Source organism: Pectobacterium sp. PL64 (genome assembly GCF_022477975.1).
GTDB classification, from domain to species: Bacteria; Pseudomonadota; Gammaproteobacteria; order Enterobacterales; family Enterobacteriaceae; genus Pectobacterium; species Pectobacterium jejuense.
Genome location: NZ_CP092070.1, coordinates 3512845 through 3570515, shown reverse-complemented (window position 1 = coordinate 3570515; position 57671 = coordinate 3512845). Strand labels below are relative to the sequence as shown.

Sequence of the window (57671 nt, the reverse complement as noted above, 5' to 3'; positions counted from 1 at the left end):
AGCGTTTGCAAAGTAAACGGGTTTAATACTGGATATCCATTCAGTTTTTTTTGTGCCATAATTGCTCGTTTCGTACCGGTTCTCTCCGTTCGAGAGGCGATGACAAACCGTTTTTATTCCGGGAAGTGTGTGAATGGATAAGATCGAAGTTCGTGGTGCTCGTACCCATAATCTCAAGAATATCAACCTGATAATCCCTCGTGACAAGCTGATTGTAATCACCGGTTTGTCTGGTTCGGGTAAGTCATCGCTGGCGTTTGACACGCTGTATGCCGAAGGGCAGCGGCGCTATGTGGAATCACTCTCCGCCTACGCCCGTCAGTTCCTGTCGCTGATGGAAAAACCGGACGTCGATCATATTGAAGGGCTGTCGCCTGCCATCTCTATCGAACAGAAATCCACCTCGCATAACCCGCGTTCCACGGTCGGGACGATTACTGAAATTCATGACTACCTGCGTTTGCTGTTTGCACGCGTGGGTGAGCCGCGCTGCCCGGAGCACGATGTGCCACTGGATGCGCAGACGGTCAGCCAGATGGTGGACAACGTGCTGGCGCAGCCGGAAGGTAAGCGCCTGATGCTGCTGGCACCCATTGTGAAAGATCGCAAAGGCGAACACAGCAAGACGCTGGAAAACCTGGCTTCACAGGGCTATATCCGCGCCCGTATCGACGGCGAAGTGTGCGATCTGTCCGATCCGCCGAAGCTGGAATTACAGAAAAAGCACACCATTGAAGTCGTCGTTGACCGGTTTAAAGTGCGCGAAGATTTGGCGCAGCGGCTGGCAGAGTCGTTTGAAACCGCGCTGGATCTGTCTGGCGGTAGCGTAGTTGTCGCTGATATGGACGACCCGACGCAGCCAGAACTGCTGTTCTCGGCGAACTTTGCCTGTCCGGTGTGTGGCTACAGCATGCACGAACTGGAACCGCGTATGTTCTCGTTCAACAATCCAGCGGGCGCGTGCCCAAGCTGTGATGGTCTGGGCGTGCAGCAGTTCTTCGACCCGTCCCGCGTGGTGCAAAATGCTGAGCTGTCGCTGGCAGGCGGCGCGATTCGCGGCTGGGATCGCCGCAACTTCTACTATTTCCAAATGCTGCGCTCACTGGCGGAGCACTACAAATTTGACGTCGATGCTCCGTTTGAAAGCCTGAGTGCTGCGGTTCAGAAAGTGATCCTGTACGGCTCTGGTAAAGAGAACGTCGAATTCAAATATATCAACGATCGCGGCGATACGTCGGTACGTCGTCATCCGTTCGAAGGCGTGCTGCACAACATGGAGCGCCGCTATAAAGAAACGGAATCCACGGCGGTGCGCGAAGAGCTGGCGAAATTCATCAGCAACCGTTCCTGTGCCAGTTGCGGTGGAACGCGCCTGCGTGAAGAAGCGCGTAACGTGTTTGTCGAGCAGACGACACTGCCGCAGATTTCCGATATGAGCATCGGCCATGCGATGACGTTCTTCCAGAATATGAAGCTCAGCGGGCAGCGCGCCCAAATTGCCGAGAAAGTGCTGAAAGAGATTGGCGATCGGCTGAAGTTTCTGGTGAACGTCGGGCTGAACTATTTGTCGCTCTCCCGTTCGGCGGAAACGCTGTCCGGCGGTGAGGCGCAGCGTATTCGTTTGGCGAGCCAGATCGGTGCCGGGCTGGTTGGCGTCATGTACGTACTGGATGAACCGTCCATCGGCCTGCATCAGCGCGATAACGAGCGACTGCTGGAAACCCTGATTCACCTGCGTAATCTGGGTAATACCGTCATTGTGGTAGAACATGATGAAGATGCGATTCGTGCCGCCGACCATGTGATTGATATCGGCCCCGGTGCGGGCGTGCACGGCGGCCAGATTGTCGCAGAAGGCACGATGGAAGAGATCATGGCGGTGCCAGATTCGCTGACGGGGCAGTTCCTCAGCGGTAAACGCAAGATCGAAATCCCGAAACAGCGCGTGCCTGCGGATCCGACCAAAGTGCTGAAGCTGATTGGCGCGAAGGGTAATAACCTGAAAGACGTCACGCTGACGCTGCCGGTTGGGCTATTTACCTGCATCACTGGCGTGTCGGGGTCGGGCAAATCCACCCTTATCAACGATACCTTGTTCCCGCTGGCGCAGCGTCAGTTGAACGGCGCGACGCTGGCGGAGCCCGCCGCTCACCGCGAGATTCAGGGGCTGGAGCATTTTGATAAGGTGATCGATATCGATCAAAGTCCGATTGGCCGCACGCCGCGCTCCAACCCGGCAACCTACACCGGTATTTTCACGCCGATTCGTGAACTGTTTGCCGGCGTACCGGAAGCGCGTACCCGTGGCTACAACCCCGGCCGTTTCAGCTTTAACGTGCGTGGCGGACGCTGCGAAGCCTGTCAGGGTGACGGCGTGATCAAAGTCGAAATGCACTTCCTGCCGGATGTCTATGTGCCGTGTGACCAGTGCAAAGGCAAACGCTATAACCGTGAAACGCTGGAAATTCAATACAAAGGCAAAGGCATCCATGAAGTGCTGGATATGACTATCGAAGAAGCGCGAGAGTTCTTTGATGCCATTCCGGCGCTGGCGCGGAAGCTGCAAACGCTGATCGACGTCGGTCTGTCCTACATTCGCCTTGGGCAGTCAGCTACTACGCTGTCCGGTGGGGAAGCGCAGCGTGTAAAACTGTCTCGCGAGCTGTCAAAACGCGGAACTGGCCAGACGCTGTATATTCTCGACGAACCTACGACCGGCCTGCACTTTGCCGATATTCAGCAGCTTCTTACCGTTCTGCATCAGTTGCGCGATCAGGGTAATACCATCGTGGTGATTGAGCACAATCTGGATGTGATTAAAACGGCGGACTGGATTGTCGACTTAGGGCCAGAAGGCGGCAGCGGTGGCGGAGAAATTTTGGTCTCCGGTACGCCGGAAACGGTAGCGGAGTGCGAACAGTCTCACACTGCGCGCTTCCTGCGCCCGATTCTGGCGCGCGAAGCCTGATAGCCGGAGGCGGCGATGTGGATACAATATGAAATCCGCCTGAAGCCGAAAACCAGAGGTTTCCATCTGGTGACTGACGAAATACTGGCGCAGGTTGTCGCACTGCGCCAGATAAACGTCGGGCTGATGCAGGTGTTCATCAAACATACCTCGGCTGCGCTAACGATTAATGAGAATGCCGACCCCACTGTGCGGCAGGATTTCGAGAGTTTCTTTAATCGTTTAGTGCCGGAGAATGAACCGTACTACCGTCATACTTATGAAGGTAGCGACGATATGCCCGCGCACCTGAAAGGCAGCCTGCTGGGCAACAGCCTGATGATTCCCATCACCAACGGACGCCTGAACATCGGCACCTGGCAGGGCATCTACCTGTGCGAACATCGCAACCACGGCGGCAGTCGCTCGCTGGTTGTCACGCTCAACGGGGAATAGCCCCACGATATGCGTCGCGCTAGCGACGCATTCTGATAAGTATCTAGCTGCCTGCACGGCAGTGAACCTCTGACCGTATACGCTCTGCGCGCGTCACTTTTTCTAAGCTACCTGTGCGGCAGTGAATCGATGCGTTGTGGTGCTGGGCACTACGCAATGTTTCTAAGCTGCCTATGCGGCAGTGAACAGAAGTCTCGTGCTCAGTGTTGTGATGACGAATTTCTAAGCTGCCTATGCGGCAGTGAACCATCGCCGCCGTTCTTCATGCCGGATGCAACTTTTCTAAGCTGCCTATGCGGCAGTGAACATTAACGAATGCCAACGACGTTAGCGGTGGCATTTCTAAGCTGCCTATGCGGCAGTGAACTTATCGCCATTGGCTTCGGAGAATTGCACGTCTTTCTAAGCTGCCTATGCGGCAGTGAACAAATTCGGAGCCGGAGCCTATCCCGGCGGCGATTTCTAAGCTGCCTATGCGGCAGTGAACCAACACGGTCGCGGCAGTGATGCGGCGGTAATTTTCTAAGCTGCCTATGCGGCAGTGAACTGATCGCCTGCTCATCATCAATTTGCATTAATTTTCTAAGCTGCCTATGCGGCAGTGAACCTATGAGGGTCAGTGCTGTGAATATTTCGGTTTTTCTAAGCTGCCTATGCGGCAGTGAACTTAGCGCACCGTTCTATGTCATTTTCCATACTTTTCTAAGCTGCCTATGCGGCAGTGAACGTCAAATGAGTGATATATCGTGCCGCCTTTTATTTCTAAGCTGCCTATGCGGCAGTGAACCGTTCATATTTTACGGTAGTTGCCTAATTTTAAAAGGAAATAAACTATTTTTCCCGAAAAACCCTTTTTTATTAGGGCAGGTAATCAAAATTAAAAATCAATGAGTTACGGTGATGCGTAAAAAAAGGGTCATGAGCGTATGGCAAAGATTTTATTTATCGTCGATAGGCCTATGCTAGGTATCTGCATATGCTATGAATATACAATCGAGTGATTAATACCTATACTTAGCTTATGTTTTAGCCAGCAATGATAAATGGTAAGTGGCTGGCTGAATTTTATATGAAGGAGGAGGTGCATCATGCGTATTGTTTCGGTATTTAAAAACGGTAACAACCGTGCCATTCGCTTGCCGCGTGATATGGACTTTGAAGGGGTCAACGAACTGGAGATCGTGCGTGAGGGGGATACCATCATGCTGCGTCCGGTTAAACCCAATTGGCATTCATTTTTGCAAGAAGAGCGCGCTGACGCTGACTTTATGACAGAACGTCAGGATATAGTCGAAGAGGGGAGATTCGAGCTGTGAGTCGCTTGTTCATGCTGGATACCAATATCTGTTCCTTCATTATGCGTGAACACCCGACAGCGGTGATTGACAAGTTACAGCAGTGCACATTGCGGCGTGATCGGATCGTGGTCTCTGCCATCACTTACGCTGAAATGCGTTTCGGGGCGGTTGGAAAAAAAGCCTCGCCACGCCATATGCAACTAGTTGATGCTTTCTGTCGTCGGCTCGATGCGGTGTTACCTTGGGATAGCGCAGCAGTAGACGCTACTACGAAAATCAAAATTGCGTTAGCCGCCGCAGGCACGCCTATTGGCCCAAATGATACGGCCATCGCTGGTCATGCCATCAGCGCTAAGGCCATATTGGTTACCAATAATCTGAGAGAGTTTGAAAGAGTGCAGGGGCTGACGTTGGAAGATTGGGTTAAATAATCGGTCAGTCTGACCGGATGATGTCTGGCGAAGTGCAAGTCCTGATATTTGTTAAGCTGCCTGTACGGCAGTGAACTTATGCCGAAAATTAAAATCCTGTCGATACCTTTTCTAAGCTACCTATACGGCAGTGAACCTCTCCATGCCGTTATCTGAATTCAGCTCGTATTTCTAAGCTGCCTATACGGCAGTGAACTTCTTTATTCCTCCCGCGTCCACGGTCCAGCTTTTCTAAGCTGCCTATACGGCAGTGAACGCCCCAACTCGCGCATAGTTTCTTCAAATATATTTCTAAGCTACCTACACGGCAGTGAACTTCTGTTCTATCAGCGCATCCGCAGCACGCAGTTTCTAAGCTACCAACACGGCAGTGAACGTTAGATTTTTAATCTAACCACCAGATTGTTAAAGAGAATAGGGCTTTTTTGTCGAAAACCCCTTTTTTATTAGAGCGACCAACCGCAATTAAAAATCAATAGCTTGCAGCTGGTCGCCAGAAAAGGGTCAGAACCAGGGAACGGTGGCTTCTGCGCTTAAACCGTAGGAGGAGAAGCGGCCAGCGACGGGGGCGTCCTGTAGCGGGCCATGTTCCACAAACACGAAAAACATTTGCCCGTTGGACAAGCTCTTAATTTGCACAAACGGCAGTGCGCTGCGTTTTTCCACCGCGTCGGGAATCCGTGCTGCGGCTTCCGCTTCCGTCAACCAGCCTTTGCTGACTGAGCGTCGGCGCAACCGTTCAGCGCTGCTCTTTAGCTGAACGCGGCGTACGGTGCGAAATTTCACGCTGTCAGGTACGGCTGTACACGCGGAAACCTGCGTGTAATCCCGCAATCCTTTCAGCCAGGCCGTTTGCTCCAACGTAGAGAGCGCCTCTTTTGTACCGTGCAGTCGCAGACATTCCCCCAGCGTTTTACCCACGTTGGGAAAGCTGATCCCAATCTTGCCATCCGCCACCTGTCCGAGCGCCCGGTGCAGTTTGGCAAACAATGCGTTCAAGAGCTGCGAGGCAGTGAACTCGGGATCGGGCTGGACGCGAATATCAATGTAGTGATCCATACCGCCACCTTATTCGCCTTTTTCACCGAACACGCCGCCGCGAATCAGCGTGGCAATCACGTAATGCTGCTGCTCTGGTGCAGGAACATCGCCTTTAATCACCCAGTTATCCAGCAGCGTGTAAAAATCCATTTTATCTTTAGGCTGGCGGTAGGCTTTACCCCGGCTGGTGACGGAGCCGTAGGGTTCGACCGCTATCGGGCCAGCTTCGTCCGCAGCGGGATACCAGTCATCAACGGTGCGCAGCGCGTTACCGATTTTCTGCGAGTGAATCGCGGCGACGTCATTGACCTGATAGAGAATCTTGCTCTTGCCGTTACGCGCTTTTTCATCGAGCACCAGTTCCTGAGAAGGAAAGACTTCCTGCCCGTTACCGAGCTGCACATAGGCTTCCACGGTAAAAAGCACCGATGAGTCGCCAGCCAGCCCTTGCTCAATAGCCTGTGCCAGTGCGGCAAGGTCACCCGTTGGCTGACTGAACTCACGCAGCGAATAGTCTTCGCCGTTAAATTCCCAGCGCTGCTCACCTGTGGTCACGACCACACGAATAGCTTCCGCCCCGACGCGGTTGCGCCATAGAAAACGACCGTTCGCGATATTTTCCGCATAGCGTGCCGCCAGTGTGCCAAAACCCTGATCCTGAGCGTATCCGGTGATGATGTTACCCAACGCGGTTTGATAATCCTGATCGTTACACACCGAGGGCTGCGCGAGGTTACCCAGCACCCGCAGAGTAAACGCGACCTTCAGGGTATCGGCACCGAAGGGAAGGGCGGCAACGTCCACGGTTTGTAGGTTGGCTTTCTGAATTTCTGCATCCAGCTTGGCTGGGTCGCTGGTGAGGGCATTTTTCAGGCGGTTGGAGATCGTCCCGCGCACCGATTTCTCCTGAATGGCAATCGGCGTCCAGTTGTCCTGCTGCGCCCAGTTGCCTGCGTACATTACCGCGTCCGAATTCGCCAGCTTGCGTTCAAAAGCCAGTACCGATGCAGTTTTTAAGCTTGTTGGTGCTTTTGCCATGATGTCGTCCTTTTTAGTCATCGAATTCGTAGGAAGTGTCTTCTGCTGCTGAATGGGTGTCCGCTAATTGGCGGCAGTGATAATCGCCGTTCTGATAGTCGTACTCCCAGAGTATCTGGCGGATATCACTGATGCGATGCGCGCCTTGCCATTCCCCGATGCCGTAGGCGGCTTCGGCGAAACAGAATGGCGTGTGCGGATCGCGGGTTTTATCGACTTCACCGGGAGAGTAGAGCGGTGAAATAGCGCGGTAGCCGATCATTAGCGGGATCAGGAAGCCACCACCACCGGGTTTGGGCTGATATTGCCACTGAACGTTGCTCCCGTTGGGATCGCGCTCTGCCCGCATTTTTAACGCGGCGAAATCCAGCCAGGCATCGATCAGTTCCGCTTGTGGATTGGTCTGCTGTAGTGTCTGGAAATGGTCATGCAGCAGCGATGTGCGGTCTTTTAGTACAAAGCCCGGTAACAAACGGCGCATCACTTTACGGGTTTCCGCTTCGTCGCTGGGTAATGACTGGAGGGTGACGCGCTCGATATCGACAATCGTGCCGCCTGCCAGCCGTTGGCACTGTGCCTGCTGGGTGAGGAAATCACGCAATGCCGTGGTATCTGCCGGAATCTGCCCGTGGCAGCGGATTAACAGCGAGACGGTCATATGCATACGGCCTTCTTCATTGAAGGCGGCGGTTTTCGCTTCTTTGGTCAATGGATTACGGGTCAGGGCGAAACTCCGTTCCCAGCTAGAACCGTAGGCGTGTAGCTGATGTTGATGGCTCACCACGCCACAGCCTTCCAGCGTCAACCCGTGGCTGGCCTGTAACTTGCGCGACAGCGCATGGGTAAACCCGAGAAAGTGCGTAATAGCGGGGAAACCATAGGTCAGCCCGGCAATAGCGTTGGCGTTTTCGACCTTGATACGACGCAAGATAATCAACGTGCTCATGCCAGATCCTCTTTCAGGCTACTTTCCATTTCGCGCATCCGGCGCTTGAACAGTGCTGCGGTGGACCATTCTCTGCGTTCGACTTCGCCGAAGATCAATTCTTCATGCTTGAGTCGGCGGTTCAGCCAGCGACCAAAATCGTAGGCCACGGCCTTTTGCCAGTCTCCTGCTTCACGCTCGCGGCGGAAAACCGTATCCGTTTCTGCACGATAGGGATCGAGCCACAGCTGCTGGGCGCGTTTCAGTTCAGACTCTGCGCTCCAGCCGGAGGGCAAGTTTTGGACGCTGGAGACATAAAATAAGAGCTGATCGATCAACTGGTCGAGATAACGCAGGCGCTGTTGGCGAATGTCGCGATTGTTTTCCACCTCTTTCACGCTAAGCAGAAAGCGCTGCATCTGCGCTAAGGTCGCTCGGGTGTGATAGTCCACCTCGCCGCGTGGACGGAAAATAGAGTCATGCTGCTGTGGTGGTTTTTCAATGCTGTTCCACTGCGGCGGTGCGCAACTGAGCAAATAGGAACGGCCGCTGCGGCTGCTATTGAGTGAGGAAATATTTTGCGGCTTGGTGCCCCCCATATTCTGTACTGCCAAATTGGGATAGCTGATATCAAGCTGGTCGTGCCACAGATTATCTTTGCGTGCTTTGCGGATATCCTTAGCTTCATCGCCAAAGCGCACGGCATTAATCCGCTGGTGGAGCGCCTGCGCCAACGACGAAGAGTAGAGCGGGCTGAGCAGATGGTATTCACTGTTTTCTGTTGGGAAATAGATCTGTTTGGCTAGCTTATGCGAGCTGGGCTGGCGATCGGTAAAGACCTGCTGAAACCCTGCCAGCCATTGCGTGAGCTGTTCCGGGTTTTCTGCCAGCGCTTCTAATGCACGGTGGTCACCACGCTGTAAGGCCGCGACCAGTGAATCCCCGTCTTGCTCGGTCTGTAGCAGCCTGGCGACATCGAGTGCGGCGGCATTTCCCACTGCATCGATAGCGGGCTGTGCCAGTGTTGCGGTGGAAAGCGTTTTAGCATCTGCTGCCGTTTCAGCGCTAAAGATGCTGCTGCCTTTGGCATCGCTGTGGGTAAATTTCAGCGCGTGGGTGACCAGACTGATTTGTCCAGCGCGGCTAGCGGCATCGGTTAACCAAGCGCGAACCTCGTGTTTTTGCTCGATCTCTCGCCGCTTCTCGGCCAGCTCCAATTCCTCTGCGGCTAACGCTTCACCGCTAAGCATCGCACGTTTCTTCTCCGCCTCTTTATCGAGCGCATCCAGTTTGGCCTGCTTTCGGGTGCTGATGTAGGACACAATGAACTGTGTCAGTCTGTTTTCTTCCATTCCTCCTCCTGTTGCTATTTTTGTCATTGTGCAAACACCCCTAACAGCGGGTGCCAGAGCCAGTCTTTTTCCTCGTCTTCCCGCAGGCGGATTTCGCCGAAGCGGGCACTAACCCGTTTGAGTTCCCACTGTTTCTCGTCCGCCAGCCGCTGGTATAAGGCGTGGTAGTCTGGATCGATCCACGCACAAACGCCTTCTGCCATGTGCAGTGACGTGGGGCGGATAACATCGCTTTGCTTCCATTCACTGGGGCCGTCGTCCGGTATCATGAAAACGGCCTCTTCATCGTCGTCGGCGATCCACAAGTAGTACGGTTCATCTCTGTCGGATTTTCGAAAGGGTGTGCGCCGTTGTAATTCACCGTTCCAGTGCGGATGTGCACGCCACCAGAATGCGGCGGGCGGGCGTTTCAGGTCATCGAGCTTTTGATTTTTTAGGAAAAGTAGCGTTTTTCCTAAAACAGCATGTTCTAACGCCACCAGTGAAAACGGTTTGGTGAGGGACGCCGGTTGCACAATGCGTGGGGCGGCGTTGAGATGACGGTAGTCCTCCTCCTGCAATAGCTGACGAAGATCGTGCGTATCCAGCCTGTCATCCTTCGACTCAAAGCCGGGTTTACAGTACGCGACGTTTTCCTCTTTCAGCGCGCGAATATTGTGGCTAAGTAGGGTGATATTGGGGGTTTTAGGTACATGCTGTTCATCCTGTCTATGGCGTAATATTCGTCCGGCGAGTTGGATGAATGAACGCATTGAACTGGGCTCGACAATTGCCCAGTCGTAATCATGATCTCTACCGACCTCGGCGACTGAGGTCGCTAACACCACAAAGATATGATGCTGCTGCGGCGCGTTTTCTATCGCCTGACGAATCTCCTCCACCTGCCACAGCGCATCGGCGTCGTTACGCATCAGCGCGGCATCAAGCCGTTGCTCAATATAGGAACGCATCGCCAGCGGATGTTGGCTGTGGTAAATGCAGTAATGAATGCAGGTGTCCGGCGGCGAGGGGATGGCAAGCAACTGGCGGGCGACGGCAACCAGCGGGTTGATGTTTGCCATTCTGACCAGCCCCAGCGAGACGGTTTTTCCGCTCTTATGCTGTTGGTGATGCTGTGAATGTAAATCGCGCAGCAGTGGGTGGATTGCCTGTGCGACGGCCAGATGAACATCATCTTTATTTTTGCTGGGGCTGCTGACGGGCACAATGGAAGCTAGCCGGAGCGGAAGTTCCTCTTTGGCAAGATTCTTCAGCCGCTGCTGAACGAACGCATCGTGCTGGGTCATGAAGCCTTTCACATCGCCGTACTGCTCATGCTGACAATCAAATTCATCAAACCAGCCGCAGCACACGTTCAAGAGCGTATTCGGTGTACCGTAAGCCTGTTGCCAGGCGGCACGGCCATCAAGATAGGCACCAAACAACGCGCGAATTAACGCTGGTGGCAACGTGGCCGAGGAAAGTAGAACACGCGATCCCAGCATTCCTGCCCAGTTCACCAGTCGGCAGAGCGCGGGAAGATCTTCCAGCCCAAAATCATCCGGTTCATCCAGCACCAGATCGGAGGTCAATAGCCGTAGCATCGGGGCAATCTGGTGGCCGCCGCGCAGACTTTCTGTGGCGGGCATCAGGTGATCGATGGTGGTGATCAGCACCGGTGCACTCAGTAATTGATGCAGGGTGGGGCTACGTTCCAACCACGTCTTTAACCTGCCATCATCCAGCGAACCGTCGTAACGGACATATTGATGCTCAGAGAACAGCGGATCGGCGGATTCACTGCCCGTCTGCGGCGTATTTTGTTGGTGCGTCTCATTTTCCAACCGCATTTCATGGAGATCTTGCACGGCCTGTGAACCAATCAGCACCGCTAAGTCGTCTTCATCCAGCTTTAAGCGCTGCCGTAGTGCATCACCGGTTTGTAGCGTTAGCGTGCGTAATCCCAGTGCGACCGAGAAGCGACAGCCGATAGACTCGTCCGACAAGCCATACATAATTCGTGCGTTGGCAAAGGTTTTTCCCCGGCCTGTCGAGGCCATGTTGACGCCGAAAAAGCCATGCTGCTTGCTGGATTCCCGAATGGAGCAGGCAAGATCGAATGCGCGATCCTGCCAGCGAAAGCACGGGTGCGTGCTGCGCTGACGGAATCCTTTGTGGCGAGTAATCGCGGGTAGCGTTTCGCGCAGGTGTGGCAGGCTGCGTCCCAGCAGCAGCGCATTTTGCCCGACGCCGACGCAGTGTTCGTCCAGCTTCTGTTTACATTCAGGCTTACCGCCACGACCTTTGGTATTTGCCCAAACCGGATAAGCGGGATCCTGCCAGCCCGCGGTTGGATCGCCTGCTGAATAATGATGGTCAGCCAGCATGAGTGCGAGACGAGCCAGATGCACGGTCAGCCGTTGATCTAACTGAGCGAAATGCATGAATGAGGGGAGCTTTAGCGCACGACCCGCAAACTTGTGTGCTTTCTCACGCCAGACGCTGCTGCGTAGCGGCGTGCCATGCGGAAACTGCCAGTTTCGCTCAAGATCGGACGGCGTAACATCGGTCTTGCAATGATTGAGTGCATTCCATTGTGCCGAGAGATGGCCGGTTAACCATGTCTCTGCATAGTTGAGCTGCGGTTCACTGCTGTTGGGGGCAAGCTCTGTCGATTTGTTAAACACCGGCAGCCGATGGTGCGAAACAATCAGCCAGGCGATAACCTGCGCCAGCGGCGGCAGGGTCAGAAACGGCGTGTCGTTCACTGCTGGCGTATCTTGCTTTAGGCTGGCGAGCAAAGCGAATTCGGCTTCCGAAGTGATGCTACTGAGCGCGGTTAACCAGCCTTTGTCGTCTTGCTCCCCCACGAAGGCCTGAAACAGCCGCAGCGACACCCACTCATGGCGATATGGCTGACCACGTTTTGCCTGGCTCTGTAGTCCCGCCTGAAATAGCGCATTGGCCTTGCCGACATCGTGAAATAACCCGGAAATAGCCGCCAGCAGGCTAAACACCTCGGCGCTGTGCCACGGATTTTCATCTTTCGAGCGCAGAATATCGCGGCTGGTGGTGTTGGTCGGTACGCTCCCCTGCGTATTAAAACGCCGTAAATTACCGACGATCCACAGCAGCTCGGTATGATTCGCACTGCGAACCCAATGACAGGCGACGGCCGTATTACGACGCGCCGTTTTGCGCAGCAGCTTGCGTAGCGTGTTCAGCCCTTCCAGCGTGATAGCGGTTTGCCACGTGCGCTCGCCCTTGCGTTCGGCAAACTGGTCCAGTATCCGGCGGGTTTCGACCAGCGCGCGCTTATTGCATTCTGAAATCAGCAGAATGTTCATCGACCCACCTGGCTCAGCTTGCTGGCGACATCCTGCAAGCTGCCGATCATCACATCCAGCGCCTCGGATTGTTGGAATGCAGTCAGGCAGCGCTGACGAAATTCTTGCTCATCCTCGCCTTCCATCGCGGCAATAAACGCCTGCGGCAGTACGAGTGCGTCCTTAATTAAATCGGCAACGTCGAATACTAGCCCGCCGCGGCGAGTTTTACCGTGTAACACGGCTAACCCGTGCGGCAGACCCAGAACCCATGTCGCGACGGCAGCCAGCCCGTAAGCCAGATAGTTGCCGTGATCGAGAAAGCGGTTGGCCAGATCGGTGCCGCCGCCGCGTTTAGCGCGAGTAAAGTCGCCATAGCTCACGGCATTAGCGGCCAGTTTGTATAGGGCTTTGGTCATCATCGCTTCCTGCACCAGCACGTCATTGCTGGTGCGGCAGTCGGTTAGCCCTTTTTCATAGCGATCAAGAAGCGCCTGAAGATGGTCGGCCTTAAAGGTAAAGCGGGATTCGCGGGACAGGCGAGAACCCAGCCAGTGCTGACGAATTTGCGTTATCCGCACCTGTTGGAAAGCGATGGCGGCGGCCAGCCTTTTCTCATCATCGAACCAAAAGCTGACCCAATCCTGCAAATACTCGGTTGGTCGATATTCGCTCTGTGGTGATAGCCAGGATACCGCCACTTCCGTCTCGTTTGCCGCAAACAGTGGAGTACCGCCGCCGCCACAAAAGCCAACCATTACACCGGCTCTGGCAAATTCCCGCATCGCTGCCTGCGTGACGGAGGTGCCGGTTCCCAGCATGACAACGCTGGTATTGGCGATGGGGATATTCCAGTACAGAGACTGGTTTCCTTCTTCCGTGACATATTCGACACGGCCACCGTTAACGAGAATGCGGCAATGCTGGAGGTAATAAACATTGGCGCGTTTGGAATGCAGAATAGTTTTTAAGTCCGAAGGGCTAAAGGCGTTATCCATAATGTATTTTCTGCCGCAATCGATAATAGCTGGGATGCCAGCGAATGAATCGCAGGCTAACTATTTGATAAGAAAAAATATAATCTTCAGAAAACTAACGAAAATCAGACTATCACAAATATTCTGGGAAAATGGTGGCTGCAAAAAATATTACCCAGACGCAGACCCTTTTTATTTGGCCTATTTCACAGGATTAAAAATCAATGAGTTACCGCTGAGTTGAAAAAAAGGGTTTTTGCGGCGAAAACGGCAATTGCTGCTAATAAAACAAATCGTTAGAGTGATCGGGCTACGGTTCACTGCCGCATAGGCAGCTTAGAAAACATATTCACGTCTGGTTTCCTGCCGTTCTCTAGTTCACTGCCGCATAGGCAGCTTAGAAAAGTACCACTCGGTCTCGCCAGTTTCATCATTAGTTCACTGCCGCATAGGCAGCTTAGAAATGATCGGCACCTGGCCTGATTAACCAGCCGTCGTTCACTGCCGCATAGGCAGCTTAGAAAACGGTTAGCCCACTCAGACGCGGCACACTCAGGTTCACTGCCGCATAGGCAGCTTAGAAAACGATGGCAGGCGCAGGCTGTCCAGTTGCTGAGTTCACTGCCGCATAGGCAGCTTAGAAAGTCGAACTTCGCGGAGCTTTCTCACGGTCACAGTTCACTGCCGCATAGGCAGCTTAGAAATTTTTTATGGAGTCAGCATGTCGAAACAAATAGTTCACTGCCGCATAGGCAGCTTAGAAACTGATGGAAAGGCCTATTTTGATGAGTTTTGCGGTTCACTGCCGCATAGGCAGCTTAGAAATGGGTAAAGGTATCGGTAGTTTGCTGCTGCGGGTTCACTGCCGCATAGGCAGCTTAGAAAGAAAAGCGGAATCGTCACCGCCTGCCGCGCCAGTTCACTGCCGCATAGGCAGCTTAGAAAATTGTCGTTAATCCATGCCTCAGCAATAGTTTGTTCACTGCCGCATAGGCAGCTTAGAAAAAGCTACAAAACCCAGCGATACAACGCAGGATGTTCACTGCCGCATAGGCAGCTTAGAAATCTATTTTCAGCGCCGCCGTGCGAAAGCCTACGTTCACTGCCGCATAGGCAGCTTAGAAAGGAAATGATCGCCGATACCATTGGAAGGTATCGGTTCACTGCCGCATAGGCAGCTTAGAAAAGGTGAATCACACCCCTGAGGATTACGCAAAGGTTCACTGCCGCATAGGCAGCTTAGAAATGGCAGATGCGCAGGCCGATGATATCCGGTTGGTTCACTGCCGCATAGGCAGCTTAGAAAATCAGCCGATCGACATGATTACGCTCAGTGATGTTCACTGCCGCATAGGCAGCTTAGAAAATCCAACGCCAGCACAATAATCTGATTCATCGGTTCACTGCCGTATAGGCAGCTTAGAAATCGCAGGCTCGACGCTCACTGCGTCCGCTGGAGTTCACTGCCGATAGGCAGCTTAGAAAGCTACGACAAGAAATATAACTCTGCTCACTCAGTTCACTGCCGGATAGGCAGCTTAGAAAAGAACGGCGCAGACATACAAGACAAATCACTGGTTCACTGCCGCATAGGCAGCTTAGAAATGCTAAATCAGGCATTAACGCCAAAACCAAAGGTTCACTGCCGCATAGGCAGCTTAGAAAGTCAGAGCTTGCAACCTGTTCACCAAAGACAAGTTCACTGCCGTATAGGCAGCTTAGAAAAGGCACGCGTCTACCGTCATGGTTAAGTCGCCGTTCACTGCCGTATAGGCAGCTTAGAAATCGACAAACTCAAAACGACAACAAACACGTTTGTTCACTGCCGCACAGGCAGTTTAGAAAGAATGACGATCTTGGTGGCAGTGTGACGTTCGGTTCACTGCCGGATAGGCAGCTTAGAAAGGCTCGCTCTAACATTTGTGTGAATAGTGTCGGTTCACTGCCGTACAGGCAGTTTATCCGCGACATTAAGCGCTATTGTCTGGCTATTATCGAGGTAGCGCTGCGCTAGCGCCCAACCCTTAAATAACGCATATTGATGGCCTTCTTTCGTAACGTTTTTAAGTAACGAGTTTCTTTTTTAGGGAATGAAAAATTGTGGGTTGGGCATTATTAATATTTAAAAATCATCATTTTTCCGTTAAAGTGCCCTTACAGGGAAAATAGTGCATTGACTTAAGTAAAATTCAAGGGAGTGAGTGACTGTGAGATACGATCCCGTTTTAAAAACGCTTGTGGATGATGACTATCGGTTAGAGGATCATCTTGATTTTAAAAAGCAGCATGCAGATATTAACTATCAGAAATTACATGCTCAACTAAATGAAATAAATAACGATAACATTCATGCCATATTGACTGCGCAGGAAGCGACGTATTTTTTAAAGACGTTATGCACACCAAACCCTAATGATTCGTGGAAAACGGCGATATTTGGCTGTGCCGATCCTACTTCATCGTTTGCTGGAAATATTGCAGAAGCTGTGTCTGTGAGCAGAATCGTGATGGAGATAAAAGGATTCGGCGTAACGGCAACGGAATATGTCGGGAAAAATGGTAGCAAGTACATAAAATTATCTGGGTATCCGGGGGTAAGAAAGTATTTAGATGCCACCCGATATTTAGTCAGTAACCAAAAAATACTCGATATGGGGATTGGTACAAAAGGCATTGAAAGCGGTATTGCGGCAGGTGCAAGATTCTGCATTATTTTTTCAGGTGCTTATCGGGCCATTGAGTTGATGGTGAAAGATGAATATGCGCTAACCGATTTCTTTGTTAATTTAACGATGGATGCGGCAAAATTAGCAGTATCTATTGGTGTTGCTTGGGGGGCAAAAGCTGCCGCTACTGGACTCATGGTTACTGGTGGTAGTGTTCTTGTTATTGCTATTGGTGTGTTCTTTTTAGGTGTTTTAGTGAGTGCGATATTATACTGGTTAGATAATGAATATAAAATTAGTGAGACAATAATAAAAAATTTAAAATCACATAAAAGACAATATACCCCATACCATCCCGATCAATTCTTTCATGCTTGGGGGAGAGTCAGTCGTGGTTAAGATAAACAGGCCATTAGTTGGCGCATTTGCAACCTTGGTTTTCCTCATGTCCTGCTGGGGATGTTGGTTTTCTTTAAGTGGGTATTTAGCTTTCTTTAAATCAAGTGATATAGTCACTTTCTCTTGGAAAGTTGGTGTTCTAGTATTTGCAGCGCCGCTATTATTCTACTTTTCATATTTGGCATTTTATTCTGCAATAAAAAATGAAATGGCGAGAATGAATAATAGATTAGCTAGTGTACTAGCTGTTATAGCTATATTAGGTGCGGTAGTTGGTTTGTTTTCATCGATATATATATCATATAACCTTAGTGATCAAGACTATAAAACATGCCCTAAGAACTCTTGGATGGATCCCAATAAGTATGTGAAAGACATTTCTCTTTGTAAAGACTAAAAATGGTACGAGAGTATGCTTTTTTCATGCATGGGGGAGAGCAAGTCGTGGTTAAGATAAATAGACCATTTTTTTTCATATATTCAGTTTTTATTTTTATTATTTCATGCTGGGGAGCATGGTTCTCTTTAAGCGGGTATATTGATTTCTTTAATCTAAATGATGTTATTTCATTTTCATGGAAGCTCGGGGTGATAGTTTTTCTAGTTCCAATAGTGTTTCAGTTTTCTTATTTTGGTTTTTTTTCTGCTATAAAAAATAGACCAATTAAAATGAATAATAAGATTTCAAATGCATTGGTTATATTTGCTATTTTTGGTATTGTAGTGAGTTTATTTTCATCTATGTATATCTCTTATAGTCTTAATGAGCAGGGTTATAAAATTTGTCCCAAGAACTCATGGATAGCTCCCAATAAATATGTAAGGAATATTGCTCTTTGTAAGGAATAAATATAGTTATAATTATTTTATGATTTAGGGGGTATTTGTGGTTAAGGTAAACAGGCCATTGGTTGGCGCGTTTGCAGTTTTTCTCTTTCTGTTGACATGTTTTACTGGTTGGTTTTCTTTTAATTCATACTTGAATCTCTTTCAGTTAAATGATGTGATTGTTTTTTCATGGAAAGTTGGATTAATGGTATTTGGCTCACCCTTGTTGTTTTATTTCTCATATTTGGCATTTTATTCAGTCATAAAAAATAAAGTGCCTAGAATGAATAATAAATTAGCTAACGTATTAGTTATTATATTTATATCGGGTGCGGTTGTTAGTTTTGTCTCATCAGTTTATATTACATATTCCTTTAATGTTCAAGGCTATAAAATCTGTCCTAGAAACTCCTGGATGGATCCCAGTAAGTATGTAAAAAATCTCGTTCTCTGTGATCAATGGTGAATAACAAGCACACCTGATAAGATGCGCTTGTTATCAAAGGTCATAGATCTTAGAGACTCATTTCCTCCCAAATGCTATAACCCGACGTGCCTGCGATCTTATGGTTCCATGCTATGGTTTTATATTTTAGCTGGACTTTTTCATACGGCATGATGTCGTTGTTATCGATGACGTGCGGATAGACACAGGTGACATCGACAATGCTTGCATCCGTTAAGGTGACTTCATAGTAAAGCTCTAACTGCCCAGCGGAATTGACGCGGTAAAAATAAAATGTCACATCTACCTTTTCATTATAAGAGATTGCCATCCCTAATAATGGGGACGACTTATCGATTGGTTTAATAAAATGAATCGGATGATGAGCGACATTCTGATCGCGGCTGATGCTATGGTTTAAACCTAATACCTGTATTTGATCTTCATGACCTGTTTGGTAGCGATTACCAATTGAATCGAGCGTTGAACAACCAGATGATATTAAACCCTGTTTTTGACCATTAATGCTGGCGTAAATCAAATTAGCCATATCAAATCCTTATGAGAATATTTATCAATAGACTGCGTGATAATATATCGATTATCCGCGCGGAAATAATACGGCTAAGGCAAAGCTAAAGTAAAGTGAGTCATAATAAAAGGTGACGTTAGACCTAACTCGCATTTATTTCCCGCCAGTTCAGCCAGATTCGCATATCAAATTCCAGCTGGTGATAATCAGGATCCATATGGCAGCAGAGTTGATAGAAAGCTTTGTTGTGGTCTTTTTCTTTGAGGTGGGCGAGTTCGTGTATCACGATCATCCGTAGGAAATCTTCCGGCCCGTCACGGAATAGCGTCGCTATTCTGATTTCGTTGTTGGACTTTAATTTTCCACCCTGCACGCGTGCCACAAAGGTATTAGTGCCCAGCGTCCCTTTTATTGGGTTCTGTTTATTGTCGTAAAGCACCTTTGATATTGCCGGGGCGTTTTTCAGATAGCGCTGTTTCAGCTCGGCGACAAACTGATAGAGCGACTTGTCACTCTGGATTGGATGGCGGTCCGGGTATCTTTTTTCCAGCCAGGGGCCGAGTTTGCCTTGATCGAGGAGCGTTTGTACTTGTGCAACAATCGTTGGGGGATAGCCGTTCAGGTAGCGTAGTTGGGTCATGGGATTTTTATCACAAAAGCCACTGAGTTAAGCGAGTTCACAACGGTGAGTCGATTAAGCCAGTGGCGTTGTCGTTTTACAATTTACTGAATCGCGGCGAAAGCCGCAGCGACGCGCTGGACGTTGCTGTGGTTTAGCCCCGCCATACACATACGGCCGCTGGCGATCAGGTAGACGCCGAATTCTTCACGCAGACGATCCACCTGTTCCGGGCTGAATCCTGTGTAGCTGAACATGCCGCGCTGGGTGAGTAGGTAATCGAAGTTGCGGTTAGGCAGCGCGTTTTTCAGTGCCGACACTAGTTCCTGACGCATGCTCAGAATGCGGGTGCGCATCTCTTCGACTTCCGCTTTCCAGTCGGCGTTCAACTGCGCGTCGTTCAGGACTTTAGAAACCACCTGTGCGCCGAAATTCGGTGGGGAAGAGTAGTTGCGGCGAACGGTCGCTTTTAACTGACCCAGCACGCGCTGGGCGCTGTCGGCATCGTCACACACCACGGAAAGACCACCAACGCGCTCGCTATACAGTGAGAAAATCTTGGAGAACGAGTTGGCGATGAGTGCTGGAACGCCCGCGCTGGCAACGGCGCGAATCGCATAGGCATCCTGCTCAATCCCGAGGCCAAAGCCCTGATAGGCGATGTCCATAAACGGAATCAGTTCTCGCTGGATGATGACCTCAATGACGCGATCCCACTGTTCTGTAGTGAGGTCAGAACCGGTCGGGTTGTGGCAGCACGGGTGCAGCAGCACGATACTGCGCGCTGGCAGCGTTTGCAGGGTGGCGAGCATGGCGTCAAATTTCACGCCCAGGCTTTCGCCATCGAAATACGGATAGGTGTGAACGTTAAAGCCCGCGCCCTCAAAGATCGCAATATGGTTTTCCCATGTTGGATCGCTGACCCACACTTCTGAGTTCGGGAAGTAGCGTTTCAGGAAATCTGCACCGACTTTCAGCGCACCGGAACCGCCCAGCGTCTGGATGGTGGCGATGCGACCCGCTTCCAGCGCCGCGTGGTTTTCACCAAACAGCAGGTGTTGGATCGCGGTACGGTAAGGCTGTAACCCTTCCATCGGCAGATAAGAGCTCGCGCTCTGCGCTGGCTGTTTCAGGCTGCTTTCAGCCGCGCTGACGGATCGCAGCTGCGGGATAATATTCTGCTCGTTGTAGTAGAGCCCGATACTCAAATTGATCTTATCCGCTCTTGGATCCTGTTTGAATTTTTCCATCAGAGACAGGATAGGATCTCCGGCATAGGTATCAACGTTTTGAAACACAGTGTAGCTCTCCTGAGTGTGTCATTTTTATGGGTACCGCAACCCCGACGATGGTGGGGGGACAATCAGGCCGCGTAACGGCCGGGGCGATGGTTCATCGCGATAATCAGGTTCAGAATGGTTGCCCCCAGAATCGAAGCAATCAACATTGGTATGCTTACCACGAACAGGGAAGTCAGCACAATCACAACGTCAACGCCCATCTGGAGTTTTCCCGCTCGCAGGCCGTATTTGTCCTGAAGATACAGCGCCAGAATATTCATACCGCCGAGGCTGGCTTTATGGCGGAACAGCACCACGAAGCCGATGCCGGTGATGATATTGCCAAATAGCGTGGCGTAGAACGGGTTGAGCTGATCGAAATGAACGAACATCGGGTGCAGGTCGGAAAACAGAGAAACCAGCCCGACGGCGCAGAACGTTTTCACCGTGAATTCCCACCCCATGCGGCGCACGGCCAGATAATAGAAGGGCAGGTTCAGCAGGAAAAAGGCAACGCCAAAGGAGACGTTGGTTAGATAGTGGGTAAGGAAAGCGATGCCAGCGGTTCCGCCGGTGAGAGCACCGGCCTGACGCAGCAGAATGACGCCAAACGACACCATCAGCGTGCCGATCAGTATCGCCAGAATATCTTCCAGCAGCGTGTGTGATATTTTTTGTGTGGGAATAACGTTATCCATGGTGAGCACTCAACAGACTGTCGTAAAAACATGTGCTTACCAAAGCAAGAATCGCACCAGATAGTGCTGCTTAGCGTCTGGTGTCTGCATAATCTCGCCTGCGATAAAAATAACGTGTTGAATTATATGAATGAAAATAATGCGTGATTCATGCGTTTTTTATTATTTATTTGTCTTTTCCGTGCATCTTCTTGGGGTTTATTGCGTGAAGTATTCATTTTTTGCACCAAATGGATGCAATCGCCCCAATTTAGGGCAACGCAGGCAGTTCTGGCATCATCAAACCGTTCTCTTTGAGGCGGTTCAATACCACGGAGGTTTTCAGGTGCGCGACGCTCTTGTTCTGCGACAGAATCTGGCTAATCAGTGTGCTGAGTCCGGGCAGATCGGCCACGGCGACTTTTAACAGATAATCGGCATCACCCGTGGTTTTATAGGCGTCGATGATGGCGTCCACTTCCCCCAGCATCTGGTGAAAGCGCTCAACGTATTCGCTGGTGTGGTTGATCAACCGCACTTCAATTAATCCCAGACATTCCAGCCCGACCGCGTTCGGCGACAGGCGGGCATGATAGCCAAGAATCAGCTGTGCCTGTTCTAGCGCGATGCGACGGCGGGAACACTGCGAGGCGGAAAGCCCAACCAGATCGCTCAGCTCCTGATTGGTCAGGCGGCCGTTCGTCTGTAGCAGCGTCAGGATTTTCAGATCGAAGTCATCAATGTGGTACATCGCGTTTCCTAAACAGTATCAGGCAATCGGCCAAACAGACTACCAGCTTTTTAGGCCGCGTTGCCTATGAGTTTTTTATTACTGATTTTTGCTGCGTTTATTTTTATTAACTGCCTGTTCGGCAGTGAACTGAGATCCGGCCGGGCTATGCGTTCAACATCATTTGCTAAGCTGCCTACACAGCAGTGAACCCGCAGAAGGCCGACCTGAATCAGGGCGCGTGTTTCTAAGCTGCCTATACGGCAGTGAACCAATCGAACATTAAGCGAACTCATTAAATTATTTTCTAAGCTGCCTATACGGCAGTGAACATCATCCCATTCGTTGTGCCGCTACAGCAGCATTTCTAAGCTGCCTATACGGCAGTGAACTCTTGATCCTGAAACTGCATAGAGGGGGTAACTTTCTAAGCTGCCTATACGGCAGTGAACGAAGGTCAACTCGTTACGCGTGGCAATCGATGATTTCTAAGCTGCCTATACGGCAGTGAACCCTGACCTGGCAGGCCGACGCCGATCGCTTCCTTTCTAAGCTGCCTATACGGCAGTGAACAATTATTCAATTTTAATTGCGGCGCTCATTGCTTTCTAAGCTGCCTATACGGCAGTGAACTTAGGCATCACACGCCGGATGGTGTCGAAGATTTTCTAAGCTGCCTATACGGCAGTGAACGCTTTGTTCAGGACGGTAACCGGCATCGTGTTTTTCTAAGCTGCCTATACGGCAGTGAACCCAGTGCATACCCTTCAGGCACTGAGCTATCCTTTCTAAGCTGCCTATACGGCAGTGAACGTCTTGAACGTAAGCTGGCGAAAAAGGCTGAATTTCTAAGCTGCCTATACGGCAGTGAACATTGACCCAACGCGTAACAACCTGACGCCATGTTTCTAAGCTGCCTATACGGCAGTGAACACTCTCCGGTATCGGATAGTTCAGTGCCAGAATTTCTAAGCTGCCTATACGGCAGTGAACGAAGTGGAACGGGTGATGGTCATGAATCATCAGTTTCTAAGCTGCCTATACGGCAGTGAACTAGATTGATGCAGGGGGCATGCCCCCTGTCCTTTTCTAAGCTGCCTATACGGCAGTGAACCGTAAAAATTTTATGCTAATCATCAGATTATTAAAGAGAATGCTCTGTTTTTTCAGAAAAACCCTTTTTTATAGTCTCGGTTGTGGGTGGTTAAAAATCAGTAAGTTACCACTAGCCGTTAAAAAAGGGTTGAGAAGAAGCATGCTACAGATTTTATTCTTTGTTGCGGTCTGTCCCAATCCGTATCACTCCACAATAATCCGTTCGTCATTGTCTCCCAGACAGACACTTAACTGCTGCCCGTCAGGGCTGAAGGCGCAGTAGGGGAGAGGTTCACGCAGGTAAAGATGTAGCGGAAGCGCCAGATAAAGCGCGATCAGAAGCAGTGCGGCGACGGCTTTAGCATAGGTTGGGCGTGGAGCGACTGGGTTGCGACGCGCGTGTCGATATTTCACGATGCCGATGGCGGCCATGCATGCGCCCACCAGCATGGAAACATACAGTTCGCCGGGCATGGGAGAAAGTATCAGCTCTTCGTTTTCATAATCCTGCCAATATTGAATGCGCCACAAGGCGCTGATGCCGATTTGCACCAGCCCCGCGAGTATCCAGGCAACACGCCATCCTGAAAGCCGAAAGAGCGCCAGAAAGCAGAAACCCGATGCCGCGCAAGACCAGTAGATGAGATCGAACATCGCGCTAAACATGCCGCCAAACAGCGTGCCGCCGACATCCGTCGGTTTCAGGGTATAGAAATTAATGAGGGCAAACAGCGTCAGGATAGCGGAGACGGCAAGCCAGCTTGCCGCATAGTAGATAACCTGTTTTAAAATCGGCAAGCCATGAGCCTGCCGATAAAAACCAGCCGGTCCGTTTTTACTCACCGTCGACGTATTCCAACGTGGTGCGCTGGGTTAAGCGCGTGATCAGTTCGTAGGCGCTGGCACCCACATGCGCGGCAATGCGTTCAACCGGTAGCGTTGGGCCCCAAAGAATGACCTCATCACCGACCTTGTCCTGCGCATCCGGCCCTAAATCCACCGTAATCATATCCATCGATACGCGGCCGGAAAGTGGCACTTCACGACCGTTGATGAGCACGGGGGTTCCGGCTGGCGCGCAGCGCGGGTAGCCATCGCCGTAGCCGACGGCCACGACGCCCAGACGAGTATTGCGCGGGCTGGTCCAGGTGCCGCCATAACCGACTGCTTCGCCCGCGTTGTGTTCGCGAACGGCAATCAGTTGAGACGTAAAGGTCATTGCAGGCTGGAAGCCGAAATGCGCGGCGTCTTCGTTATCCAGCGGCGACACACCATAGAGAATGATGCCGGGACGAACGCGATCGCGGTGCGACTGCGGCCACAGCAGAATGCCACCGGAAGCCGCGATGGACTGTGCGCCGGGTTTACCCTGCGTAAAGGCATCGAAGCAGGCTAGCTGGCGTTCGGTGGTTCCGGCTTCGGGTTCATCGGCGCGGCAAAAGTGGCTCATGATATTGACTGGCTGAACCACATTGCGGCATTCGGTCAGGCGCTGCCAAAACGCATCGGCGTGTTCCGGCAGAACGCCAAGGCGGTGCATGCCGCTATCGAGCTTCATCCACACGGGGATCGGCTGTGACAGCGTGGCCTGTTCCAGCGCGGCAAGTTGTTCTGGGCTGTGAACAGCGGTTTCTAGCTGGTGCTCCACCAGAAGCGGGAGCTCGTCGGCGGAGAAAAAGCCTTCCAGCAGGACGATAGGCTTGGTGATGCCCGCAGCGCGCAGTGCCAGCGCTTCGGAGAGCCGCGCGACGCCGTAACAGTCAGCGTCGGAAAAGGTATGGGCAGCGTCGATCATGCCGTGGCCGTAGGCGTTGGCTTTCACGATGGCAACAACCTGGCTGCCAGGCGCGAGCTGGCGGATACGTTGCAGGTTATGGCGCAAAGCACGCCGGTTAATGACGGCAGTTGCCGTTTTCATTCTTGTTCCTTAGTGCAGTGTTGTCATTGCTGAGCGCTGCGTTATTCATCGTCATATTGTGGGCCGGCATAGTTATCAAAGCGCGACCACTGCCCGTTAAAGGTTAAACGAACGGAACCAATCGGGCCGTTACGCTGTTTCCCCAGAATGATTTCAGCGATGCCTTTCAGGTCGCTGTTTTCGTGATAAACCTCATCACGATAGATAAACATAATCAGGTCGGCATCCTGCTCGATGGAGCCGGATTCACGCAGATCCGAGTTAACCGGGCGCTTATCGGCACGCTGTTCCAGACTACGGTTAAGCTGCGACAGGGCGACGACGGGAACCTGCAATTCTTTTGCCAGCGCTTTGAGCGAGCGGGAAATCTCCGCAATTTCCAAAGTACGGTTGTCGGACAGCGACGGCACGCGCATCAATTGCAGGTAGTCGATCATGATCAGGCTCAGGCCATCGTGTTCACGGAATACGCGGCGGGCGCGGGATCGCACTTCGGTCGGCGTCAGGCCGGAGGAATCATCGATGTACATATTGCGCTTTTCCAGCAGGATCCCCATGGTGCTGGAAATACGCGCCCAGTCTTCATCGTCCAACTGACCGGTACGAATGCGGGTCTGATCCACGCGGGACAGCGACGCCAGCATACGCATCATGATCTGTTCGCCGGGCATCTCCAGACTGAAGATCAATACTGGTTTATCCTGCATCATCGCCGCGTTTTCACACAGGTTCATCGCGAAGGTGGTTTTACCCATTGATGGACGCGCCGCGACGATGATCAGGTCCGATTTCTGCAAACCCGCGGTCTTTTTATCCAGATCCTGATAGCCGGTAGACACGCCGGTTACGCCGTCGTGCGGGCGCTGATACAACTGCTCGATACGGGAAACGGTGTCTTCCAGAATGCGGTCGATGCTTTTCGGGCCTTCATCTTTGCTGGCGCGGTTTTCGGCGATCTGAAAGACGCGGGATTCCGCCAGATCGAGCAGATCTTCACTGCTGCGGCCCTGCGGATCGTAGCCCGCATCGGCGATCTCATTGGCGACGGAGATCATTTCACGCACCACGGCGCGTTCGCGCACGATGTCAGCATAGGCACCGATGTTCGCGGCACTCGGGGTGTTTTTTGCCAGTTCGGCAAGATAGGCGAAGCCACCGGCGGATTCCAGTGAGCCTTGCAGCTCAAGTGATTCGGACAGCGTAATCAGGTCAATCGGTTTGCTCATTTCGAGCAGGCGCTGCATCTCAGTGAAGATCAGGCGGTGGGCGCGGTTATAGAAGTCGTTCGCGACAACACGCTCGGCGACATTATCCCAGCGCTCATTGTCGAGCATCAGGCCACCCAATACCGATTGCTCCGCTTCCAGCGAATGTGGCGGAAGTTTCAGACCTTCCATCTGGCGGTCACGGGGTTCATTCGATTTATTGGTGGGTCTTTTCTCTGCCATGAAACGGGTTCTTTACCGGTTGATTTGCCATTGGATTAGGGGGCATTGTATATGCCACTCGTCCGAAATAACACAATCCATATCCATAATAGCGACACGATGAACCTGTCAAGGTTGAGGAGATAACATGACAAAACGCGTTCAGTTCCGAGCTTATGGTGGCCCAGAGGTTCTGCAATATGTGGATTTCACGCCTGCCGACCCCGCTGCGGGAGAGGTTCAGGTTGAGAACCGCGCCATCGGCATTAATTTTATCGATACCTATATTCGCAGCGGCCTGTATCCGGTGCCTGACTTGCCTTCCGGGCTGGGAACCGAAGCGGCGGGCGTCGTGACGAAAGTCGGAGCAGGGGTTAGCGTGCTGAAAGTCGGCGATCGCGTGGTGTATGCGCAGTCCGGACTGGGCGCGTATAGCGACGTGCATAACGTGGTGGCGGAGAAGGTGGCGCTGCTGCCTGATGCCATCAGCTTTGAGCAGGCGGCGGCTTCTTTCCTGAAAGGGCTGACGGTTTACTATCTGCTGCGCCAGACGTATGAAATCAAGCCAAATGAAGTCTTTCTGTTCCATGCCGCGGCGGGGGGCGTTGGGCTGATCGCCTGCCAGTGGGCGAAGGCGCTGGGCGCGAAGCTGATCGGGACGGTGGGCTCTGATGAAAAAGCGGAGCGGGCAAAACAGGCGGGTGCCTGGGCAACCATTAATTACCGCACCGAGAATATTGCACAGCGCGTCGCAGAACTGACCGACGGGCAGAAAGTGAATGTTGTGTATGACTCGGTCGGGAAAGATACCTGGGAAGCCTCGCTCGATAGCCTGCGTCGTCGCGGATTGATGGTCAGTTTTGGCAATGCGTCCGGGCCGGTCACCGGCGTCAATCTGGGGATCTTGAACCAGAAAGGCTCGCTGTATGTCACGCGTCCGTCGCTGTTTGGCTACGTGACGAATCGCGCCGAGCTGGAACAGGCCAGCAATGAGCTCTTTTCACTGCTCGCCAGTGGGGCGATTACGGTCGATGTGCCGCAGAACCAGAAATTCGCGCTGGCGGATGCGCAAGCGGCTCATCGGGCGCTGGAGAGTCGCAGTACGCAGGGCTCCTGCCTGCTGATTCCGGGCTAATCGCTCAATGAGGTTATCGCGTTCTGGCGATAACCTCGCTTCTCCCTCCACCCTTTTTTCATCCAGGGTAAAGGGCTGCCTACGGTATTACTTCTTAACAAAAAAACCAAAACCTCCTGTTTGTTTTTTAAACACCCCTCTGTAGGATTTGACGAAAAAGAGATTAAGACGGTCATTCAGATCTTGTGCCTTGCTCGTTGTCTGCGCCGTACATCAATCCCAATAAGCAGAGTCGAATGCGTATGTTGCGTTTGGCTGTGAGCATAGGTTCCACGGCATTTTTTCAACATGGTTCTCTCTTTACCTCTTCGCTATCTCGATTGTTGTTTTCACAGGCGATTTCTCGCCTGATTTTGAACACACTAAAGGAGGATGTGAGTATGAGATCCATTAAACACCTGCCAATGCCCCCAGCCCGAAGCATTCTCGGGCATGTTGATTACCTAAAACGAAGTGATGTTCATCTACAGATGTTGCGGTGGAAAGAGCAGTATGGCCGCTTTTATCGCTTAAGGCTGGGGCTCACGTCCGCGATAGTGATTGCCGACGCGGAATGTATTCGTACCATCATGAAATCCCGCCCCGATGAATTTCGGCGAATCAACAGCATTGAATCTGTGTTTCAGGAAGCCGGGTTGAACGGTATTTTCTCATCGGAAGGGAAGCGCTGGGAGCATCAGCGCAGGCTGACGGAGCCGATGTTTCAGCCCGCCCATCTGAAATATTTCTATCCCAGCCTCAGGAAGGTGACCGCCCGGCTATCTGATCGTTTCGCGATGCTGGCTGAAACGGGGGAAACCGTTGTCCTCGTGGAAGAATTCAAGCGCTATACGGTTGATATCACGTCATTACTGGCTTTTGGTGAAGACGTGAATACGCTCGAACAGGGGGAGAACCCGCTGTCGCAAAGTTTACGCCATCTATTCCCCATGATTAATGCCCGCAGCGGGTCCTTGTTTCCTTTATGGCGGTACATCAGGAGGGAGCAAGATAAGCAGTTCGATGCAAGCCTGAGCCTGATTCGTGAATACGTTGATGGATTTATTTATCGCCAGCGGAAACGCATCCGGTTAAATCCACAGTTAATGGAAGCGCCTGAAAATATGCTACAGGTGATGCTCGCCGAGCAGAAAAAAGATGGGACGCTGACAGACGACGACATTGTAGCGAATGCGATTACGCTCCTTATCGCAGGGGAGGACACGACGGCGAATACGCTTGCCTGGATGAGTTTTCTCCTGTGCTCGTCGCCTTCGGTAGAAGAGTGCGTTTTTCAGGAGTGCAAAGAGGCGGCTGATGGGGCCGGGGCTATCCTTCCGTGGCCGCTGCCGCGTATGTCGTGGCTCACCGCTGTGATGTATGAATCGATGCGACTCAAGCCCGTTGCACCGCTGCTGTATCTTGAGCCAACGAAGAACACCGTTATTGATGATTTCCAGATCAAAAAAGGCACGCCTCTGTTGCTGATGTTGAATGCGAGCGGGTTTGACGACGCGCTGTTTCAGCAGCCTTATGATTTCGTGCCTGAACGGTGGCTTGAACGCGGAAAGGCCTCTTTTTCCGATCTCCAGCCTTTCGGTGGAGGGGCGCGTATGTGCCCCGGACGGTCGCTGGCATTAATGGAAATTAAGCTGGGGTTTCACGCGCTGTGTAGCGGGTTCCGTGTCGAGGCGCAGCAGCCCGCATCGGACGTCACCGAGACCTTTGCTTTTACGATGTCGCCATCAGGCTTTCGTGTGAAGCTACACAAGCGTGAGTCGTTGCAATAACAAGGGTGGACGTGGTGTGTGAGTGAACGTGCTGAGGTCAGGGAAGGCGGTTGCTGAGCGGCAGAGCCTGACAATAATACCGACTCGTTAAGAGTCGGTATTATTGCCTGAAAGGCCTTGGCCGTTACGCTAATTTCATCAGACTGTATGTAGGGTACAGCGTGGTGAACGTCACGAAAGTGCCGCTGTGCGGCTATTATTTCCCTGACGACGATGAAATCGTGTGGCTTTTTGCCACCATGGTTTATTTACCATGTGTAGTTTGCTCACCCTTTAAACGACAATCGGGTGTCAAACTGTGGCGTCATCCTAGCAGCCACATCCGGGAAAAAATATCTGCTGGCGCACACTTTTGTACTAAAACCGGCCGTATTCAAACAAGTTGTTGTTAAACACGGCCTTGCCCGTTATTTACGCTCGCAACTCATTTTCGTGTAACCCAGATTTTTCCCTTTCAGGCATTACCACTCATTTCCGTTGCGCTGGCGATACGTGTATTTGCGATAAGTATAGCGGTGCGAGTTGTAGACGGGGCGACCGCTAAATTTGCGCCACAGCCACACCGCCGCGACGGCTAAAATCAGCCACGGCAGCACCTTTATCGCGATGCTAAACAGCCCACCAATCAACATAAAAAGGGACGCCACAAACAGTGCCGCAATCACGCCCAGTAGTGACACGCCCGTCAACATCAGCATGATAAAAAAGCCAATAACGAAGAAAATTTCCAACATGGTGTGCTCCTGTAGCGGTTAAACCGCAGAGAAAAGTTCTGCGTGCTACATAAGCTATAACAAGAATCGTGCCAAGATGTGCCGCTGGTAAGTGATTGATTTACCAGCGGCGTCAGGAAGAGAAATGAAAGAATGTTGATGAAAAACACTAACTGTTAGTATTTTTTAAACCAGATTAACCAGCGCTAGCGCACGCTCTACCACCGCAGCGTCAGCACCGGGTTTGTGGGCGTTTTCACTCAGATAGCGTCGCCACTGACGCGCGCCGGGGATGCCCTGAAACATGCCGAGCATGTGGCGCGTGATGTGGCCTAACGACGCGCCGCCAGAGAGTTCGCGCTCGATATAGGGATACATGTCTCGTACCACGCCAGCGAGATCCGGCGTGGCGGAATCGATGCCAAATAGCTCACGGTCGACCTGCGCCAGAATACCAGGATTCTGATAAGCCTCACGGCCCATCATCACGCCGTCCAGATGCTGTAAATGCGTTTTGGCTTCTTCCAACGTTTTGACGCCGCCGTTGATGGCGATGATGAGCGCCGGGAAATCGCGCTTGAGCTGGTAAACGCGCGGATAATCCAGCGGTGGAATTTCGCGATTCTCTTTCGGGCTAAGGCCCGATAGCCAGGCTTTGCGCGCGTGGACGATAAAAGTATCGCACTCACCCCGTTCGGCGACGGTTTGAATAAAGTCGCACAGGAATTCATAGCTATCTTGATCGTCAATGCCGATGCGGGTTTTCACCGTAATCGGGATTGAGGTACTGTCTTTCATCGCCTTGATGCAGTCTGCCACCAGCGCCGCTTCGCCCATCAGGCAGGCACCGAAACGGCCATTCTGTACACGGTCAGACGGGCAGCCGACGTTCAGGTTAACTTCATCGTAGCCGCGCTGTTCTGCCAGTTTGGCACACTGTGCCAGCGCTTGCGGATCGCTACCGCCGAGCTGTAGCGCCAGCGGGTGTTCTTCTTCGCTGTAGGCCAGATAGTCGCCTTTGCCGTGAAGAATCGCGCCCGTCGTCACCATTTCGGTATACAGCAGCGTCTGGCCAGTCAACTGGCGAAGGAAGTAACGGCAATGACGATCGGTCCAGTCGAGCATCGGCGCGATGGAGAAGCGGTTAAGGCGAGAAGCGCGAGAGTCGGTGGATACCGTGTTGTGTGTACCTGATTTTACGTCGGTCATGGTTTGTCAGTTATCGTTTCGTGTGTCTGGCGGTGTTGTCTGAGGTTATCTTTTCTGGCGCTGACTATAGCACAGGGAGCGGGCCGTGACTGATAGCTATCTTACTCAGGGTTAGGGGGCATGCACCTTTAGTGCGGGATAGCCTGAGATCAATAAATATGAATCACGACGCTAGCTAAGCATTAATAAATATTTGAACAAACTTGTCGATGTCCCATTCTTTGGTATCAGAGACTTGGCCATCACCAATTTCTATCAGGCGAAGTTCACCAGCACTGTTTTCAACCATATCAATGGAGAAAAAAGGTGAGCTGATATGCTGTGCTATTTCAATAACAAGATCTGGAACAATACCGTCAGAGGAGTACACGTTATTTCTAAAGGAAAAATAGCGTCTTTCACTGGTTTTTATAATGTCTTCAACTTTTCTTAGACTAATTCCACCTTCGATGTCGCCACGGAATTGCTTAATAGAGGATATTATTTCTCGGATCTCTTCAGCATTTTTAGCGATAGAACCTCGGGATGTGGTTAGTGATTTAACGTAGTCTTTAACGAAATAGGTGGGCCATTTTAACTGATTAATAATCTGGTCGAAGTCATCATCTTCTTTTACGAAAATCGTGTCAGGTGTGTATTTCTCACATGATTTATACCATCCCGTAATATGGTGGCTTGAGAGATAATCTTCTAAGGAAATGAGCATGTTCCCACTATTCTGGGTCACGGCATCGCTCAATTTTTTATATTCATCTGATTTGAGCATCCAGCCTCGCCAAATGACAAGCGCGTTCGGTTCAATGTCCTTTGAAAATTTGTACTTTCCATTGGATGCATGCTGTGTGGACAATAATAGACACGATAAGCCACTTTCTTTCGCAGAATGATATTCCGCCTCAAACATCTCATCCACTTTGGAACCATCAAAGTAATCACTAGGGTAAATTATGTTCATGTAAATTATCTCAAAATAAAAAGGATGACATTGAAATTTAAAATAACTTATCACACTTCTTATTCTGCCGGTGGTCAACAGTGCTTTTCATTTGAAGGCGCGGAATCCTCTGGGAAAATTAATGCAGCTCAACTTCCCAGTCTTCATAAGGCGGTTCGACGGTGAAACTGGGGTCGCAGTATTGTCGTAAATAGTCTGTGGCTCGTTTTTCGGCATATTTGGCGTTCAAGACGTTACCGTCTTCATCTAGCTCTAACACATTGGCGTAGATAGCGAAGACCTGTTCAAACGCGCTGGGCTCTTCACCGTACAGTGAAAGGTAATCAATGCCTTCAAGCGTATTTTGCGTGCCGCTGGCCATGAAATAGGCGAACGTTCTTAATGCGCTGCTAAAGCTGTGGCTTAATTTCATTGTCAATCACTCCCATTACTGACTGTGTTGAGCGTTTATCGCCATCAATAGGCATCAGCCCGCCGTACTCACCGGAATCAACGCACTTCCCGACGATAACATCAAGAACATGGCTCTCATGTTGCTTCCTTCTCAACGGATTGATGAATAAGCGCGGTAGCTCGCTGATTTATCAAGAAGGATCTACTTTAGCGGTTTAAAGGGATGAGATACAGACGGCATCGCGAACGAAAAAGGGAGCAGGCCGTTGGCGTGTTCCCTTATAAAGGTTGATGCAGATGCTTATGCGGTCGCGTGGTTGACCATCTGTGTCAGCACCTTGCGCCATGCGTCTACCTGACCCAGATAGTTTGAGGCTGGGATTTGCTGGAAATTCCCGTTGGCATCTTCCAGCGCAAAAGTAGGGAAGCCTTGTCCACGTACTTTCGCCAGTAATTCCCGGCTAGCGCTGATGTGTTTTGACAGCGTTTCTGCCTGGATAAAGGCGAACTCGGTGCTGAAAGCCTCGCCATCCAGACCGATTGCTTCCGCGCACTGACGCAGCACGGCGGCGTCGACGATTTTTAGCCCGGAAACGTAGTGCGCACGCTCAATCTCGTGCAGCATCACCATGCCTTTATCATCCATCGCTTCCGCAGCGAGTACGGCAGCCGTCGGTGGCGCGGAATCCAGCACGACGCTGGTGTCGCGCAGTAGCCCTTCGTAATACGCTTCCCCGAAGGTCTGCCCGGTCATTTGCGCAATGCGGCGATCGTGGGGGATCACGTAATCGTGCCACTCTGGGGTGATGGTGCGGCTATTGCTGCTGGTCATCATACCGCCGCCGTGGAGGATCAGATCCAGCCCGTCAATCTCCAGCGCTGCCAGTGCGAGTGGGGCGGCGCCGTAGCACCAGCCGCACAACGGATCGTAAATGTAATGCAGTCTTACTGTGGCCACTTCATTTCACCTTTCAGGACTTTGGCGCTCAGTTCAAGACCCGATTCTTCTTTCAGCGTCGGGTAGTGTTTTTTCATTGCTGCGATCAGTTCGGCAGAATCTTTGCTTTTTGCCAGCTCTTTTTCCACCGTATCCAGATATTGCAGCGTAAACGTCACGTTTTTCAAGGTGTAATCCGTTGGCGCGATAAAGTGACCCGGCACGACGGTGGTTGGCTTCAGCGCTTCAATGGATTTCAGTGTGTCACGCCAGTGAACGCGAGATTCTGGCGTTTGGGTATCGGCAAGCCAAACGTGGATGTTGGCAGATACCGGAATACCGCCGACTACGGCTTTCAGCGAAGGGATCCAGACGTAAGTGCGATCCGGCGTTGGCCCTTTCAGTCCTTTCACTTCCAGTTTTTTGCCGTCAACGGTAAAGCTATCGCCTTCAAGCGCTTGAGGAACCACGATCTCTTTTGGCGCGTTCTCTTTCAGAACTGGGCCCCAATGCGCCACTTTTCCGTCTTTGCTGGCGTTGATCGCATCGATGGTTGCCTGAGTCGCAATGATTTTAGCGTCTGGGAAGGCGGCTTTAATCACGTCCAGACCGAAATAGTAGTCAGGGTCAGAATGGCTGATATAGACGGTGGTCAGTTTTTTCCCGGTGGCTTTGATGCGATCAACCAGCATTTGGGCATCGTTACGCTGGAACTGTGCATCGATCAGCGCGACTTCTTTATCGCCGCTGATAATTTCAGAAGAAACCGGGAATATGCTGGCTTCACCAGGATTAAACACGTCGATTTTTAACTCGGCGGCATTAGCCGCAGAAGCCAGACCCAGCGATGCAGCGAGTAAAGACACGGTAAAAGCGATAGATTTAGACATGGTGATACTCCACAGGTATGACAGAAAGTGGGATCATGTTATGTTGCATTAATCGTACGAAAAACCGCAAAACGGGCAATTGTTTGTTGCATAAAACGGACTAATTTATGGATCGCATTACGGCTGCTGAAGTGTTTGTAACGATTATAGACCGAGGTAGCATGATTGCGGCGGCAGAGACGCTGGATATGTCTCGGGCGATGGTGACGCGCTATCTGGCAGAGATGGAAGCATGGGCAGGAGCGCGGCTATTGCACCGCACCACGCGCAAGCTGAGCCTGACGGATGCGGGTGAAAAAACGCTGGCACGCTGTCGGGAAATGCTGGCGCTGACGGCGGATATGCGCGTCGAGGCCGATACCGACGATGCTACGTTAAGCGGTTTGCTGCGCGTCAGCTGTTCGCAGTCGCTGGCGCAGGGCGCGCTCGGTATGGCGATAACGGCTTTCCTGCGGCGGCATCCTCGGGTCGCGATTGATCTGCAAATGAATAACCGAACGGTGAATCTGGTCGAGGAACGTATCGATCTGGCGCTGCGCATCACCAACGAGCTGGATCCCAATCTGATTGCCCGACCGCTTTCAAGCTGTGAGTCGGTGCTGTGTGCATCGCCTTCTTATCTGAATGAACATGGGATTCCGCGACAGCTGACCGATCTCTCGATTCATAACTGCCTCACCTACACCTATTTCGGCAAAAGCCTGTGGCATTTTTCCCGCAGTGATGAAAAGTTTACGATTCCCGTTAGCGGTAACCTGAGCGGCAACGAGTCGCTGGTGCTGCTGGCTGGCGCGCTGGAAGGAGCTGGCATCGCGCTGCAACCGCGCTATTCTGTGGCAACTTATCTCGCTAACGGACAACTGGTGGCGCTGTTGCCGGAATACCGCCCGCAGGCGATGGGGATTTACGGTATTTACACCTCGCGCCGCCAGATGCCTGCTGCGCTGCGTACCCTGTTGGATTTTCTGGTGGAATGGTTTGCTCACGATCCTCGCTGGCGGGCGCTAGCACAGCCATTGGCGGTGTGACGGCGCTAATCATAAGTGCATCACGTTATTAGCGCTGCAAGACCTGCTCCAGACGTGAAGGCACACCGGCGGCATACCGCTTGAGTTGATCAATCACGGTATCGACCAATGCCGAAGCAGGGCGGTGCAGCGGACGAATCAAGCTGACCGTAAAGGGCACGTCGATGCTGAAAGGCCGCACGACCACGCCGGAGGCGGCATAATCCAACGCGGTGAGCGGGTTAACGATCGACAGCCCGATACCCGCCCGCACCATCGTACATACCGACGCCGCGCTGTGGGTTTCGAGCACCATCCGGCGCGACACGCCCTGTTCCTGAAACAGCTTGTCCAGCAGTTGGCGATAGCTGTCGGCGCTCGACAGGCTGATAAAGGGTTCATCGGCAAAATCCTGCGGCGTGAGCACCGCTTTTTGCGCCAGCGGATGCCCTGCAGGCAGCACGCACACTTCATTGAGCAACATCAGCGTTTGCCGCTCGGTACCCGCTGGCGTGAGGCTGTTTTCCGTTAAGCCCAAATCGTGGCGCTGGGCAGACAGCCACTCTTCCAGCAGCGGCGATTCCTGTGGAATGATGTGCAGATTAAGCAACGGATAGCGCGCGAGCAGCGGCTTGCAGGCGTCGGGCAGCAGCGACTGTGAGAACACGGGAAGGCAGGCAATCGAAAGCTGCGCCTGCTGAAAACGGCGAATATCGCTGGCGGCGTTGATAATTCGATCCAGCCCATAATACGAGCGCTGCACTTCTTCAAACAGCTGTAGCCCCTGCGCGGTGGGGTAAAGCCTGCCGCGCAGTCGTTCGAACAGCGTCATCTGAATCAGCTTCTCAAAACGTGCCAGCTCGCGGCTGACGGTCGGCTGCGACGTGTTCAGCAGGTCCGCTGCTTCCGTCAGATTCCCGGTCGTCATAACTGCGTGGAAAATTTCGATGTGCCGTAAGGATATTGCTGCCATGTCGCCCCCCTTCATTCATTTTATAAACCATATCAGAAATGAATAGAGTCTGCTTAAAACGATATTTGTTTACCTGTTGGGGTATTTCTATAGTGCTTCTTAACTACGTTTAACCCTGCCAATCGGTAACTTTTATGCCTCACGATCTGAATGACGTAACACACGCCCTGAACGCGCAAAGCCTGCGTGAACTGCCTGCCCGCTTTGGTTGCCCGGTTTGGGCCTATGACGCGCAGACTATCGTTAACCGCATCGCCCAACTGCGCCAGTTCGACACAATCCGCTTCGCGCAGAAGGCGTGTTCCAACACGCACATTTTGCGCCTGATGCGTGAGCAGGGTGTGAAAGTGGATTCGGTATCGCTGGGGGAGATTGAGCGTGCGCTGATTGCAGGATTTGTGCCGGGCACTGACGCGCATGAGATCGTGTTTACTGCCGATCTGCTGGATCGCCCGACGTTGCAACGCGTTTCTGAACTGAACATTCCGGTGAACGCCGGCTCGGTCGATATGCTGGAACAGCTGGGGCAGCAGTCGCCGGGGCATCCGGTGTGGCTGCGCGTGAATCCGGGCTTTGGTCATGGTCACAGCCAGAAAACCAACACCGGCGGCGAGAACAGCAAGCACGGGATCTGGTACGGCGATCTGCCGCTGGCGCTGGCGCACATTCAGCGCTATCAGCTGAAGCTGGTGGGAATCCACATGCACATTGGTTCCGGCGTTGATTACGGCCATCTGGAGCAGGTGTGCGAGGCGATGGTGCGTCAGGTCGTTGAGCTGGGTCAGGATATCGAGGCGATTTCAGCGGGCGGCGGGCTGTCGATTCCCTATCGCCACGGCGAAGAAGCGATTGATACCGAACACTATTACGGGCTGTGGAACGCGGCGCGTGAGAAAATTGCCGCGCATCTCGGCCATCCGGTGACGCTGGAAATTGAGCCAGGACGTTTCCTGGTCGCCGAATCCGGCGTGCTGGTGGCGGAAGTGCGGGCGATAAAATCCATGGGAAGTCGCCACTTTGTGCTGGTCGATGCCGGGTTTAACGATCTGATGCGTCCGGCGATGTACGGCAGCTATCACCATGTTTCTCTGCTGCCGGGCGATGGCCGCGATATCAGCCAGTCCACGCTGCGCGATAGCGTGATTGCCGGGCCGCTGTGTGAATCCGGCGACGTGTTTACCCAGCAGGCGGGCGGCGGCGTGGAAACGTTCGCGCTGCCGGATGCGCAGGTTGGCGATTATCTGGTCTTCCATGACACCGGTGCTTACGGCGCATCCATGTCCTCGAACTACAACAGCCGTCCGCTGCTGCCGGAAGTGCTGTTTGAAAACGGCGAACCACGCCTGATTCGCCGTCGCCAGACGCTGGACGAACTGCTGGCGCTGGAAGCGCTTTAATCGGGATTATTCGGCTGGATTGGGGGAGAAGCCTTCTGCTTTTCCTCCGAACGTACAGTCTAACGCAGGCGATCCCTTTTCCTGTTGAGGGGTATACGCCAGCCAAACGTCATTCCGGCGGCGGACAGCAGAATAGCGACCGCCCCGGCAAGCTGCATCATGTCCAGCCGATGCCCAAAGGCTACCCAATCGACCAGTGCGGCGACAACGGGATAGATAAACGACAGTGCGCCAACCTGCGCGGTCGGGATCTTCTGGATCGCGCTGTATAACAGCGTCGACATCAGCCCGGTATGGATCACGCCAATTGCCACAAGCATTCCCCACTGTGAAGCCGTAGGAGAAGCAGGCATTGCCGCGAAGGGGACAAGCACCACGACGCCAACGAGCATCTGTATCAACACCAGCAGGTGCAGCGGGATCCCTGACAACTTTTTCGTTATCGCAGCTGCTACGGCGTAGAAGAATGCCGCACCTAATGCCATCAGCACGCCGGACAGATAGCCTTTGCCATCGCTGTCGGCCCCCGTTTGGGCGCTGACGATCAGGACGATGCCGCCAAAGGCGCACAGTAACCAGCTGGTTTTGTTGAGGGTCAGCGCTTCCCTGAAAAAGATCGCGCCTAGCCCCACTAGCATAAAGGGCTGGGTGTGATAAACCACGGTGGCGACGGCGATAGAGGCGTGTGCATAGGCGCCAAATAGCAGCGTCCAGTTGAGCACCAGCGCCAGGCCGCCGAGTATGGCAATGCCCGCCTGCTTTCTGCTAATGATGCCTCGCCGCAGCAAGCCCAATAGCCCGCAGACGATTAACATCGTCAATGCGCCGAACGCGCAGCGCCAGAAGACGGCTGTCATCGCAGGTTGCCCTGCCGTTAAAACGAACCAGCCAACCGTACCGGAAATGATCATCGCGATAGTCATTTCTATCGTGCCGCGAGTCTGGGGTGTCATCTTTTTTTCCTGCCTGTCAGTGTGAAAAGTGTGCTGCTATAGCGAACAAAATTTTTTATAATGAACAACAGAACAAAATAATGAACACAAACCATTTGTTCGTCAAGTCGAACAAATGGACATTATGGTGAACGCTATGACGATAGATAATCAGGAAAATGGCGCGCAGGAAATCACGCCTATTGCACGGCTGGCCGTTGCTATTCGGCGTGAACGTGAGCGGTTAAACCTGTCAGTCACCGAGCTGGCAAAGCGCGCAGGGCTGGCAAAATCAACGCTTTCGCAGCTGGAAACCGGGATCGGCAATCCAAGTCTGGAAACGCTCTGGGCGCTGGCGATGGCGCTTGACGTGCAGGTCAGCCAGTTGATTGGTCAGTCTCGCCAGCACGTACAGGTGATTCGGGCTAATGAAGGCGCAGCAACCTATTCGGAGCAGGCAAACTATGCCGCAACGCTGCTAGCGGCGTGTCCGGCAGGCGCGCACCGTGATATCTATCGGCTGAAGGTGCAGCCGGGAGAAGCCAGAGTCTCCCAACCGCATAAACCGGGGACGGTCGAACACGTGATTCTGAGCAGCGGTCGCGCCAGAATTGGGCCTGTCGCACAGCCCGTTGAATTGAGCGCGGGGGATTACATCAGCTATTCCGCCGATGTCCCGCACCTGTTTGACGCGCTGGAAGCGGACACGAGCGCGGTGATGCTGATTGAACATGGCTAAAGAGGCAAACCCCGTGCAGGCTGTTTGCGCGGGGCGTAATTTTACGGTGAGTTTTACTTAGCGTAGTACGGCCCTTTCTGTACCGACTCGCGCAGCTTAAGTTCGCCAGTGAAGGGCTGTAGCGGGTTGACGTCTTTGCCTGCGATCAGATCCAGCACTTGCGTAATCGCGGTGGCGGCCATTTCTTCAATCGGCATGTAGACGGTGGAAAGAGAAGGGTGCAGATAGGTCGCACAGGGTTCGTCGTCAAAGCCGAAAACGGAGACATCCTGAGGCAATTTTTTCCCTGCCTCGTACAGCGCTTTCATTGCGCCAATCGCCATGTGATCGTTGCTGACAAACAGCGCGCTAAAGCTGACGCCGCTGTCCAGAATCTGGCGTGCGGCTTGATACCCGCTGGCGACCATGCTGGTTCCTTGCGCCACCCGCCGAGGATCAACCTCGATCTGATGGGCGGTTAATGCCTGCTGATAGCCCGCGAGCCGCGCTTGTGCCGTCGGCGTTTTCATCGGAGCGGTGATAAAAGCGATCTCACGGTGGCCCTGCTCAATCAGGTAATTAACCACATCAAACGCGGCCTGCTGCTGGCGGAAGAAAATACAGCGTTCGCGCGCCTGCGGCAGATCGCGATTCATCACGATCATTGGAATGGTCAGCGTGTCGAGCAGCGTCATGAGGTCCGATTCGGACATATAGCGGGTGTAGAGGATAATGGCATCGCATTGTCTGTCAGACAGAAGCTGCACTGCGCGATGCTCATCTTCCGGCGTATCGTGCCCGTCGGTGACAATCAGGTGCTTACCGTTGCTTTCCGCGATATCCGCTGCACGGCGCAGCAGGCGGCCAAAGTAGGGGCCGTCAAAATTGGAAATAACGAGACCAATGCTGTTTGAAGTACGACGAGCCAGCGAACGCGCTAGAAAATTAGGACGGTAGCCTAGCTCCTCCATTGCCTGAAATACGGCATCGCGTGTTGCCTGTTTGACCTGACCTGTGCCGTTTAGCACTCTGGAGACGGTCGCTTTAGACACTCCTGCACGTCTTGCCACCTCAAGCATGGTTTTCATCGCTGCACCTTCATTGAGTATGATGACGGGCTAAAAACGCCTATCCATCCCTGTTACGAACATCATGCGCCATGTTACCACAGGCATATTGTTGGATTTAACGCCTGATGTTCGTTTCTCAACCAGATTTTTGTCAATTTTGTGATGCAGCCATTTCACGGCGTAACAAGACAATCTCTTCCGCTAAATCCCGGCATAGCATGGCGGTCATCAGATGATCCTGTGCATGTACCATGATCAGGTTGACGGGCACCTTGCCTTCCCCTTCGTCCAGACCGATCAGCCGTGTTTGAACGCGGTGAGCCGCACGGGCCGCTTCTTGTGACGCCGCGAGCAGATCGTCAGCCTGTTGCCACTCCCGTTGGCGCGCTGCCTGAATGGCCATCATGGCGTTTGAGCGCGCTTCACCCGCATTAATCAGTAGTTCCATCACGGTTTGTTCCATATCGAATGCAGGAACGTTTTCTGTGTCTTTCATCGTAGGTTTCCTTATCACAGTCAGGAAAGTAGCCTAAGTTGGTTGAGAACTTATGTGGCTGACAATCTATGTAGCTGAGAAATTATGGTATGCCAAAAATCACATTTTCATCATATTGGAATTCCAATATCGTCTTGTGAGAATCATGTCACAGAAAAATAATTCATTATGGTTGATTTTTGGTATGCCAAACGCGAAAGCGCGGTACCTGCATTTACCCTGCGCGTAACGGCCATCCCGCGTGTCACACGCGATATAACAATATGATGATGAAAGAGGTGGTGTTATGTCATTTAAGGACCAACTGATTGATTCATTGGGCTCCTTTGCCAATAAATTTAACAGTCTGCGTTACATTATGGCGATTAAGGCATCCTTTATTACGCTGATGCCTGTCATTATCGTCGGGGCGTTTTCCGTTCTGATTTCCAACATGGTGATGGACCCCAAAAATGGTCTGGCCAGTTTTTCTATGTTTTCGTTTCTGGCGGAACTGAAACCGATTATGAGCGGCATTAACTACGCCACGCTCAGTTTTCTGACTATCGGTGCCGTCTTCCTGATTGGTATCGAGCTTGGGAAGATTAACGGTTCACGCGGGCTGTTTCCCGGCCTGCTGGCGGTGATCTGCTTTATTGCCGTCACGCCAACCACGATCGAAATGGCCGTCAACGGGCAGATGATGGTGGTAAAAGACGTGCTGGCGAAACAGTTCTCGGATACCAAAAGCCTGTTTCTGGGGATGTTCATCGCCATCCTGTCTGTCGAGATGTATACCAAACTGCAAAATGTTGATCGGCTACAGATTAAAATGCCGGACAGCGTGCCGCCCAACGTCGCGGCCTCTTTTTCTGCGCTGTTTCCTTCCATTATCACGGTGGTTGCCATCGCCACCTTTGGGTTTGTGTTTCACCGCGTGACGGGCATGTACCTGTATGACGCCGTTTATAAAGTCGTGCAGCAGCCGCTGGAATCCGTGGTGCAAAGCCTGCCTGGTTTACTGGTGCTGATGTTTGTCGCTCAGCTGTTCTGGGTGATCGGAATTCACGGCAACCAGATGATTAAACCGATTCGTGAACCGCTGCTGCTGGGGGCGATTGCCGTCAACATGACCGCGTTCGAGCAGGGGCATGAGATACCGAACATTATCACCATGCCGTTCTGGGATGTGTACATGAGCATCGGCGGTTCCGGCCTGACGATTGGCCTGCTGCTGGCGGTGATGATTGCTTCCAAGCGCAAAGAGATGAAAGAGATCGCCAAAATTTCTTTCGGCCCCAGCGTGTTCAATATTAATGAGCCGGTGATTTTTGGTATGCCGATTATGCTCAACCCGATTCTTGCTATTCCCTTCATTATCACACCGTTAGTGACGGGCACGATTGGCTATTTCGCCACCAGCATGGGGTTTGCGGGCAAAGCCGTGGTGATGGTGCCGTGGACGACACCGCCGATCATTAACGCCTGGCTGTCGACGGCAGGATCGATGGGGGCCGTCGCGACACAGATCGTATGCATCATCGTCGCGATGCTGATCTATCTGCCGTTTGTCAAAGTGGCATCCCGTCGTGCCGAGCTGGCGCAGTTGGAAGCAGAAAAGCAGGCCGCAGCGGAAAAAGCCTAAAACGGACGAGAGGAGAGGTAACGCATGAGTAAGGTTGCACTGACTATTCCACCGGATTTTATTCTGGGCGCGGCGGCATCGGCATGGCAAACGGAAGGATGGAGCGGCAAGAAAGCCGGGCAGGATTCCTATCTGGATCTCTGGTACAAGCAGGATCGCCAGGTCTGGCACAACGGCTACGGCCCGGCGAAAGCGACAGATTTCTTTAATCGCTATCGGGAAGACGTGGCGCTGATGAAGCTGGCAGGGCTGACGCACTATCGTACGTCGATCAACTGGTCACGCTTTATGCTGGACTATGAGAAAGGCATCGTCGATGAGGAGTACGCGGCCTATATCGATAACCTGCTGGATGAAATGCACCGGCAGGGGATCGAACCGATGATCTGCCTTGAACATTACGAGCTGCCCGCTTGCCTGCTGGAGAAATATCAGGGCTGGTCATCCAAGCAGGTGGTGGAGTGGTTTGTGCTGTATGCCGACGCGGTTTTCGCCCGCTATGCCGGGAAAGTGAAGCGCTGGTTTACCTTCAATGAGCCGATTGTGGTGCAGACGCGCGTTTATCTGGACGCGCTACGCTACCCTTATGAGCAGAACACGCACACGTGGATGCAGTGGAATCACCATAAGAATCTGGCGACGGCAAAAGTGGTGCAGCGGTTTCGTCAGCAGGGCTATCACCGGGATGGCGGTTCGATCGGTGTGATCCTCAATCCCGAAGTGACGTATCCGCGATCTCGTGCGGCGCACGATGTGAAAGCAGCGCACCTTTACGATCTGTTCTATAACCGGGTTTTTCTTGATCCGGCGTTAAAAGGTGAATATCCGGCGGAGCTGGTGGCGCTGCTGGCGCAGCATCAGGTGAAGTGGGATTACACGGAAGAAGAGCTGGCGATCATTCGGGAGAATACGGTCGATGAGGTGGGGATCAACCTGTATTACCCGCATCGGGTCAAGGCGCCTAGCCGTGAGTGGAACAAAGAGACACCGTTCCATCCGGCCTATTATTACGAGCATTTTGAGCTGCCGGGGCGTCGCATGAACACCTCGCGTGGCTGGGAGATCAATCCCAAAATCATTTACGACATGGCGAAGCGCATAGAGCGCGACTATGGCAATGCGCCGTGGTTTGTGGCGGAAAACGGCATCGGTATCGAGAACGAAGCGCGCTTTAAAGACGAGGCGGGCGTGATTCAGGACGATTACCGCATCGCGTTTATTGCTGAGCATCTGTACTGGACGCTGAAGGCGAAGGAAGAGGGCGCAAACTGCCGCGGCTACATGCTGTGGGCCTTTACCGACAACGTCTCACCGATGAACGCGTTTAAAAACCGCTACGGATTGATCGAAATCGATCTGGAACAGGATCGGCAACGGCGGCCGAAAAAATCCGCCGCCTGGTTTCGCCAGCTACACGACACGCGTCGGCTTGAATTGACGCTGGATGATGAAGAGAAATAGGTGCAGATAACCAAAAATGAGGAATGGAATATGAAAAGAATCGTACTGGCCTGCTCAGCAGGAATGTCGACCTCACTGGTGGTCACCAAGATGGAGAAGGAAGCAGAAACGCGGGGAATGGAGCTGAAGATCTACGCGATCCCAGAGCAAAATTTGCGTGATGAGTTGCAGGAATTTGGCGGCGACATTATTGCGGTTCTGCTGGGGCCGCAGGTGCGCTTCAAGCTTAATGAAAATAAAAAGCTGACGGATGGCTACCAGATTCCTATCGCGGTTATCGACCCTGTCGCCTACGGCACATTAAATGGCGCAAAAGTACTGGATCAGGCGCTGAGTTTGGTAAACTAGCGCGCTACCGCTGTGTCAGTACGCGGCTGTAGACGTGCCTGTCATCATTCAAGTTGCAGCTTGAAGTATGACGGGCACAATCAGAGCGGGCCTGACGCCCGCACTCAGAGCGACAGTGCATGTAGGGTGAAAGCGTGGCGAAGGATGTGGTTCTGCAAGAGAAGAAGCAATATCAGGAAATCGGTTGTGATTTGCGTCAGAAGATTCAGTCAGGGGATTACCCCGTCGGATCGCGCCTTCCTCCTGAACGAAATATTGCGGAAACCTATGGTGTTAGCCGGACGATAGTGCGCGAAGCGCTGCTGATGCTCGAACTGGAAGGCACCGTCGATATTCGTCAGGGCTCCGGGGTTTATGTCTTGCGTATTCCTGATGAAGACGACACGGCAGACGGGGGCAAAAACCATATCGGCGCGTTTGAAATGCTACAGGCTCGCCAACTGCTGGAAAGCAATATTGCGGCGTTTGCGGCCCGCATGGCAACGCGTGCGGATATCGAAAACCTGCGTAAGACGCTGGAACAAGAGCAGGCCGCGATTGCCGGAAAAGATTACCGTGGCGATTTTGATCGCCTGTTCCATCTGCAAATTGCCGGTGCGACGCAAAACCAGATGCTGCTGGAAACGGTCAGCAATATCTGGGCGTGCCGTGACGATAACGCGCTCTGGCAGCAGCTCTATACGCACGTCGGGACGCAGGGCTATCGCCTGAAATGGCTGGCGGATCATCAGGCTATTCTGGCGGCACTGCGGCGTCGCGATGTGTCTGGATCTTATCAGGCCATGTGGCAGCACCTCGAAAACGTCAAAAATACGCTGATGGAAATCTCTGACGCCGATGCGCCAGAGTTTGACGGCTATTTGTTTGATTCTGTGCCGATCTTCCAGGGGAAACTGGTGTAGTCATCATGGCGGACATATCTAGCGTGAAAATTGTTTATCTGGCGGATCGTCCTCAGCATCAGGAACAGGTGATTGACTGGATTTGGCAGGCGTTCGGCAGCCAGAACAGCCGTGAATTCTTTGCCAGCGTGGTGCGCAATAGCATGAACCCAGAGGCGCTGCCGCTGACGTTTATCGCGCTGGAGGGCGAGCGCTTAGTCGGGACGGTGGGATTATGGCGCTGCGATTTAATCAGCCGACAGGATCTGACGCCCTGGCTGGCATCGCTGTACGTGGAAGAAAGCCAGCGTGACAAAGGGTTGGGTATCGCGCTGCAACAACACGTACTGGATTTCTGTCGCCGTCAGGGCTTTGACGATCTCTATTTGTTCGCCACGTTTAGCGGCTATTACGAAAAACACGGTTGGCGTTACATCGGCGACGGGCTGGACTATCCAGACAAAGCCGTGCGCCTGTATCACCAGTCGTTATCAAGCGAGAAAACGCGCTAAAAGGCGGTAGCCTTACATGATTCACCAGAATCTTACAGTTGGTTGCACTTATAGAATAACTCTTTCGATTCATCGCTGGTGAAGCGATGCGGCGATCTTTAGAGTTACAAGTCCCAGAGGTATTGATTGGTGATATATCGATGTGCTCTGTACATTGAAACCATTTGATTACACCAACCTACGCGGATGCGTAGGTTTTTTTTTGCCTGAATTTAACGTTGGCGGTTGATGCGGTAAAGGATCAGTCTGGGGGAAAGGAAAGAATATCGCGCTATGACGGGGAGCACCATAGCGCGAAAGGTCAGTTGAGGTGGCTACCGATAGAAAGGCAGCCGCTCAACAGGAACGTCGCAGCGATACAGCCGGCAAGAAATAGATTTTTCATACGTTCTCCACGTAGTATAAACGCGCTTGTATGCTTGAACTAAAACAAAGAAACACAGCCGCTTAGCATAAATGCTGATGCGACGCAGCTAAGTAGAAATAGACTTTTCATCTTTTTTTCTCCTGACATGAGAGGGTAGTTTTTTTCATAAATAAACTGTACGGTATAGTTTTAATTTTGTTTGACGCTTCTGTCAATGGAGGATGGGTGCTGTTTTTCGTCTTTTTGTGCTGTCGTAAACGGAAGAACCGGTGATGGGAACGGAGGAATGGGATAACCAGCATAAGATTGAAACGGGAAGGGTTAACCCTATTCAGATTATTAGCCATAACCTTTACTGTCATGATTTTTTACATGCAGGCTATGATATTCAAAGAAATAGTATAATACCCTTTGTCCTGCGCCGATCGCTATGTACGGATATCATGAGAGATCGGCCAAAGGATCAATCCATTTATCTGTCTATTGGGAGACGGCATGATTCATACCCTGTTACGTTGGGTGTTCCAGCGTCTGTACCGCATCCGGATCGAGGGCGACAGCAGCCAGTTTCAGCAATCCAAATTGCTCATCACACCCAATCACGTCTCGTTCCTTGATGGCGTTTTGCTGGCGTTATTCTTACCGATAAAGCCTGTCTTTGCTGTGTACTCCTCCATTTCCGATCGCTGGTTTATGCGCTGGCTGAAGCCGTATATCGATTTCGTGCCGTTAGATCCCACTAAGCCTCTGGCAATCAAGGGGCTGATCAAGGTGATCGAGCGCGGCCAGCCCGTCGTCGTTTTCCCGGAAGGGCGCATCAGCGTAACTGGATCGCTGATGAAGATTTACAGCGGTGCGGCGTTTGTCGCGGCGAAGTCGGGTGCGACGATTATCCCCGTGCGCATTGATGGCGCAGAGTTCACGCCGTTTGGTCGGCTGGCGGGCGTCTTTAAACGCCGTTGCCTCCCACAGATTACGATCACCTATTTGCCCCCGACCACGTTGCCGATGCCGGAAGCCAGCAGTGCCAGAGAACGCCGCGCGCTGGCCGGTGAGCATTTGCACCAGATTATGATGAACGCGCGGATGGATACGCGCCCGCAGCACACGCTGTATCAGGCTTTTCTGGCTGCGAGAACCCGTTACGGGCGTTCCTCCCCCAGCATTGCGGATATCTCATTCAATGAAGACAGCTATCAGGGCTTACTGAAAAAATCGCTGGGCGTGTCGCGTATTTTGCAGCGCTTCACCCGCGTCGATGAACATGTCGGCATGTTGTTGCCCAACGCGACCATTACTGCTGCATCCATCCTGGGCGCATCGCTGCGTAACCGCGTTCCTGCCATGTTGAACTACACTGCTGGCGCGAAAGGACTACAAAGCGCGATGAAAGCGGCGGGGATCAAAACGATCGTCACGTCTCGCCAGTTTCTTGAAAAGGGCAAGTTAACAGATCTACCGAAGCAGGTTAGCGAGGCCAACTGGGTCTATCTGGAAGATTTGAAAGACACCGTGACGCTGACGGATAAGCTGTGGATCCTGTTTCATCTGCTGTTTCCTGCTCGCGCGATGCTGCCGCAGAAGCCTGACGATGCGGCTATCGTGCTGTTTACCTCCGGTTCCGAGGGGAATCCGAAAGGTGTTGTGCATTCCCATGACAGCCTGCTGGCGAACGTTGAGCAGATTCGCACGGTGGCGGATTTCACGCCGCGCGACCGCTTTATGTCTGCGTTGCCACTGTTCCATGCGTTTGGCCTGACGGTGGGGCTGTTAACGCCGCTGATGACGGGCGCTCGCGTGTTCCTCTATCCCAGCCCGCTGCACTATCGCATTGTGCCGGAGCTGGTTTATGACCAGAACTGCACCGTGCTGTTTGGGACGTCAACGTTCTTAGGCAACTATGCGCGTTTTGCCCATCCGTATGATTTCGCTCGTCTGCGTTATGTGGTTGCCGGGGCGGAAAAGCTGTCTGAAACGACGCGTCAGGTTTGGCAGGATAAATTTGGTATCCGCATTCTGGAAGGGTACGGCGTGACCGAGTGCGCGCCGGTGGTGGCGATCAACGTGCCGATGGCGACGAAAATCCATTCCGTCGGCAAGCTGTTGCCGGAAATCGAATCGCGTTTGATTACGGTGCCGGGCATCACACGCGGTGGCCGTCTGCAACTGCGTGGGCCGAATATCATGAAGGGCTATCTGCGAGTGGAAAACCCCGGCGTGCTCGAAGCGCCTGCGGCAGAAAACGCGCAGGGCGAGTTGCAGCAGGGCTGGTATGACACGGGCGATATTGTCGAGCTGGATGAAAGAGGCTTCTGCACCATCATTGGCCGCGTGAAGCGCTTTGCCAAGCTGGCAGGAGAGATGGTCTCGCTGGAAAGCGTGGAACAGCTAGCAGTGAAGATATCGCCAGAAGCGCAGCATGCGGCCAGTGCGAAAAGTGACAGCAGCAAAGGCGAGGCGCTGGTGCTGTTTACGACGGACAACCAGATAACTCGTGACGCATTGCTTGTACAGGCACGCAGCAGTGGCGTACCGGAACTGGCGGTGCCGCGTGATATTCGCTATGTAAAAGCCTTACCACTACTCGGCAGCGGCAAGCCTGACTTTGTCACGCTGCGCCAGATGGCCGAAGAACCAGCAACTAACGTGTCGGAGCCGAATGAATGAGTCAACAGACTGAACCCGCGACGCCTTTGCTGTCGCGCAGTATGAGCGCGGTGATTATCGCGCAGTTTTTCTCTGCGTTTGGCGATAACGCGCTGCTGTTTGCCACGTTAGCGCTAATCAAACAGCTGGTGTATCCCGACTGGAGTCAGCCGTTTTTGCAGATGGGGTTTGTCGCCGCGTACATCATTCTGGCACCGTTTGTCGGGCAAATTGCGGACAGCTTCTCCAAGGGGCAGGTGATGATGTTCGCCAATACCTTGAAGCTGGCGGGCGCGCTGCTGATTTGCGTGGGCGGGAATCCGTTTCTGGGATACACGCTGGTGGGGATTGGTGCCGCCGCGTATTCCCCAGCTAAATACGGCATTCTGGGTGAGATCACGCGTGGCGGCCAGTTGGTCAAAGCGAATGGTCTGATGGAAGCCTCGACGATTGCGGCGATCCTGACCGGTTCAGTCGCAGGCGGCGTGCTGGCGGACTGGAACATTTACGGGGCGCTGTCGGTTTGTGCGGTGGCTTACGGCATAGCGCTGGGGGCGAATATGCTGATTCCTCGTCTCAACGCGGCGCGGCCAGGACAGCCGTGGCATCCAGTGCAGATGGCGAGCAGCTTCTTTTCCGCCTGTCGGGTGCTGTGGCGCGATGGAGATGCCCGACTCTCGCTGATCGGCACCAGTATGTTCTGGGGCGCGGGCGTGACGCTGCGCTTTCTGCTGGTGCTGTGGGTGCCGCATGCACTCGGCATCACCGACAATGCAACGCCGACGCTGCTGAACGCGATGGTCGCCGTGGGCATCGTGGTGGGAGCCGGTGCGGCTGCGAAGCTGGTGACGCTCGATAACGTACGGCGCTGCTTGCCTGCGGGCTTCCTCATCGGCGTGGTGGTGGTGATTTTCACACTTCAGCATAACCTCATGAGCGCCTATTCCCTGCTGATTCTGCTGGGGGCGCTCGGTGGGTTCTTTATCGTCCCGCTGAATGCGCTGTTGCAGGAACGTGGGAAGGCCAGCGTCGGGGCGGGTAATGCGATCGCCGTACAAAATTTGGGTGAGAACGGCGCTATGCTGTTAATGCTGGGGCTCTATTCTCTGGTGGTAAAACTGGGAGTGTCGGTCATAACCATTGGGATTGGCTTTGGCGTCTTGTTTGCGCTGGCCATTGCGCTGCTGTGGGCATGGCTGATTCTGGCTAAGCGCCGCGATGGTTCCGTCGGCGCAGGTAAAGAATAAACGTATCGTGTAATGAACACATTGTGTAATGGGGAAAGGTATGAGTTTGATATGGCATGACTGGGATGTGGCAGACCTTAACGTGTATTCACTGCATGACATATTGGCGCTGCGCAATCAGGTATTCGTGGTCGAGCAAACCTGCCCCTATCTGGATATCGATGGCCGCGATCTGGTGGACGGCAATCGCCATATTACGGCGTACCGTGACGGCAAGCTGGCCGCCTGCGCCCGGCTGCTCGCGCCCCATCCGAATAACGATGTGGTGACGATTGGGCGCGTGATTGTCGCGCCGCATGCCCGCGGGCAACATCTGGGGCACCTGCTGATGGAACACTCGCTGATTGCCTGCGCACGCCACTGGCCGCAAAAGCATCTGTTCCTGTCCGCGCAGGCTCACCTGCAATCGTTCTACGGTGCGTTCGGCTTTGTGGCGACCGGTGAGGAATATGACGAAGACGGTATTCCGCATATTGATATGCTGTCGGCGTTCTGAGGGATACCGAGCCAGCTGCGGAAAGCGTAGGGAGCGCGGCATAAACGAAAAAACCGGCTGATGTATGGCCGGTTTTTTGTTATTTGACGGTGGGTTAGCTAGCTGCGTGGGAGATTTTGCTACCCAGTTTCTGCACATCCTGGCCAAAGCCACGCGTGGTGTTACAGCCGCTCAATGTTGCTGTGACCAGCAGCGCTACTACGATCGTTGTTATACGTTTCATCATCGTTACCCGCAGGTTGTTGATAAACAGAGCGTGACAGGTTTCTACTGTGTCATAACCGCAGGTAAAAATTCAATCCTCGAGAGCACTGAACCAGCTGATATTGTTTGAGATTATGTTGCTGCTGATGCGTAGTAGCCCAGAGCTGAGTTGGTACGGTTATAGCGCAGAGCTAAACCTAATCTGACAAGCGGTTTTGTGTCAGAAACCGACTAATCCCCCGTTAACTAATGCATGTTGAATTTGTGCTTAAAACGGTGTGCTGGCTTTAATATTTATTCTAAATGTCCGCCAGTCACTCTCATGCATAGCACATACAGATGCGCAGAAATCATCACGGTCTTTTTTGGGTAATATGGACAGGGAAAGTGCCGGAAATGGTCTGCCCGCTTCATAATGGCCCTGAGGGGGGGGGCGAAAGTATCCTATTGAAAAAAACGTGAGTAGGTTGTAGGTTGTTTAAAATAGGTACGTTAAATGATGATTTGTTAGTTGATTTTTCAGATATTACGGAGATGCTTACTTAATAAATGTTATGTGTTTAGGAAAAACTAGAACTTATAGTGAAATTGTAACTAAGGTAAAGTGCGAATTAGAAAAGTGTAGTTTTGATGCGAATGAATATGTTCAATTATGCAAAATTCACCATGAAGGAAAACTGGAGGAATTGTGCGGTATGAGTTTTAGGAAAATAATAATTCCTATTTTGAAAAACGCATAGTAGTAATTGTAGTCTCCCATAATTATGCTGTGCTTTTGCTGCTACGCAGCGCCGACCCCTAAATTAGGCGTTAAATGCACAAGGAAGCTCGTGGATATTCTAAATAATCGAGAGATTGCAATTGCGTTATGGCTTCTAGCAATTTCGGTTTACATTTTTTCTTCCTCAAAAATGGCGGAGGCCAGAAGTGCCTTCAAAGGCGTCTTAGCGGCTTTATTTGTTAGGCAAATAATGTTCGTCTTTTGCTTGATGGTTGCTTACATGGCAATTGTCATTTACTGGCTTTCTGAGTTGAAATTATGGAATTTTGAACAGCTAAAAAATACTGTTTTTTGGTCCATTTCTGTTGGTTTTATGTCGCTATTTAATCTTGAGAAAATTAAAAAAGATAAGAATTTTTTCAAGCGCTCAGTTTTAGATAACTTGAAACTACTAGCGATTCTTCAATTTGTCGTTGGTGTATATACTTTCTCTCTTTGGGTCGAAATCCTGTTAGTCCCTGTTTTAGCATTATTGGGAGCTATGCTAGCTATTGCTGAAACCAACAGAAAGCATCATCAGGTAAAGATTCTTCTAGAATATTTCCTATTTTCATTCGGGGTAGTCTTAATCATTTACACTTTGTACATGTTAATGACCGATTTTGGTGAGTTTGGGAAAGAAAAAACTGCATACGACTTCTTTGTTCCCCCATTGCTGACTCTCTGTTACTTACCATTCGTTTTCTTTATGTTGGTTTATTCAACATATGAGCAGGTCTCTGTTCGCCTTAGGTTTTCAATAAAGAACCGGTTCCATAGATATTTGGCTAAATTCTATGCATTTATATTGTTTAATGTCCGGCTCAGCCTGCTAGAGCGATGGTCACTTCATGTCGCCAAAACAAACATAGAATCATACTCGGATCTGATTGATACCTTTAAATATATATTTAAAGCGAGATACTCTGAGAAAAATCCAAAGGAAGTGCCACAAAATCAAGGTTGGAGCCCTTATAAAGCCAAAGAATTTCTCGTAAACGAAGGATTGAGTACTGGATTCTACAATAGATCTTTCGAAGAAGAATGGCTTGCATCATCCCAAATGGAAAAATTTAGCGATGGTATTATCCCGGACAATATCGCTTATTATGTTAAAGGTTCTGAAGACGTTGCAAAAGTACTGAAGCTTGAAGTGAACGTGAATGATGCTTCCAGAACCTATCAGGCATGTGAAAAGTTAGAAGCCATGGCAGAAGCTTTGAGTATATCAAGCTTAAGCCTGCCTTTATCTGAAGAGATGAAAAATGCTATTTCAGGTTGTAATTCATATTCTGAGAAAGTTGAGGGTAAAACAATAGCATTGATTGTAGAGCACTGGCCAAATCATAAGTTTAATGGGTTTGATCTCAAATTCCTGATCTCAAGCATTTAACAAAGCGCTGCTGTCGGACAAATTTTCCGCAAAGCGCGGTGTTAATGTCCGCTCCTAGCTCATTACAGCCTGTCAGATTTAATAGCGTTCTATCCGCGAAAACTGGCAGTTCAAGCCTGAACTAATGCAGCTTATGGTCGTTGAAAATGGCTCATAGCCACCCAAGATGTCTCACAATGTCCTGCGACTGATGAAGGCATGGTAAGCATTGCAAAAAGAGAGATCGGGTGGGAAGCGGTGGGCAGGTTTCTCAAAGAAAACATGCCCACGGAATGATTACTCTTCTTCCGCCAGAAACAGCTCCAGCAGGGAATTCAGAAACAGTTTACCGTGTTCGGTGATTTGCCAGTGCGTGGCGGTTTCCGTCAGGTAGCCTTGTGCCAACGCCTGATCCAACTGTGGGCGGATGCTGTGTTCTTCCAGACCGGTGTACGCCGTGAAATCCTCGCGCGGGGCGGCTTCCAGCAGGCGAAAGCGGTTCATGAAGAACTCAAAAGGCCGATCGTCGTTGGCGACGTCGTGTTGTTTATCCAGATACGTGCCTTGCATATAACCACGAGGATGGCGGACTTTGACCGTGCGCAGAATGCGGCCGTCGCTGAAAGTCAGCTTGCCGTGTGCGCCGCAGCCAATCCCTAAATAGTCACCGAAGCGCCAGTAGTTCAGGTTGTGTTGGCACTGGTAGCCTGGTTTGGCGTAGGCGGAGGTTTCATATTGCTGGTAGCCGGCGGCGCTCAGTAGTGCGTGGCCCTGCTCGTAGATGTCCCACAGCGCGTCGTCGTCCGGCAGCGTCGGCGGGCGCGAGCTAAATAGCGTATTGGGCTCGATAGTCAGCTGATACCACGATAAATGCGGCGGATTGAGCGCAATCGCCTGACGCAGGTCGTCCAGCGCTTCGTCCAGCGATTGATCCGGCAAGCCGTGCATCAAGTCCAGATTAAAGCTGCGTAATCCCAGACCGGTCGCCAGATGCGCGGCGCGCTTGGCCTCGTCCGGGCCGTGAATACGACCTAAGCGCGTCAGCTTTTGAGGATCGAAACTCTGCACGCCGATGGAGATACGGTTAATACCAGCTTTCTGATAGCCGCTGAAACGGTCGGCTTCAACCGTACCGGGATTGGCTTCCATCGTAATTTCGGCATCCGGCGTTAGCGGAATTCTTGCCCGCACGCCATCGAGCAGTGCCTGCATCGCTTCCGCGCTCAGCAGGCTGGGCGTGCCGCCGCCGATAAAGATCGAGTGCAGTTCACGACCGCTCGCTAACGGCAAATCGGCGTCCAGATCCGCCAGCAGGTGATCGACATATTCCTGATGCGGCACGTCACCTTTCAGCGCGTGAGAGTTGAAATCGCAGTACGGACATTTTTGTACGCACCACGGAATATGAATGTACAGGCTGAGCGGGGGAAGCTTAAGCATTGCGTAGCGCATCCAGCAGCAGGCGAAGTGCCTGACCGCGGTGAGACTGTGCATTCTTCTCTTCACGCGTCAGTTCCGCCGCTGTTTTACCCAGCTCCGGCACGAAGAAGATCGGATCATAGCCGAAGCCGCCACTGCCTGCCGCTTCATGCGTCAGCACACCCTGCCAGCTACCGTGGCAGACAATCGGCGTCGGGTCTTCCGCGTGGCGCAGATACACCAGCACGCAGTGGAAGCTGGCGCGGCGCTGTTCGTCCGGTGCGTCTTTTAGTGTCAGCAGCAGCTTGTCCAGATTTTGCTGGTCGCTGGCATCCACACCCGCATAGCGTGCCGAGTAAATGCCCGGTGCGCCGCCCAGTGCATCGACAGCCAGCCCGGAATCATCGGCAATCGCCGGCAGTCCGGTGATTTGTGCCGCGTGACGTGCTTTCAGGATGGCGTTTTCGATGAAGGTCAGGCCGGTTTCTTCGGCGGAATCCACGCCCAGTTCGGTCTGCGCCACAATATCCAGACCGAAATCGGCCAGCAAGCTGGCGAGCTCGCGCACTTTACCGGGGTTTCCGGTAGCCAAAACCACTTTTTGCATCGTCTTGTCCTGCGTATTTATTCAATGAAGTCCGCGACGTCAGCCGGGATGTGTTGCGGATGGGTAATTCTAATCTGTTTATGCCGCCCGAGTTCGCCTTTTTCAATCACGACCAGGCTCTTGGCGACCCGAAACTGTTTGGCGAGAAATTTGGTCAGATGGGCATTGGCCTGCCCATCAACCGGTGGTGCGGTGATGGCGACTTTTAGTTCGTCGCCATGCAAACCCACGATCTGATCCCGGCTGGCTTTTGGCTGAATATACAGCCGAATCACCAGCGCGTCGCCGTGGCGGGTAATGGCACTCACAGCAGGAACCACAGCCCCGGGAACAGGTCCATGCCTAGATAGTTGAGCATATACAGAATCAGAATGACGGCCATCGCAGAGAAATCAATGCCGCCCATAACCGGAATAACGCGGCGGAGCGGTGCCATCAGCGGTTCGGTCAACTGATGCAGCAGATATTCGATTGGGCTACGGCCCTGACTGACCCAGCTCATGATAGAACGGATGATGATGACCCAGAAGACCAGATAGCCCGCGGATTTAATCAGCGAGATAAGCCCGACCAGCAGGTTCATTGGGCTAAGGGAAATCGCGCCAACCTGAATCAACAGCAGTAACGGGTATTTGATCGTCGTGAGAATAAAGGCCAGCAGCAGCGAAGCGCTGTCAATCGGCCCTAACGACGGCAGAATGCGGCGCAGTGGCCCGACAATCGGCTGAGTGATTTTGACGACAAACTGCGACAGCGGGTTATAAAAATCGCTGCGTGACCACTGCATCCAGATGCGCAGCAGCAGGACCATTACATAGAGGTCGACCAGCGTTTTGACCAGAAAAGTCAGGGTGAGCATAAGTACGTCTTTTCCTTAATAAGATAAAGAATCGGGGAACCCGCTTTGGTTAAAAAAGCGTTTCCATTTCCTGTGCGCGAGCAATTGCTGCCTGCATGGCCTCGGCCACGGTTTGCGTCAACTGCTGTTCGTTAAATACCCGCAGGGCTTCTGCCGTGGTGCCGCCCTTGGAGGTCACATTCTCCCGCAGGGTCGACAGCGGCGTATCTGGATTGGCTTCAACCAGCGCGGCAGCGCCGGACGCGGCCTGTTGCACCAGCAAGCGAGCCGTTTCCTGGCTGAACCCCTGACGGATGGCTTCCTGCTGCATCGCTTCCATAAACAGGAAGAAATAGGCCGGTGCGCTGCCCGCCGCGGCGATCACGCCGTTGATGCCTTGCTCGCTATCCACCCAGCAAATTTTACCGACGCTCTGCATCAGCTGTGCGGTGAAGTCTTTATCAGCCTGATTGACGGAGGCGGGGGCATACATTCCGCTCATGCCTTTGCCGACCAGAGACGGCGTGTTGGGCATAATCCGCACGATATTCAGCGGTTCGCCCAGCAGCGCCTGAAAACGTGCGATGTTGATGCCTGCGGCAATCGACAGTACCAGCTTACCGCTGAAATTGACCTGTTCACGCAGCGGTTCGCAAACTGTTGCCATCATCTGCGGTTTGACTGCCAGCACAATGACGTCCGCTTCCTGAGCGCAGCGTACATTGTCCGCGCTGCTGATCACGCCATACTGTGCAGCCAGCGCATCGCGGTTCTTACCCGAAGGCGCGCAGACGCTGATGTGTTGAGCGGGATAACCGCCGTTGACCAATCCGGCGATAATGGCCTGCGCCATGTTTCCGGCACCAATAAACGCTATTTTACGTTGCTGCATCTGCATTATCGCTAATCACCTGTTCCGTTTGTATTCTGTCAAAGATGACGTGCCGTTCAGCGCGTACTCTGCTGTTTTTGTGTGCTCTTTACCGACAGCTACACGCTTGATTGACTGTTTAGGCGCCTTTTGCTGAATAGTCGCGCGCGCCAAAGATTGCCGTACCAATGCGCACCAGCGTGCTGCCCGCGGTAATCGCCGCGCGCATGTCGTCCGTCATCCCCATAGAAAGTGTATCAATATGCGGATGATTTGCAGATAACGTTTGCAACAGTGCGGCCATTTGTTTGAAAACAGCCAACTGCTGCTCGTAATCGGTTTCCGGTGCCGGAATCGCCATCAGGCCACGCAGACGCAGGTTGGGCAGTGCGGCGACGCTGGCGGCAAGCTCTGCTAATTCAGCGACCATAATGCCTGATTTGCTCGGTTCGCTGCTGATATTAATCTGCAACAGAACGTTTAACGGCGGCAATGTGGTCGGGCGCTGTTCGCTCAGACGCTGCGCGATGCGCAGACGATCCACGGTGTGAAACCAATCAAAATTCTCGGCCACCAGTCGACTTTTGTTTGACTGTAGCGGGCCGATAAAGTGCCACTCCAACGGCGTGTCCGGGTGGTTTTTCTGGAAATAATGGATCTTCTCCACGCCTTCCTGAACATAATTCTCGCCAAACGCTCGTTGCCCTGCCGCGATGGCTTCTTCGATCGCGCTCACAGGTTTGGTTTTACTGACTGCAAGTAGCGTAATTTCTTCTGGTGCCCGCGCGCAATGCGCAGCGGCGGTGGCGATTTGCTGCCGGATGTCCTGTAGATTCTGCTGGATTGTCGTCATGGTTATTCAGGAGGTTATCTATGGAGTTGGATGAGTGGATGGCGCGTAGTGTAAAACATAATGCCTCGGATCTGCACCTTTGTAGCGGTCACCCGCCGGTGTTGCGTGTGGACGGGCAGCTACAGCCTGAAAATACCTTACCACGTTTAACGCCGGAGCAGGTGGCACAATGGTGTGATGCCTGG

55 protein-coding genes and 4 CRISPR repeat arrays (2 of these 59 only partly in view) are annotated in these 57671 nt (G+C 52.3%); of the genes, 23 read left to right on the top strand and 32 right to left on the bottom strand.

What is annotated here, in order from left to right; translation table 11 throughout:
* A protein-coding gene (locus HP572_RS16010; RefSeq protein WP_182912385.1) for a hypothetical protein crosses the window boundary here: on the bottom strand, positions 1–59 show its beginning. It extends 136 nt beyond the left edge of the window; only the first 59 of its 195 coding nucleotides appear in the window; it begins with the start codon at positions 57–59; the stop codon falls past the left edge of the window.
* A gap of 74 nt (positions 60–133) precedes the next feature.
* Between HP572_RS16010 and uvrA the strand changes: the two genes are divergently transcribed.
* From uvrA to HP572_RS15990, 4 genes are all read left to right on the top strand, one after another.
* On the top strand, positions 134–2968 hold the full coding sequence (gene uvrA / locus HP572_RS16005; RefSeq protein WP_240583727.1) for an excinuclease ABC subunit UvrA: 2835 nt from the start codon (positions 134–136) through the stop codon (positions 2966–2968).
* A 15-nt stretch (positions 2969–2983) separates the two neighbouring features.
* Positions 2984–3403 (top strand): secondary thiamine-phosphate synthase enzyme YjbQ, encoded by a 420-nt coding sequence (locus tag HP572_RS16000; RefSeq protein WP_240583726.1) that lies wholly within the window; start codon positions 2984–2986, stop codon positions 3401–3403.
* Positions 3404–3442: 39 nt separating this feature from the next.
* A CRISPR array of direct repeats spans positions 3443–4190; the repeat unit is 28 nt; unit sequence TTTCTAAGCTGCCTATGCGGCAGTGAAC.
* Between the two features lie 301 nt (positions 4191–4491).
* On the top strand, positions 4492–4719 hold the full coding sequence (vapB, locus tag HP572_RS15995) for a type II toxin-antitoxin system VapB family antitoxin (protein WP_095700536.1): 228 nt from the start codon (positions 4492–4494) through the stop codon (positions 4717–4719).
* An 11-nt stretch (positions 4720–4730) separates the two neighbouring features.
* A complete protein-coding gene (locus HP572_RS15990; protein WP_240346463.1) occupies positions 4731–5132 on the top strand; it encodes a type II toxin-antitoxin system VapC family toxin in 402 nt (133 codons plus the stop codon).
* A gap of 48 nt (positions 5133–5180) precedes the next feature.
* A CRISPR array of direct repeats spans positions 5181–5508; the repeat unit is 28 nt; unit sequence TTTCTAAGCTGCCTATACGGCAGTGAAC.
* A gap of 128 nt (positions 5509–5636) precedes the next feature.
* Here HP572_RS15990 and cas6f read toward each other — a convergent pair.
* Genes cas6f through cas1f form a run of 6 tightly spaced genes read right to left on the bottom strand, consistent with a single transcriptional unit; the run spans position 5637 to position 13791 of the window.
* Positions 5637–6191: a type I-F CRISPR-associated endoribonuclease Cas6/Csy4 gene (gene cas6f, locus HP572_RS15985; protein ID WP_240583725.1), complete on the bottom strand. Its 555-nt coding sequence runs from the start codon at positions 6189–6191 to the stop codon at positions 5637–5639.
* 9 nt (positions 6192–6200) lie between these two features.
* Positions 6201–7211, bottom strand: a complete 1011-nt coding sequence (gene csy3 / locus HP572_RS15980) for a type I-F CRISPR-associated protein Csy3 (RefSeq protein ID WP_240583724.1) — start codon at positions 7209–7211, stop codon at positions 6201–6203.
* A 13-nt stretch (positions 7212–7224) separates the two neighbouring features.
* Positions 7225–8157 (bottom strand): type I-F CRISPR-associated protein Csy2, encoded by a 933-nt coding sequence (gene csy2, locus HP572_RS15975; RefSeq protein ID WP_240583723.1) that lies wholly within the window; start codon positions 8155–8157, stop codon positions 7225–7227.
* Positions 8154–9488 carry a type I-F CRISPR-associated protein Csy1 gene (gene csy1 / locus HP572_RS15970; RefSeq protein ID WP_240583722.1) on the bottom strand — a complete coding sequence of 445 codons (1335 nt, stop codon included), beginning with the start codon at positions 9486–9488 and terminating at the stop codon, positions 8154–8156. The genes csy2 and csy1 overlap by 4 nt, the downstream gene beginning before the upstream one ends.
* 23 nt (positions 9489–9511) lie before the next feature.
* Positions 9512–12814, bottom strand: coding sequence for a type I-F CRISPR-associated helicase Cas3f (gene cas3f / locus HP572_RS15965; protein ID WP_240583721.1), 3303 nt, complete (start codon positions 12812–12814; stop codon positions 9512–9514).
* Positions 12811–13791, bottom strand: coding sequence for a type I-F CRISPR-associated endonuclease Cas1f (gene cas1f / locus HP572_RS15960; RefSeq protein WP_240583720.1), 981 nt, complete (start codon positions 13789–13791; stop codon positions 12811–12813). The genes cas3f and cas1f overlap by 4 nt, the downstream gene beginning before the upstream one ends.
* 294 nt (positions 13792–14085) lie before the next feature.
* A CRISPR array of direct repeats spans positions 14086–15735; the repeat unit is 28 nt; unit sequence GTTCACTGCCGCATAGGCAGCTTAGAAA.
* Positions 15736–15977: 242 nt separating this feature from the next.
* Here cas1f and HP572_RS15955 point away from each other — a divergent pair.
* The 4 genes from HP572_RS15955 to HP572_RS15940 are packed head-to-tail and all read left to right on the top strand — an operon-like array spanning position 15978 to position 18129.
* Positions 15978–16835, top strand: coding sequence for a hypothetical protein (locus HP572_RS15955; protein ID WP_240583719.1), 858 nt, complete (start codon positions 15978–15980; stop codon positions 16833–16835).
* Entirely contained in the window at positions 16828–17232 is a 405-nt protein-coding gene (locus HP572_RS15950; RefSeq protein ID WP_072036284.1) for a DUF1240 domain-containing protein, read from the top strand. Before HP572_RS15955 ends, HP572_RS15950 begins: the two co-directional genes overlap by 8 nt.
* Before the next feature lie 47 nt (positions 17233–17279).
* Positions 17280–17684, top strand: a complete 405-nt coding sequence (locus HP572_RS15945; protein ID WP_240585770.1) for a DUF1240 domain-containing protein — start codon at positions 17280–17282, stop codon at positions 17682–17684.
* Between the two features lie 37 nt (positions 17685–17721).
* Complete coding sequence (locus HP572_RS15940) at positions 17722–18129, top strand: DUF1240 domain-containing protein (RefSeq protein ID WP_240583718.1); 408 nt, start codon at positions 17722–17724, stop codon at positions 18127–18129.
* A 49-nt stretch (positions 18130–18178) separates the two neighbouring features.
* On the opposite strand, the gene HP572_RS15935 is transcribed toward HP572_RS15940, so the two are convergent.
* From HP572_RS15935 to dnaB, 8 genes are all read right to left on the bottom strand, one after another.
* On the bottom strand, positions 18179–18658 hold the full coding sequence (locus HP572_RS15935) for an Hcp family type VI secretion system effector (protein ID WP_010295094.1): 480 nt from the start codon (positions 18656–18658) through the stop codon (positions 18179–18181).
* A 124-nt stretch (positions 18659–18782) separates the two neighbouring features.
* Complete coding sequence (locus HP572_RS15930; protein WP_240583717.1) at positions 18783–19280, bottom strand: M48 family metallopeptidase; 498 nt, start codon at positions 19278–19280, stop codon at positions 18783–18785.
* An 83-nt stretch (positions 19281–19363) separates the two neighbouring features.
* On the bottom strand, positions 19364–20557 hold the full coding sequence (locus tag HP572_RS15925; RefSeq protein WP_039530885.1) for an amino acid aminotransferase: 1194 nt from the start codon (positions 20555–20557) through the stop codon (positions 19364–19366).
* Positions 20558–20622: 65 nt separating this feature from the next.
* The gene (locus HP572_RS15920) at positions 20623–21237 is read right to left on the bottom strand and encodes a YitT family protein (RefSeq protein WP_039483668.1); all 615 of its coding nucleotides are present in this window, start codon (positions 21235–21237) and stop codon (positions 20623–20625) included.
* A 250-nt stretch (positions 21238–21487) separates the two neighbouring features.
* Entirely contained in the window at positions 21488–21967 is a 480-nt protein-coding gene (locus HP572_RS15915) for an Lrp/AsnC family transcriptional regulator (RefSeq protein ID WP_010295086.1), read from the bottom strand.
* Between the two features lie 102 nt (positions 21968–22069).
* Positions 22070–23060: a CRISPR direct-repeat array (repeat unit 28 nt; unit sequence TTTCTAAGCTGCCTATACGGCAGTGAAC).
* A gap of 185 nt (positions 23061–23245) precedes the next feature.
* Positions 23246–23884: a hypothetical protein gene (locus HP572_RS15910; protein WP_240583716.1), complete on the bottom strand. Its 639-nt coding sequence runs from the start codon at positions 23882–23884 to the stop codon at positions 23246–23248.
* Positions 23877–24959, bottom strand: a complete 1083-nt coding sequence (gene alr, locus HP572_RS15905; protein WP_240583715.1) for an alanine racemase — start codon at positions 24957–24959, stop codon at positions 23877–23879. The genes HP572_RS15910 and alr overlap by 8 nt, the downstream gene beginning before the upstream one ends.
* 41 nt (positions 24960–25000) lie before the next feature.
* On the bottom strand, positions 25001–26407 hold the full coding sequence (gene dnaB / locus HP572_RS15900) for a replicative DNA helicase (protein WP_010279223.1): 1407 nt from the start codon (positions 26405–26407) through the stop codon (positions 25001–25003).
* A gap of 127 nt (positions 26408–26534) precedes the next feature.
* Here dnaB and HP572_RS15895 point away from each other — a divergent pair, with 127 nt between their 5' ends.
* Together HP572_RS15895 and HP572_RS15890 are read left to right on the top strand one after the other, a co-directional pair.
* Positions 26535–27521, top strand: coding sequence for a quinone oxidoreductase (locus HP572_RS15895; protein ID WP_240583714.1), 987 nt, complete (start codon positions 26535–26537; stop codon positions 27519–27521).
* Positions 27522–27901: 380 nt separating this feature from the next.
* On the top strand, positions 27902–29290 hold the full coding sequence (locus HP572_RS15890; RefSeq protein WP_240583713.1) for a cytochrome P450: 1389 nt from the start codon (positions 27902–27904) through the stop codon (positions 29288–29290).
* A 461-nt stretch (positions 29291–29751) separates the two neighbouring features.
* Here the strand turns inward: HP572_RS15890 and pspG are convergent, their stop codons facing one another.
* From pspG to HP572_RS15860, 6 genes are all read right to left on the bottom strand, one after another.
* Entirely contained in the window at positions 29752–30024 is a 273-nt protein-coding gene (gene pspG, locus HP572_RS15885; protein ID WP_010279209.1) for an envelope stress response protein PspG, read from the bottom strand.
* 165 nt (positions 30025–30189) lie between these two features.
* Complete coding sequence (gene dusA, locus HP572_RS15880) at positions 30190–31212, bottom strand: tRNA dihydrouridine(20/20a) synthase DusA (RefSeq protein ID WP_240583712.1); 1023 nt, start codon at positions 31210–31212, stop codon at positions 30190–30192.
* Positions 31213–31387: 175 nt separating this feature from the next.
* Positions 31388–32116, bottom strand: a complete 729-nt coding sequence (locus HP572_RS15875; protein WP_240585769.1) for an ATP-grasp domain-containing protein — start codon at positions 32114–32116, stop codon at positions 31388–31390.
* Between the two features lie 169 nt (positions 32117–32285).
* Entirely contained in the window at positions 32286–32579 is a 294-nt protein-coding gene (locus HP572_RS15870) for a hypothetical protein (RefSeq protein ID WP_010279195.1), read from the bottom strand.
* A gap of 282 nt (positions 32580–32861) precedes the next feature.
* Positions 32862–33518, bottom strand: coding sequence for a DsbA family protein (locus HP572_RS15865; protein ID WP_240583711.1), 657 nt, complete (start codon positions 33516–33518; stop codon positions 32862–32864).
* Positions 33506–34387, bottom strand: coding sequence for an MBL fold metallo-hydrolase (locus HP572_RS15860; RefSeq protein WP_240583710.1), 882 nt, complete (start codon positions 34385–34387; stop codon positions 33506–33508). Before HP572_RS15860 ends, HP572_RS15865 begins: the two co-directional genes overlap by 13 nt.
* A 107-nt stretch (positions 34388–34494) precedes the next feature.
* Here HP572_RS15860 and HP572_RS15855 point away from each other — a divergent pair, with 107 nt between their 5' ends.
* The gene (locus HP572_RS15855) at positions 34495–35415 is read left to right on the top strand and encodes a LysR family transcriptional regulator (RefSeq protein ID WP_240583709.1); all 921 of its coding nucleotides are present in this window, start codon (positions 34495–34497) and stop codon (positions 35413–35415) included.
* Between the two features lie 28 nt (positions 35416–35443).
* Here the strand turns inward: HP572_RS15855 and HP572_RS15850 are convergent, their stop codons facing one another.
* Entirely contained in the window at positions 35444–36367 is a 924-nt protein-coding gene (locus HP572_RS15850) for a LysR family transcriptional regulator (protein ID WP_240583708.1), read from the bottom strand.
* Positions 36368–36501: 134 nt separating this feature from the next.
* Between HP572_RS15850 and lysA the strand changes: the two genes are divergently transcribed.
* Complete coding sequence (lysA, locus tag HP572_RS15845; RefSeq protein WP_226294467.1) at positions 36502–37764, top strand: diaminopimelate decarboxylase; 1263 nt, start codon at positions 36502–36504, stop codon at positions 37762–37764.
* A gap of 59 nt (positions 37765–37823) precedes the next feature.
* On the opposite strand, the gene HP572_RS15840 is transcribed toward lysA, so the two are convergent.
* Positions 37824–38717, bottom strand: a complete 894-nt coding sequence (locus HP572_RS15840) for a DMT family transporter (RefSeq protein ID WP_240583707.1) — start codon at positions 38715–38717, stop codon at positions 37824–37826.
* 124 nt (positions 38718–38841) lie between these two features.
* Between HP572_RS15840 and HP572_RS15835 the strand changes: the two genes are divergently transcribed.
* Entirely contained in the window at positions 38842–39435 is a 594-nt protein-coding gene (locus tag HP572_RS15835; protein WP_371745281.1) for a helix-turn-helix domain-containing protein, read from the top strand.
* Positions 39436–39488: 53 nt separating this feature from the next.
* Here HP572_RS15835 and HP572_RS15830 read toward each other — a convergent pair whose 3' ends face one another.
* A complete protein-coding gene (locus tag HP572_RS15830) occupies positions 39489–40502 on the bottom strand; it encodes a LacI family DNA-binding transcriptional regulator (protein WP_240583705.1) in 1014 nt (337 codons plus the stop codon).
* A 133-nt stretch (positions 40503–40635) separates the two neighbouring features.
* A complete protein-coding gene (locus HP572_RS15825; protein ID WP_010279161.1) occupies positions 40636–40980 on the bottom strand; it encodes a PTS lactose/cellobiose transporter subunit IIA in 345 nt (114 codons plus the stop codon).
* A 286-nt stretch (positions 40981–41266) separates the two neighbouring features.
* Between HP572_RS15825 and HP572_RS15820 the strand changes: the two genes are divergently transcribed.
* The 8 genes from HP572_RS15820 to HP572_RS15785 all read left to right on the top strand — a co-directional run bounded on the left by HP572_RS15820 (position 41267) and on the right by HP572_RS15785 (position 50562).
* A complete protein-coding gene (locus HP572_RS15820; RefSeq protein ID WP_010279159.1) occupies positions 41267–42604 on the top strand; it encodes a PTS sugar transporter subunit IIC in 1338 nt (445 codons plus the stop codon).
* Positions 42605–42628: 24 nt separating this feature from the next.
* Positions 42629–44065, top strand: a complete 1437-nt coding sequence (locus HP572_RS15815; protein ID WP_240583704.1) for a glycoside hydrolase family 1 protein — start codon at positions 42629–42631, stop codon at positions 44063–44065.
* Positions 44066–44095: 30 nt separating this feature from the next.
* Positions 44096–44413 carry a PTS sugar transporter subunit IIB gene (locus HP572_RS15810; protein WP_010295033.1) on the top strand — a complete coding sequence of 106 codons (318 nt, stop codon included), beginning with the start codon at positions 44096–44098 and terminating at the stop codon, positions 44411–44413.
* 134 nt (positions 44414–44547) lie between these two features.
* Positions 44548–45315: an FCD domain-containing protein gene (locus tag HP572_RS15805; RefSeq protein WP_010295031.1), complete on the top strand. Its 768-nt coding sequence runs from the start codon at positions 44548–44550 to the stop codon at positions 45313–45315.
* A gap of 5 nt (positions 45316–45320) precedes the next feature.
* On the top strand, positions 45321–45806 hold the full coding sequence (locus tag HP572_RS15800) for a GNAT family N-acetyltransferase (RefSeq protein ID WP_240583703.1): 486 nt from the start codon (positions 45321–45323) through the stop codon (positions 45804–45806).
* 862 nt (positions 45807–46668) lie between these two features.
* Positions 46669–48840, top strand: a complete 2172-nt coding sequence (gene aas, locus HP572_RS15795) for a bifunctional acyl-ACP--phospholipid O-acyltransferase/long-chain-fatty-acid--ACP ligase (protein ID WP_240583702.1) — start codon at positions 46669–46671, stop codon at positions 48838–48840.
* Positions 48837–50066 carry a lysophospholipid transporter LplT gene (gene lplT / locus HP572_RS15790; protein ID WP_040033055.1) on the top strand — a complete coding sequence of 410 codons (1230 nt, stop codon included), beginning with the start codon at positions 48837–48839 and terminating at the stop codon, positions 50064–50066. Before aas ends, lplT begins: the two co-directional genes overlap by 4 nt.
* A 40-nt stretch (positions 50067–50106) precedes the next feature.
* Positions 50107–50562, top strand: a complete 456-nt coding sequence (locus HP572_RS15785) for a GNAT family N-acetyltransferase (RefSeq protein ID WP_240583701.1) — start codon at positions 50107–50109, stop codon at positions 50560–50562.
* A gap of 94 nt (positions 50563–50656) precedes the next feature.
* Here HP572_RS15785 and HP572_RS15780 read toward each other — a convergent pair whose 3' ends face one another.
* Entirely contained in the window at positions 50657–50785 is a 129-nt protein-coding gene (locus HP572_RS15780) for an entericidin A/B family lipoprotein (protein ID WP_039347108.1), read from the bottom strand.
* 811 nt (positions 50786–51596) lie between these two features.
* On the opposite strand from HP572_RS15780, the gene HP572_RS15775 reads away from it, so the two are divergent.
* Entirely contained in the window at positions 51597–52919 is a 1323-nt protein-coding gene (locus tag HP572_RS15775; protein ID WP_240583700.1) for a hypothetical protein, read from the top strand.
* Positions 52920–53195: 276 nt separating this feature from the next.
* On the opposite strand, the gene hemW is transcribed toward HP572_RS15775, so the two are convergent.
* From hemW to HP572_RS15745, 6 genes are all read right to left on the bottom strand, one after another.
* Entirely contained in the window at positions 53196–54338 is a 1143-nt protein-coding gene (gene hemW, locus HP572_RS15770; protein ID WP_240583699.1) for a radical SAM family heme chaperone HemW, read from the bottom strand.
* The gene (locus tag HP572_RS15765; RefSeq protein ID WP_240583698.1) at positions 54331–54924 is read right to left on the bottom strand and encodes an XTP/dITP diphosphatase; all 594 of its coding nucleotides are present in this window, start codon (positions 54922–54924) and stop codon (positions 54331–54333) included. The genes hemW and HP572_RS15765 overlap by 8 nt, the downstream gene beginning before the upstream one ends.
* A gap of 17 nt (positions 54925–54941) precedes the next feature.
* Positions 54942–55232: a DUF167 family protein YggU gene (gene yggU, locus HP572_RS15760; RefSeq protein WP_010279110.1), complete on the bottom strand. Its 291-nt coding sequence runs from the start codon at positions 55230–55232 to the stop codon at positions 54942–54944.
* Positions 55229–55783, bottom strand: a complete 555-nt coding sequence (locus tag HP572_RS15755; protein WP_010279107.1) for a YggT family protein — start codon at positions 55781–55783, stop codon at positions 55229–55231. The genes yggU and HP572_RS15755 overlap by 4 nt, the downstream gene beginning before the upstream one ends.
* 49 nt (positions 55784–55832) lie before the next feature.
* Entirely contained in the window at positions 55833–56654 is an 822-nt protein-coding gene (gene proC, locus HP572_RS15750; RefSeq protein WP_043902046.1) for a pyrroline-5-carboxylate reductase, read from the bottom strand.
* 118 nt (positions 56655–56772) lie between these two features.
* Positions 56773–57486 (bottom strand): YggS family pyridoxal phosphate-dependent enzyme, encoded by a 714-nt coding sequence (locus tag HP572_RS15745; RefSeq protein ID WP_240583697.1) that lies wholly within the window; start codon positions 57484–57486, stop codon positions 56773–56775.
* Between the two features lie 20 nt (positions 57487–57506).
* Here HP572_RS15745 and HP572_RS15740 point away from each other — a divergent pair, with 20 nt between their 5' ends.
* Positions 57507–57671: the start of a type IV pilus twitching motility protein PilT gene (locus tag HP572_RS15740; RefSeq protein ID WP_240583696.1), read on the top strand. 852 nt of this gene lie beyond the right edge of the window; only the first 165 of its 1017 coding nucleotides appear in the window; its start codon is at positions 57507–57509; its stop codon lies off the right edge, out of view.

Excerpts from the sequence above, each read along its gene's own strand:
- HP572_RS15920 (WP_039483668.1), bottom strand. The coding sequence starts at position 21,237 with ATGGATAACGTTATTCCCACACAAAAAATATCACACACGCTGCTGGAA.
- HP572_RS15820 (WP_010279159.1), top strand. The coding sequence starts at position 41,267 with ATGTCATTTAAGGACCAACTGATTGATTCATTGGGCTCCTTTGCCAAT.
- HP572_RS15870 (WP_010279195.1), bottom strand. The coding sequence starts at position 32,579 with ATGAAATTAAGCCACAGCTTTAGCAGCGCATTAAGAACGTTCGCCTAT.
- HP572_RS15810 (WP_010295033.1), top strand. The coding sequence starts at position 44,096 with ATGAAAAGAATCGTACTGGCCTGCTCAGCAGGAATGTCGACCTCACTG.
- HP572_RS15780 (WP_039347108.1), bottom strand. The coding sequence starts at position 50,785 with ATGAAACGTATAACAACGATCGTAGTAGCGCTGCTGGTCACAGCAACA.
- HP572_RS15990 (WP_240346463.1), top strand. The coding sequence starts at position 4,731 with ATGCTGGATACCAATATCTGTTCCTTCATTATGCGTGAACACCCGACA.
- lplT (WP_040033055.1), top strand. The coding sequence starts at position 48,837 with ATGAGTCAACAGACTGAACCCGCGACGCCTTTGCTGTCGCGCAGTATG.
- HP572_RS15835 (WP_371745281.1), top strand. The coding sequence starts at position 38,842 with ATGGTGAACGCTATGACGATAGATAATCAGGAAAATGGCGCGCAGGAA.
- HP572_RS15825 (WP_010279161.1), bottom strand. The coding sequence starts at position 40,980 with ATGAAAGACACAGAAAACGTTCCTGCATTCGATATGGAACAAACCGTG.
- cas3f (WP_240583721.1), bottom strand. The coding sequence starts at position 12,814 with ATGAACATTCTGCTGATTTCAGAATGCAATAAGCGCGCGCTGGTCGAA.
- HP572_RS15930 (WP_240583717.1), bottom strand. The coding sequence starts at position 19,280 with ATGACCCAACTACGCTACCTGAACGGCTATCCCCCAACGATTGTTGCA.
- cas1f (WP_240583720.1), bottom strand. The coding sequence starts at position 13,791 with ATGGATAACGCCTTTAGCCCTTCGGACTTAAAAACTATTCTGCATTCC.
- HP572_RS15850 (WP_240583708.1), bottom strand. The coding sequence starts at position 36,367 with ATGGCAGCAATATCCTTACGGCACATCGAAATTTTCCACGCAGTTATG.
- HP572_RS15855 (WP_240583709.1), top strand. The coding sequence starts at position 34,495 with ATGGATCGCATTACGGCTGCTGAAGTGTTTGTAACGATTATAGACCGA.
- HP572_RS15755 (WP_010279107.1), bottom strand. The coding sequence starts at position 55,783 with ATGCTCACCCTGACTTTTCTGGTCAAAACGCTGGTCGACCTCTATGTA.
- dusA (WP_240583712.1), bottom strand. The coding sequence starts at position 31,212 with ATGACCGACGTAAAATCAGGTACACACAACACGGTATCCACCGACTCT.
- HP572_RS15745 (WP_240583697.1), bottom strand. The coding sequence starts at position 57,486 with ATGACGACAATCCAGCAGAATCTACAGGACATCCGGCAGCAAATCGCC.
- dnaB (WP_010279223.1), bottom strand. The coding sequence starts at position 26,407 with ATGGCAGAGAAAAGACCCACCAATAAATCGAATGAACCCCGTGACCGC.
- hemW (WP_240583699.1), bottom strand. The coding sequence starts at position 54,338 with ATGCTTAAGCTTCCCCCGCTCAGCCTGTACATTCATATTCCGTGGTGC.
- HP572_RS15830 (WP_240583705.1), bottom strand. The coding sequence starts at position 40,502 with ATGAAAACCATGCTTGAGGTGGCAAGACGTGCAGGAGTGTCTAAAGCG.
- HP572_RS15840 (WP_240583707.1), bottom strand. The coding sequence starts at position 38,717 with ATGACACCCCAGACTCGCGGCACGATAGAAATGACTATCGCGATGATC.
- HP572_RS15800 (WP_240583703.1), top strand. The coding sequence starts at position 45,321 with ATGGCGGACATATCTAGCGTGAAAATTGTTTATCTGGCGGATCGTCCT.
- lysA (WP_226294467.1), top strand. The coding sequence starts at position 36,502 with ATGCCTCACGATCTGAATGACGTAACACACGCCCTGAACGCGCAAAGC.
- vapB (WP_095700536.1), top strand. The coding sequence starts at position 4,492 with ATGCGTATTGTTTCGGTATTTAAAAACGGTAACAACCGTGCCATTCGC.
- HP572_RS15815 (WP_240583704.1), top strand. The coding sequence starts at position 42,629 with ATGAGTAAGGTTGCACTGACTATTCCACCGGATTTTATTCTGGGCGCG.
- aas (WP_240583702.1), top strand. The coding sequence starts at position 46,669 with ATGATTCATACCCTGTTACGTTGGGTGTTCCAGCGTCTGTACCGCATC.
- csy2 (WP_240583723.1), bottom strand. The coding sequence starts at position 8,157 with ATGAGCACGTTGATTATCTTGCGTCGTATCAAGGTCGAAAACGCCAAC.
- alr (WP_240583715.1), bottom strand. The coding sequence starts at position 24,959 with ATGAAAACGGCAACTGCCGTCATTAACCGGCGTGCTTTGCGCCATAAC.
- HP572_RS15860 (WP_240583710.1), bottom strand. The coding sequence starts at position 34,387 with ATGTCTAAATCTATCGCTTTTACCGTGTCTTTACTCGCTGCATCGCTG.
- HP572_RS16000 (WP_240583726.1), top strand. The coding sequence starts at position 2,984 with ATGTGGATACAATATGAAATCCGCCTGAAGCCGAAAACCAGAGGTTTC.
- HP572_RS15785 (WP_240583701.1), top strand. The coding sequence starts at position 50,107 with ATGAGTTTGATATGGCATGACTGGGATGTGGCAGACCTTAACGTGTAT.
- HP572_RS15765 (WP_240583698.1), bottom strand. The coding sequence starts at position 54,924 with ATGCAAAAAGTGGTTTTGGCTACCGGAAACCCCGGTAAAGTGCGCGAG.
- HP572_RS15895 (WP_240583714.1), top strand. The coding sequence starts at position 26,535 with ATGACAAAACGCGTTCAGTTCCGAGCTTATGGTGGCCCAGAGGTTCTG.
- HP572_RS15935 (WP_010295094.1), bottom strand. The coding sequence starts at position 18,658 with ATGGCTAATTTGATTTACGCCAGCATTAATGGTCAAAAACAGGGTTTA.
- cas6f (WP_240583725.1), bottom strand. The coding sequence starts at position 6,191 with ATGGATCACTACATTGATATTCGCGTCCAGCCCGATCCCGAGTTCACT.
- HP572_RS15875 (WP_240585769.1), bottom strand. The coding sequence starts at position 32,116 with ATGTTTGAGGCGGAATATCATTCTGCGAAAGAAAGTGGCTTATCGTGT.
- csy3 (WP_240583724.1), bottom strand. The coding sequence starts at position 7,211 with ATGGCAAAAGCACCAACAAGCTTAAAAACTGCATCGGTACTGGCTTTT.
- HP572_RS15915 (WP_010295086.1), bottom strand. The coding sequence starts at position 21,967 with ATGTACCACATTGATGACTTCGATCTGAAAATCCTGACGCTGCTACAG.
- HP572_RS15890 (WP_240583713.1), top strand. The coding sequence starts at position 27,902 with ATGAGATCCATTAAACACCTGCCAATGCCCCCAGCCCGAAGCATTCTC.
- pspG (WP_010279209.1), bottom strand. The coding sequence starts at position 30,024 with ATGTTGGAAATTTTCTTCGTTATTGGCTTTTTTATCATGCTGATGTTG.
- proC (WP_043902046.1), bottom strand. The coding sequence starts at position 56,654 with ATGCAGCAACGTAAAATAGCGTTTATTGGTGCCGGAAACATGGCGCAG.
- csy1 (WP_240583722.1), bottom strand. The coding sequence starts at position 9,488 with ATGGAAGAAAACAGACTGACACAGTTCATTGTGTCCTACATCAGCACC.
- uvrA (WP_240583727.1), top strand. The coding sequence starts at position 134 with ATGGATAAGATCGAAGTTCGTGGTGCTCGTACCCATAATCTCAAGAAT.